Annotated in this window: 60 protein-coding genes (2 of these 60 only partly in view); 33 read left to right on the top strand and 27 right to left on the bottom strand. The window is 64.4% G+C overall.

Features of this window, described 5'->3' with window-relative positions:
* The 6 genes from MTAI_RS00595 to nikB form a co-directional block, all read right to left on the bottom strand.
* On the bottom strand, positions 1-910 hold the 5' portion of the coding sequence (locus MTAI_RS00595; protein WP_027886671.1) for an aspartate aminotransferase family protein. It extends 452 nt beyond the left edge of the window; only the first 910 of its 1,362 coding nucleotides appear in the window; it begins with the start codon at positions 908-910; the stop codon falls past the left edge of the window.
* Between the two features lie 12 nt (positions 911-922).
* Complete coding sequence (gene aac(6'), locus MTAI_RS00600; RefSeq protein WP_027886670.1) at positions 923-1,354, bottom strand: aminoglycoside 6'-N-acetyltransferase; 432 nt, start codon at positions 1,352-1,354, stop codon at positions 923-925.
* Positions 1,351-2,892, bottom strand: a complete 1,542-nt coding sequence (locus tag MTAI_RS00605) for an amidohydrolase (protein ID WP_027886669.1) — start codon at positions 2,890-2,892, stop codon at positions 1,351-1,353. Before MTAI_RS00605 ends, aac(6') begins: the two co-directional genes overlap by 4 nt.
* Before the next feature lie 101 nt (positions 2,893-2,993).
* On the bottom strand, positions 2,994-4,511 hold the full coding sequence (locus tag MTAI_RS00610; RefSeq protein ID WP_027886668.1) for an ABC transporter substrate-binding protein: 1,518 nt from the start codon (positions 4,509-4,511) through the stop codon (positions 2,994-2,996).
* A 41-nt stretch (positions 4,512-4,552) separates the two neighbouring features.
* A complete protein-coding gene (locus MTAI_RS00615; protein ID WP_051349783.1) occupies positions 4,553-5,413 on the bottom strand; it encodes an ABC transporter permease in 861 nt (286 codons plus the stop codon).
* A gap of 55 nt (positions 5,414-5,468) precedes the next feature.
* Positions 5,469-6,419 carry a nickel ABC transporter permease gene (gene nikB / locus MTAI_RS00620; RefSeq protein ID WP_027886666.1) on the bottom strand — a complete coding sequence of 317 codons (951 nt, stop codon included), beginning with the start codon at positions 6,417-6,419 and terminating at the stop codon, positions 5,469-5,471.
* A 211-nt stretch (positions 6,420-6,630) separates the two neighbouring features.
* Between nikB and MTAI_RS00625 the strand changes: the two genes are divergently transcribed.
* Both MTAI_RS00625 and MTAI_RS00630 read left to right on the top strand, forming a co-directional pair.
* The gene (locus MTAI_RS00625; RefSeq protein WP_027886665.1) at positions 6,631-7,047 is read left to right on the top strand and encodes a PaaI family thioesterase; all 417 of its coding nucleotides are present in this window, start codon (positions 6,631-6,633) and stop codon (positions 7,045-7,047) included.
* 11 nt (positions 7,048-7,058) lie between these two features.
* Positions 7,059-7,973, top strand: coding sequence for an ADP-ribosylglycohydrolase family protein (locus tag MTAI_RS00630; RefSeq protein WP_027886664.1), 915 nt, complete (start codon positions 7,059-7,061; stop codon positions 7,971-7,973).
* Positions 7,974-8,522: 549 nt separating this feature from the next.
* Here the strand turns inward: MTAI_RS00630 and MTAI_RS00635 are convergent.
* The 7 genes from MTAI_RS00635 to MTAI_RS00665 form a co-directional block, all read right to left on the bottom strand.
* The gene (locus MTAI_RS00635; RefSeq protein WP_081698342.1) at positions 8,523-9,335 is read right to left on the bottom strand and encodes a carbohydrate ABC transporter permease; all 813 of its coding nucleotides are present in this window, start codon (positions 9,333-9,335) and stop codon (positions 8,523-8,525) included.
* Positions 9,332-10,456, bottom strand: coding sequence for a carbohydrate ABC transporter permease (locus tag MTAI_RS00640; protein WP_027886662.1), 1,125 nt, complete (start codon positions 10,454-10,456; stop codon positions 9,332-9,334). Before MTAI_RS00640 ends, MTAI_RS00635 begins: the two co-directional genes overlap by 4 nt.
* Before the next feature lie 118 nt (positions 10,457-10,574).
* On the bottom strand, positions 10,575-11,813 hold the full coding sequence (locus tag MTAI_RS00645) for an ABC transporter substrate-binding protein (RefSeq protein WP_027886661.1): 1,239 nt from the start codon (positions 11,811-11,813) through the stop codon (positions 10,575-10,577).
* A gap of 19 nt (positions 11,814-11,832) precedes the next feature.
* A complete protein-coding gene (locus MTAI_RS00650; protein WP_027886660.1) occupies positions 11,833-13,026 on the bottom strand; it encodes an ROK family transcriptional regulator in 1,194 nt (397 codons plus the stop codon).
* A gap of 82 nt (positions 13,027-13,108) precedes the next feature.
* Positions 13,109-13,573, bottom strand: a complete 465-nt coding sequence (dtd, locus tag MTAI_RS00655; protein WP_027886659.1) for a D-aminoacyl-tRNA deacylase — start codon at positions 13,571-13,573, stop codon at positions 13,109-13,111.
* A gap of 102 nt (positions 13,574-13,675) precedes the next feature.
* Entirely contained in the window at positions 13,676-14,506 is an 831-nt protein-coding gene (locus tag MTAI_RS00660; RefSeq protein WP_027886658.1) for a DegV family protein, read from the bottom strand.
* Positions 14,507-14,586: 80 nt separating this feature from the next.
* Positions 14,587-15,426 carry a DegV family protein gene (locus MTAI_RS00665; RefSeq protein ID WP_027886657.1) on the bottom strand — a complete coding sequence of 280 codons (840 nt, stop codon included), beginning with the start codon at positions 15,424-15,426 and terminating at the stop codon, positions 14,587-14,589.
* 259 nt (positions 15,427-15,685) lie between these two features.
* Here MTAI_RS00665 and serA point away from each other — a divergent pair, with 259 nt between their 5' ends.
* From serA to MTAI_RS00680, 3 genes are read left to right on the top strand one after another with little or no spacing between them, the layout of a single operon-like run.
* A complete protein-coding gene (gene serA, locus MTAI_RS00670) occupies positions 15,686-17,251 on the top strand; it encodes a phosphoglycerate dehydrogenase (RefSeq protein ID WP_027886656.1) in 1,566 nt (521 codons plus the stop codon).
* Between the two features lie 28 nt (positions 17,252-17,279).
* Positions 17,280-18,338: a pyridoxal-phosphate-dependent aminotransferase family protein gene (locus MTAI_RS00675; RefSeq protein ID WP_027886655.1), complete on the top strand. Its 1,059-nt coding sequence runs from the start codon at positions 17,280-17,282 to the stop codon at positions 18,336-18,338.
* A gap of 47 nt (positions 18,339-18,385) precedes the next feature.
* Positions 18,386-19,183: an SDR family NAD(P)-dependent oxidoreductase gene (locus MTAI_RS00680; protein WP_027886654.1), complete on the top strand. Its 798-nt coding sequence runs from the start codon at positions 18,386-18,388 to the stop codon at positions 19,181-19,183.
* On the opposite strand, the gene mqnP is transcribed toward MTAI_RS00680, so the two are convergent.
* Positions 19,180-20,040, bottom strand: a complete 861-nt coding sequence (gene mqnP, locus MTAI_RS00685; RefSeq protein WP_027886653.1) for a menaquinone biosynthesis prenyltransferase MqnP — start codon at positions 20,038-20,040, stop codon at positions 19,180-19,182. The genes MTAI_RS00680 and mqnP overlap by 4 nt on opposite strands.
* Positions 20,041-20,073: 33 nt before the next feature.
* Positions 20,074-20,910, bottom strand: coding sequence for a sulfurtransferase (locus MTAI_RS00690; RefSeq protein ID WP_027886652.1), 837 nt, complete (start codon positions 20,908-20,910; stop codon positions 20,074-20,076).
* Positions 20,911-20,974: 64 nt separating this feature from the next.
* On the opposite strand from MTAI_RS00690, the gene acuI reads away from it, so the two are divergent.
* From acuI to MTAI_RS00705, 3 genes are all read left to right on the top strand, one after another.
* Complete coding sequence (gene acuI / locus MTAI_RS00695; protein ID WP_027886651.1) at positions 20,975-21,955, top strand: acrylyl-CoA reductase (NADPH); 981 nt, start codon at positions 20,975-20,977, stop codon at positions 21,953-21,955.
* 53 nt (positions 21,956-22,008) lie between these two features.
* Positions 22,009-22,650: a lysophospholipid acyltransferase family protein gene (locus MTAI_RS00700; RefSeq protein WP_027886650.1), complete on the top strand. Its 642-nt coding sequence runs from the start codon at positions 22,009-22,011 to the stop codon at positions 22,648-22,650.
* A 107-nt stretch (positions 22,651-22,757) separates the two neighbouring features.
* Entirely contained in the window at positions 22,758-23,060 is a 303-nt protein-coding gene (locus MTAI_RS00705) for an HU family DNA-binding protein (protein WP_027886649.1), read from the top strand.
* A 59-nt stretch (positions 23,061-23,119) separates the two neighbouring features.
* On the opposite strand, the gene MTAI_RS00710 is transcribed toward MTAI_RS00705, so the two are convergent.
* The 4 genes from MTAI_RS00710 to MTAI_RS00725 form a co-directional block, all read right to left on the bottom strand.
* Positions 23,120-23,563: a hypothetical protein gene (locus tag MTAI_RS00710; protein WP_027886648.1), complete on the bottom strand. Its 444-nt coding sequence runs from the start codon at positions 23,561-23,563 to the stop codon at positions 23,120-23,122.
* 60 nt (positions 23,564-23,623) lie between these two features.
* Complete coding sequence (locus MTAI_RS00715; protein ID WP_027886647.1) at positions 23,624-24,244, bottom strand: nitroreductase family protein; 621 nt, start codon at positions 24,242-24,244, stop codon at positions 23,624-23,626.
* A 155-nt stretch (positions 24,245-24,399) separates the two neighbouring features.
* Positions 24,400-25,134 (bottom strand): pseudouridine synthase, encoded by a 735-nt coding sequence (locus tag MTAI_RS00720; protein WP_027886646.1) that lies wholly within the window; start codon positions 25,132-25,134, stop codon positions 24,400-24,402.
* 185 nt (positions 25,135-25,319) lie between these two features.
* Positions 25,320-25,952, bottom strand: a complete 633-nt coding sequence (locus MTAI_RS00725; RefSeq protein WP_027886645.1) for a winged helix-turn-helix domain-containing protein — start codon at positions 25,950-25,952, stop codon at positions 25,320-25,322.
* Between the two features lie 108 nt (positions 25,953-26,060).
* Here MTAI_RS00725 and MTAI_RS00730 point away from each other — a divergent pair, with 108 nt between their 5' ends.
* The 3 genes from MTAI_RS00730 to MTAI_RS00740 all read left to right on the top strand — a co-directional run bounded on the left by MTAI_RS00730 (position 26,061) and on the right by MTAI_RS00740 (position 29,221).
* Positions 26,061-27,407: an MFS transporter gene (locus tag MTAI_RS00730; RefSeq protein ID WP_027886644.1), complete on the top strand. Its 1,347-nt coding sequence runs from the start codon at positions 26,061-26,063 to the stop codon at positions 27,405-27,407.
* Between the two features lie 85 nt (positions 27,408-27,492).
* On the top strand, positions 27,493-28,131 hold the full coding sequence (gene hisG, locus MTAI_RS00735; protein ID WP_027886643.1) for an ATP phosphoribosyltransferase: 639 nt from the start codon (positions 27,493-27,495) through the stop codon (positions 28,129-28,131).
* 73 nt (positions 28,132-28,204) lie between these two features.
* Positions 28,205-29,221 carry an aldo/keto reductase gene (locus tag MTAI_RS00740; protein ID WP_027886642.1) on the top strand — a complete coding sequence of 339 codons (1,017 nt, stop codon included), beginning with the start codon at positions 28,205-28,207 and terminating at the stop codon, positions 29,219-29,221.
* Here the strand turns inward: MTAI_RS00740 and MTAI_RS00745 are convergent.
* Positions 29,218-30,186 (bottom strand): quinone oxidoreductase family protein, encoded by a 969-nt coding sequence (locus MTAI_RS00745; RefSeq protein WP_027886641.1) that lies wholly within the window; start codon positions 30,184-30,186, stop codon positions 29,218-29,220. The two genes, MTAI_RS00740 and MTAI_RS00745, sit on opposite strands and share 4 nt — an antisense overlap.
* 32 nt (positions 30,187-30,218) lie before the next feature.
* On the opposite strand from MTAI_RS00745, the gene trmH reads away from it, so the two are divergent.
* Together trmH and MTAI_RS00755 are read left to right on the top strand one after the other, a co-directional pair.
* Positions 30,219-30,851, top strand: a complete 633-nt coding sequence (trmH, locus tag MTAI_RS00750) for a tRNA (guanosine(18)-2'-O)-methyltransferase TrmH (protein ID WP_027886640.1) — start codon at positions 30,219-30,221, stop codon at positions 30,849-30,851.
* Positions 30,852-30,891: 40 nt separating this feature from the next.
* Positions 30,892-32,073 carry a VanW family protein gene (locus MTAI_RS00755; protein WP_027886639.1) on the top strand — a complete coding sequence of 394 codons (1,182 nt, stop codon included), beginning with the start codon at positions 30,892-30,894 and terminating at the stop codon, positions 32,071-32,073.
* Between the two features lie 72 nt (positions 32,074-32,145).
* Here MTAI_RS00755 and MTAI_RS00760 read toward each other — a convergent pair whose 3' ends face one another.
* The 3 genes from MTAI_RS00760 to MTAI_RS00770 are packed head-to-tail and all read right to left on the bottom strand — an operon-like array spanning position 32,146 to position 34,896.
* The gene (locus tag MTAI_RS00760; RefSeq protein WP_027886638.1) at positions 32,146-32,961 is read right to left on the bottom strand and encodes a transglutaminase family protein; all 816 of its coding nucleotides are present in this window, start codon (positions 32,959-32,961) and stop codon (positions 32,146-32,148) included.
* Positions 32,962-32,973: 12 nt separating this feature from the next.
* Positions 32,974-33,915, bottom strand: coding sequence for a ribokinase (gene rbsK, locus MTAI_RS00765; protein WP_027886637.1), 942 nt, complete (start codon positions 33,913-33,915; stop codon positions 32,974-32,976).
* Positions 33,916-33,966: 51 nt separating this feature from the next.
* Complete coding sequence (locus MTAI_RS00770; RefSeq protein WP_027886636.1) at positions 33,967-34,896, bottom strand: nucleoside hydrolase; 930 nt, start codon at positions 34,894-34,896, stop codon at positions 33,967-33,969.
* A gap of 53 nt (positions 34,897-34,949) precedes the next feature.
* Here MTAI_RS00770 and MTAI_RS00775 point away from each other — a divergent pair, with 53 nt between their 5' ends.
* Genes MTAI_RS00775 through MTAI_RS00785 form a run of 3 tightly spaced genes read left to right on the top strand, consistent with a single transcriptional unit; the run spans position 34,950 to position 36,700 of the window.
* Positions 34,950-35,213: a hypothetical protein gene (locus tag MTAI_RS00775; RefSeq protein ID WP_013012501.1), complete on the top strand. Its 264-nt coding sequence runs from the start codon at positions 34,950-34,952 to the stop codon at positions 35,211-35,213.
* 10 nt (positions 35,214-35,223) lie between these two features.
* A complete protein-coding gene (gene alr / locus MTAI_RS00780) occupies positions 35,224-36,321 on the top strand; it encodes an alanine racemase (protein WP_027886635.1) in 1,098 nt (365 codons plus the stop codon).
* A gap of 58 nt (positions 36,322-36,379) precedes the next feature.
* Positions 36,380-36,700: a DUF3208 domain-containing protein gene (locus tag MTAI_RS00785; RefSeq protein WP_027886634.1), complete on the top strand. Its 321-nt coding sequence runs from the start codon at positions 36,380-36,382 to the stop codon at positions 36,698-36,700.
* Positions 36,701-36,706: 6 nt separating this feature from the next.
* Here MTAI_RS00785 and MTAI_RS00790 read toward each other — a convergent pair whose 3' ends face one another.
* Positions 36,707-37,285, bottom strand: a complete 579-nt coding sequence (locus MTAI_RS00790; protein WP_027886633.1) for a GNAT family N-acetyltransferase — start codon at positions 37,283-37,285, stop codon at positions 36,707-36,709.
* A gap of 42 nt (positions 37,286-37,327) precedes the next feature.
* Here MTAI_RS00790 and MTAI_RS00795 point away from each other — a divergent pair, with 42 nt between their 5' ends.
* The 7 genes from MTAI_RS00795 to MTAI_RS00825 all read left to right on the top strand — a co-directional run bounded on the left by MTAI_RS00795 (position 37,328) and on the right by MTAI_RS00825 (position 42,653).
* The gene (locus tag MTAI_RS00795; RefSeq protein WP_027886632.1) at positions 37,328-37,834 is read left to right on the top strand and encodes a MogA/MoaB family molybdenum cofactor biosynthesis protein; all 507 of its coding nucleotides are present in this window, start codon (positions 37,328-37,330) and stop codon (positions 37,832-37,834) included.
* A 95-nt stretch (positions 37,835-37,929) separates the two neighbouring features.
* Positions 37,930-39,024 carry a type IV pilus twitching motility protein PilT gene (locus tag MTAI_RS00800; protein ID WP_027886631.1) on the top strand — a complete coding sequence of 365 codons (1,095 nt, stop codon included), beginning with the start codon at positions 37,930-37,932 and terminating at the stop codon, positions 39,022-39,024.
* A gap of 114 nt (positions 39,025-39,138) precedes the next feature.
* A complete protein-coding gene (gene deoD / locus MTAI_RS00805; RefSeq protein WP_027886630.1) occupies positions 39,139-39,837 on the top strand; it encodes a purine-nucleoside phosphorylase in 699 nt (232 codons plus the stop codon).
* A 108-nt stretch (positions 39,838-39,945) separates the two neighbouring features.
* Positions 39,946-40,887, top strand: a complete 942-nt coding sequence (gene argF, locus MTAI_RS00810; protein ID WP_027886629.1) for an ornithine carbamoyltransferase — start codon at positions 39,946-39,948, stop codon at positions 40,885-40,887.
* A 4-nt stretch (positions 40,888-40,891) separates the two neighbouring features.
* A complete protein-coding gene (locus tag MTAI_RS00815; protein WP_027886628.1) occupies positions 40,892-41,071 on the top strand; it encodes a hypothetical protein in 180 nt (59 codons plus the stop codon).
* Positions 41,068-42,033: an N-acetyl-gamma-glutamyl-phosphate reductase gene (gene argC, locus MTAI_RS00820; RefSeq protein WP_027886627.1), complete on the top strand. Its 966-nt coding sequence runs from the start codon at positions 41,068-41,070 to the stop codon at positions 42,031-42,033. Before MTAI_RS00815 ends, argC begins: the two co-directional genes overlap by 4 nt.
* On the top strand, positions 42,033-42,653 hold the full coding sequence (locus MTAI_RS00825; RefSeq protein ID WP_036196774.1) for a DsbA family oxidoreductase: 621 nt from the start codon (positions 42,033-42,035) through the stop codon (positions 42,651-42,653). Before argC ends, MTAI_RS00825 begins: the two co-directional genes overlap by 1 nt.
* A gap of 8 nt (positions 42,654-42,661) precedes the next feature.
* Here the strand turns inward: MTAI_RS00825 and MTAI_RS00830 are convergent, their stop codons facing one another.
* The gene (locus tag MTAI_RS00830) at positions 42,662-43,453 is read right to left on the bottom strand and encodes an HAD family hydrolase (protein ID WP_027886625.1); all 792 of its coding nucleotides are present in this window, start codon (positions 43,451-43,453) and stop codon (positions 42,662-42,664) included.
* 196 nt (positions 43,454-43,649) lie between these two features.
* Between MTAI_RS00830 and trpE the strand changes: the two genes are divergently transcribed.
* The 8 genes from trpE to MTAI_RS00870 are packed head-to-tail and all read left to right on the top strand — an operon-like array spanning position 43,650 to position 50,658.
* Positions 43,650-45,065: an anthranilate synthase component I gene (gene trpE / locus MTAI_RS00835; protein ID WP_027886624.1), complete on the top strand. Its 1,416-nt coding sequence runs from the start codon at positions 43,650-43,652 to the stop codon at positions 45,063-45,065.
* Entirely contained in the window at positions 45,062-45,331 is a 270-nt protein-coding gene (locus tag MTAI_RS00840) for a chorismate mutase (protein ID WP_027886623.1), read from the top strand. The genes trpE and MTAI_RS00840 overlap by 4 nt, the downstream gene beginning before the upstream one ends.
* Positions 45,328-45,906, top strand: a complete 579-nt coding sequence (locus MTAI_RS00845; protein ID WP_027886622.1) for an anthranilate synthase component II — start codon at positions 45,328-45,330, stop codon at positions 45,904-45,906. The genes MTAI_RS00840 and MTAI_RS00845 overlap by 4 nt, the downstream gene beginning before the upstream one ends.
* A gap of 14 nt (positions 45,907-45,920) precedes the next feature.
* Complete coding sequence (locus MTAI_RS00850; RefSeq protein WP_036196772.1) at positions 45,921-46,739, top strand: glycosyltransferase family 2 protein; 819 nt, start codon at positions 45,921-45,923, stop codon at positions 46,737-46,739.
* The gene (locus tag MTAI_RS00855) at positions 46,715-47,602 is read left to right on the top strand and encodes a glycosyltransferase family 2 protein (protein WP_027886621.1); all 888 of its coding nucleotides are present in this window, start codon (positions 46,715-46,717) and stop codon (positions 47,600-47,602) included. Before MTAI_RS00850 ends, MTAI_RS00855 begins: the two co-directional genes overlap by 25 nt.
* Complete coding sequence (locus tag MTAI_RS00860) at positions 47,595-48,452, top strand: glycosyltransferase family 2 protein (RefSeq protein WP_027886620.1); 858 nt, start codon at positions 47,595-47,597, stop codon at positions 48,450-48,452. The genes MTAI_RS00855 and MTAI_RS00860 overlap by 8 nt, the downstream gene beginning before the upstream one ends.
* 17 nt (positions 48,453-48,469) lie before the next feature.
* Positions 48,470-49,495, top strand: coding sequence for an anthranilate phosphoribosyltransferase (gene trpD / locus MTAI_RS00865; protein WP_027886619.1), 1,026 nt, complete (start codon positions 48,470-48,472; stop codon positions 49,493-49,495).
* The gene (locus MTAI_RS00870) at positions 49,492-50,658 is read left to right on the top strand and encodes a lipid-A-disaccharide synthase-related protein (RefSeq protein WP_027886618.1); all 1,167 of its coding nucleotides are present in this window, start codon (positions 49,492-49,494) and stop codon (positions 50,656-50,658) included. The genes trpD and MTAI_RS00870 overlap by 4 nt, the downstream gene beginning before the upstream one ends.
* Here the strand turns inward: MTAI_RS00870 and MTAI_RS00875 are convergent.
* Positions 50,621-51,040: a hypothetical protein gene (locus tag MTAI_RS00875; protein WP_027886617.1), complete on the bottom strand. Its 420-nt coding sequence runs from the start codon at positions 51,038-51,040 to the stop codon at positions 50,621-50,623. The genes MTAI_RS00870 and MTAI_RS00875 overlap by 38 nt on opposite strands.
* 12 nt (positions 51,041-51,052) lie before the next feature.
* The gene (locus MTAI_RS00880; protein ID WP_051349784.1) at positions 51,053-52,612 is read right to left on the bottom strand and encodes an amidase family protein; all 1,560 of its coding nucleotides are present in this window, start codon (positions 52,610-52,612) and stop codon (positions 51,053-51,055) included.
* 227 nt (positions 52,613-52,839) lie between these two features.
* Here MTAI_RS00880 and MTAI_RS00885 point away from each other — a divergent pair, with 227 nt between their 5' ends.
* Complete coding sequence (locus tag MTAI_RS00885) at positions 52,840-53,751, top strand: hypothetical protein (protein WP_027886615.1); 912 nt, start codon at positions 52,840-52,842, stop codon at positions 53,749-53,751.
* Positions 53,752-53,988: 237 nt separating this feature from the next.
* Positions 53,989-54,091 carry the 5' portion of a DNA topoisomerase subunit B gene (locus MTAI_RS00890; RefSeq protein WP_027886614.1) on the top strand. The gene runs 1,829 nt beyond the window's last position, so the window shows 103 of its 1,932 coding nt (coding positions 1-103); the start codon lies at positions 53,989-53,991; its stop codon lies off the right edge, out of view.

Consider the following 54,091-nt stretch of genomic DNA (forward strand, 5'->3'; position numbering starts at 1 on the left):
GGCCCACTTCCTCGCTAAAGCCGTAGGCGGCGCTGGGAATGCCGCTGCCCAGGGGCTTGCCCACCGTCAGCAGGTCGGGCTCGAGGCCATGCGCCCGGGTATAGCCGCCCGGCCCCGCCGAGAGGGTGTGGGTCTCGTCCAGAATCAAAAGCGTGCCGTAGCGGCGGGTGAGCTCGCGCAGGGCCTGATGAAAACCGGGGGCAGGCTGCACGATGCCCACGTTGGTCATCACCGGCTCGGCCAGCACCGCCGCCACGTCGCCGGGGCGCAGGGCTTCTTCCAGGGCCTCCGGGTCGTTCCATTCCACCACCTTGGTGGTGAGGGTGGGGTCTACCTGCGGCCCGATGTTGCCGGGGCGGCTGGCGGGTTTGCCGTCTACCAGCCAGGCGTAGGCCTCGTCCACGGTGCCGTGGTAGCAGCCGTGGAAGACCAGCACCCTGGGCCGGGCGGTAATGGCGCGGGCCAGCCGGAGGGCAAAGCGGTTGGCGTCGGTGGCCGAGAGGGCAAACTGCCAGTACTTCAGGCCAAAGCGGCGCTGCAGCTCCTCGGCCACCCAGAAGGCGTTTTCGCTCGGCAGCATGGTGGTGATGCCCTTGTGGAGCTGATCGACAATGGCCGGTAGCGCGGCGGCGGGGGCGTGGCCGGTCATGGCCCCGGTGTCGCCCAGGCAGAGGTCGATGTATTCGTGCCCGTCCACATCGCGGAAAGTGGCACCCCTGGCCTCGGCCACAAAGATGGGGAAGCCCCCCGGCCAGCGGGTCATCCAGTGCATGGGCACCCCGGCCAGCAGGGAGTGCTGGGCGCGCTGGTAGAGCGACTGCGAACGCGGGTGCTGCTCGGCAAAGCGCTGCTGCTCGGCTTGCATCAAGGCCCTGACTTTGTTGCGGTCTATGGTTGCGGTGTGGGGCATGGTACCTCTCCTTTATAGCGATTTGCGAAAACAGACCATGCGCTCTACTTCCTGGTAGCCCAGACGCGCGTGGGCCTGCTGGCCCTGGGTGTTGGATAGCTCGCTGTCGGAGGCCATCTCGCTGCAGCCTTTAGCCCTGGCCCAGTCTTCGGCGGCCTGCACCAGCCTGCGCCCAATGCCGGTCTTGCGGTGCTCGGGCACCACGTACCAGCCTTCCAGGTAGCCCACCGGGCTGCTCTCACAGCCCTCGGCATAGTCGCGGAGCGAGACCTCCACAAAGCCAACAAGCTGCCCGTTTTGCTCGGCCACAAAGCTGGCGAGGCGATGGTTGTTCAGGATTTTGCTTACCTCGAGCTCAAAATCGTCGGCGCTGTCGGGCCACAGGGCCGTGCGGAGGGCAAAGTAGGCGGGTAGGTCTTGGGGGTGTAATGGGCGGATGGTCATGGGGTTGCCTTTCCGCCCACCATTGTCTGGTAGATGCTCAGGCTATAGGGGTCGCGCAGGTCGCCCTCGAGCACCACCAAGTCGGCCCACTGGCCCACCTCTAAACTGCCCCGGTTGGCCTCGTCGCCTTGCGCGATGGCGCTGCCCACGGTGTAGGCCCAGAGGGCTTGCCCGAGGGTCACCTGGTTGCCCTCCACCAAAGGCTCCCGCAGGGCGGCTTGCAGGCCCTTGAGCGGCTCCACCTGCTGTACCACCGGCCCATCCGAGCTGAAGGCCACCGTGAGCCCTGCCTCGAACATGGCCCGCAGGTTGAAGCAGCGCCCGAACCACTCGTCCGGCACGTAGCGCTGGTAGTTGGCCCGCAGCTCGCGCAGGAAGATGGGCTGGGGCACGGCGATAACCCCCAGTTGGCGGGCTTTTTTCAGGTGCTCGGGGCCGGCCAGCCCAAAGTGCTCGATGCGGTGGCGGGGGCCGGGCGCTTCCCGGTACAGCCGCTGGTAGACCCGCAAAACCTGATCCAGCGCCCGGTCGCCGATGGCATGGGTGCCGATGCGGAAACCCGCGCGGTGGGCCTCCAGGGCCAGCTCGAGCAGCTCTTCTTCCTCGAAGCGCAGGATGCCGTACTGGGGGGGCTCGAGGGTCTTGTACGGCTGCGAGATGGCCGCCGTGGCCCCCGAGAGGCCCCCATCGGCAAAAAACTTGACCGCGTCGCAGCGCAGCCAGTCCGAACGGTGCTTCTCGGGCAGCGGGAAGGTCTCGCTACCCCCGTCCGGGCGGCGGATGTAGAGCAGATTAACCCGGATGGGCAGCTCGCCGCGGGCCTCCAGGGCCCGGTAGGCCGCGTAGAGCGGGGGGTCTACGGCGGGGTCGGTGGCGCTGGTGATGCCCAGGCTGCGCAGGTAGTCGCAGCCCGCCTTGATCCAGTGCTCGTACTGGGCCTGGCTGGGCTGGCCCATGGCCTGGAAGACCAGCCCGTAGGCGGTCTCGTAGAGGATACCCTGCTCAAAATTAATCTCGCCGCCCGGCACCTGGGTCTCGGGGGTGATGCCCGCGAGCTTTAAGGCTTGTGAGTTAACCGCGTGGATGTGGGCGCAGATGCGGGTGAGCAGCACCGGGTTGTGAGGGGCCAGCCGATCCAGTGCGGCCTTGGAGGGCATGGCCTTCTCGGCCAGCAGGGCCTCGTTCCAGCCGCGCCCCCACAGCCACTCGCCGGGCTTTAGGGTCTTGGCCCGCGCCTCCACAAGGCGGTAGAGCTCCTCCAGGCTTTTGACCCCCCGCAGGTCGAGCAGGGTGGTGCGGAGCTGCCCTACCTTCCAGATGTGGACGTGCGCGTCGTTGAAGCCGGGGAGCAGGGTGCGGCCTTCCAGGTGGATGCGCTGGGTATCGGGGGTGACCAGGTGCTCCACCTCCGAGAGCCTGCCCACCGCGGCGATTCTGCCATCGCGGATAAGGAGGGCCTCGAGGGGCTTTAGAACGTAGCTCGATCCTTCAAGGGTGGGGGAGAGGATGGTACCGCCAAACAGGAGGCGCTGGGGCATGGGGTTATTGTATGGCTTTGGGGGCTCGAGCACCTTTGCCACAAGTTGAGGGGCGGCCCGCCGTGTTTGCGAACCGCCCCGGTGCGGGCTTTGCTTTAGGCCTACTGCAGCCAGGTGTAGCGGAAGGCCAGGTAGCTGGTGTTGGGGAAGTGCAAGAAGCCCTGCACACGGCGGTTCATGGCCTCGTACTGCGCCGAGTGGAACAGGAAGACCATGGGGCTATCCTGCAAGACCAGCTCCTGCACCTGGGTGTAGATGCGCTGGCGCTCGCTCTGGCTCGAGACCCGCCGCCCCTGCTCCAGGAGCTGGGTGACCCGGTCGTTCTTGTACTTGGAGAGGTTCAGCGCCGAGGAAGGGTGGAAGGTGTTGAAGAGATAGTCGTCGGGGTCGACCTGACCCGAGGTGCCCAGCAGGGTTACGTCGAACTCGCTCCTGAGGGCCTTGGGCAGGTAGACGTTCCAGTCCTCGGCCTGAATGTTCACCCGGATGCCCACCTCGGCCAGGTTGTCACGGATCACGTCGGCGGGGGTGCGCAGGAAGTCGTAGGTGGAGGTGACGTAAAGGTTCATGGTGAAGCCGTTGGGCAGGCCGGCCTCCGCCAGGAGCTGCTTGGCTTTGGCTACATCGCGGGTGTTGTAGGGGCTGTTGGTGTAGGCATAGGCCCCCGAGGGGATGGTGGTACCACGTGCTACAATGCCCCCGGTACCAAAGAGGGCCAGATCCACGATGGCCTTTTTGTCGATGGCGTAGGCGATGGCCTGGCGCACCTTGGGGTTGTTGTAGGGCTCACGGGTGGTGTTGAAGTAGAGCGCCCGGAAGTTGGCCGAGGGCCCGCCCACCACCACCAGGTTGCGGTCGGCTTTGAGCGGCCTGACATCGGCAGCAGTAACGTACTCGATCCAGTCCACGGCCCCGGCCCGGAGCGCGGTGGAGCGGGCGGCGGGGTCGGGGTAGAAGGTGTAGGTGATGCCGTCCAGGTAGGGCAGGGGGCGGCCCTGGTTGTCTTTTTGCCAGTACTTATCCCACTTGCGCACCACCAGACGGGTCTGGGGAATGTACTCCACAAAGCGGAAAGGCCCGGTACCGATCACGGCCTTGTTGAGGTCGTTGTTGTTTTCCTTGGTCACCTTCTCCGAAACGATTGCGTTGGTGCTGAAGGCCAGCTTGGCCAGTAGGGGAGAGAAGGGCTGGGAGAGGGTGATGACCACGGTGTTGTTGTTGGGGGCCGTAACCGAGCGTACCAGTGCGAAGTCGTTGGCGCGGGGGCTTTTGGTGGCCGGGTCTTTGATGCGGTTGATGGAGAAGGCCACATCGGAGGCCTTGAGGGGGTCGCCGTTGTGGAAGGTTACGCCCGGACGCAGGCGGAAGGTCCAGGTCAGGCCGTCCGCCGAGACACTCCAGGACTGGGCCAGCCCCGGCACAATGCGGCCTTTGCTATCGAGCATGACCAGGGTGTCGTAGATGTTTTCCAGCACGTTGCGGCTGGCGGTGGCGTTGGTGGTGTGGGGGTCGAGGCCCACCGGGTCGGTCTGCATCCCGGCCCGCAGGATGCCCCCTGTTTTTTGCGCCAGCGATACCGCAGCCAGAACCAGCACGAACAGAACCAACAGTCTTTTCATTGCGCCTCCTTGCCGGTGATTATACCGGTATACAACCAAAGCTAAGCCTTTTGCAGCCGGGGGTCGAGGGCGTCGCGCAGGCCATCGCCCAGCAGGTTGAAGCCCAGCACCATCAGCACGATGGCGCACCCCGGCACCAGCGAGCCCCAGGGCGAAAGCGAGAGGAAGGCCCGGCCCTCCGAGACCATGGAGCCCAGGGCTGGGAAGGGGGGCTGGATGCCCAGGCCCAGGAACGACAAAGCTGCCTCGGCCAGCACCGCATAGGCAAAGCGCAGCGTGACCTCCACAATGAGCGGAGCGGCGGCGTTGGGCAGGATGGTGCGGAAAATTATGCGGGCATCCGAAGCGCCCATGGCCCGCCCGGCCTCCACGTAGAGTTCCTCGCGCACGGTTAAAACGGCGGCCCGAGCCACCCGGATGAAGGGCCCCACAAACACCACCGAGATGGCCAGCACCAGGTTGATGAAACCACCCCCTAAAAAGGCCAGAAAGGCGATGGCCAGCAGGATGGCCGGGTAGGCGATCAGGATATCGGCCAGGCGAGAGATGGTCAGATCGAGCCAGCCCCGGAAGTAGCCGGCCAGCAGGCCCAGGGTGCCGCCCACCAGCAACCCCGCCAGCACCGAGACCGCCGCCACCGAGAGGGAGAAGCGCGCGCCATAGAGCACCCTCGAGAGCAGGTCGCGCCCGTACTGGTCGGTGCCCAGCCAGTGCGCGGGGGAGGGGCCGCTGAGGCGGTTGGGGGGGTCGAACTTGAGGGGATCCCAGGGGGCAATGATGGGGGCCAGGAGCGCGCCCAGCAGCACCAACAGGGTGATGATACCGCCAATGACGGCAGAGCGATTACGCAGCAGGGCCCGGACGACCAGGGCCAGTTGGGAGTTGGGGGAAGTAGTGGTCATGGTGGTAGGAAAAAGGGGCGGCTCGAGCGCCCGGCTTCAGCGCTTCTGAGGGGTGTTACTCATACCGAATCCTAGGGTCTATGAGCGAGTAGAGCAAGTCCACCAAAAGGTTGACCAGCACCGCCGCGCTGGCTACAAACAGCACCGTGCCCTGCACCACCGGGTAGTCGCGCAGGTTGATGCCCTCGAGGGCAAAGCGCCCCACACCGGGCAGGCTGAAGACCTGCTCGATGATCACAGCCCCGCCCAGCAGCGAGCCGAACTGGATGCCAATTACCGTGACCACCGGAATCAGGGCGTTGCGCAGGGCATGGCGGAAGATCACCACCCGCTCCGAGAGCCCCTTGGCCCGCGCGGTACGGATGTAGTCGCGCGAGAGTACCTCGAGCATGGAACTGCGCAGGATGCGGGTCACTGCGCCGGCCAGAATTAGACCCAGCGAAAGAGCGGGCAGAATCATATGCCGGAAGTTTTCACCGGGGTTTTCGGCCAGGGGCACAAAACCGGCAGGTGGCAGCCAGCCCAGGGCCAGGGCAAAGAGCAAAATAAGCAAGAGCGCCAGGAAGAAGCCGGGTACGGACAGCCCCAGAATGGCAAAGAGCGAGGCGAAATAATCCACAAACCCACCCCGCCGGATGGCTGCCAGCACCCCCAGCGGCACGGCAATCAGCAGGGCGGTGAAAAGGCCCATCAGGGTGAGCTGGAGGGTGACCGGAAAGCGCAGGGCCAGATCCTGGGCCACCTCCCGCCCGGTGCGCAGGCTGCTGCCCAAATCGCCCTGGAGCACGGCGCCCAGCCACTGCCCAAACTGCACGTGCAGCGGCAGGTCGAGCCCAAACAGGCGGCGCAACTCGGCCATGCGCTCGGGGCTGACGTTGGCCTCGAGGCCCACCAGGCTGGTGACCACATCCCCCGGCACGGCCCGCATGAGCAAAAAGGTGATGACCGCCACGCCCAGCAGGGTGGGGATGGCAGCAAGCAGACGGTTCACGATGTAGCCAACCATAACGAGTAGCCAGAGTATATCGCTCAGCCGCACTTTGGGGCCAAAGCCATAGGAGATAGCCCCAGTTCAAGATTTGCCTCAGACATAGAGCAGTGAACGGGTCTTAAGCTTTGCGTGCTGGCTTGAGCGGCCCAGAGGCTATCCTGATGCCCAACCGAGGGTTTCTTGGCTCGACATATAATGCAAACACCAACAGACCCGATCTTGACCTATGGAACCTACACTCGAAGCTGCCCAGGCCGTACTCCGTTCGCAGCCGTTTAGCCTGCTGCTCAACGCGCAGATCACAGCGTTTGGGCCAGGCTCTGTTGAGCTGCGTATACCAATAACCGACCAGTTAAAGCAGCAACACGGCTTTGTTCACGGTGGGGTGATTTCGTACGCTGCCGACAACGCCCTTACCTTTGCCGGAGGTGCGGTGCTGGGCCCGGCGGTGGTCACCTCCGAGTACAAAATCAACTACATCCGTCCGGCCAAAGGCCAGGCGTTGGTGGCCCGCGCCAACGTGGTGCACGCTGGCAAAAGCCAGGCCGTTTGCCAGTGCCAGGTGTTTGTGCTTGCCGATGATAGAGAAATTCTGTGTGCGCTGGCCCAGGGAACCATCGTTTCTATGAGCCAGCCAAAGTAGAATTTTTAGATATGAACCTAAAAGACCGCTTCCGCGGCTGCCTCCTGGGTCTTGCGGTTGGCGATGCGGTGGGGGCGGCGGTGGAGTTTCGCCCTCGAGGTAGCTTCGAGCCGCTCACCGATATGGTGGGTGGGGGCCCTCATCACCTCCTTCCCGGCCAGTGGACCGACGACACCGCAATGGCGCTGTGCCTGGCTACCAGCCTGCTCGAGTGCAGCGGGTTCGATGCCCTCGACCAGATGAAGCGGTACTGTTTGTGGCAGGATACAGGCTACCTGAGCAGCACGGGAAGCTGTTTTGGCATCGGTACAACGATTCGTACCGCCCTGGATAGGTTTCGACAAACCGCAGACCCCTATGCGGGCTCGAGCCACCCACACACCGCGGGCAACGGTTGCATCATGCGGCTGGCCCCGGTGCCCATGTTCTATTTTCCGAACCTGGATTTAGCAGAACGCTTCGCGGCCGAGAGTGCCCGAACCACCCACGGGGCTGCCGAGTGCCTCGATGCCTGCCGTTTGCTGGCCCGCATCATCTGCCGGGCGCTGGCGGGAAGACCCAAGGATGAGGTCGTGCTGGCCGACCGCCACACCTTTGCCGGGGCGGAGAAGATTGTGGCTATTGCCCAGGGTGCCTACCGCGACAAACCCGGGGAGGCGCTTTGTGGCAGCGGGTATGTGGTCGAGAGCCTCGAGGCGGCCTTGTGGTGCTTTGTGCATACAGAGAGCTTTGCCGAGGCGGTCTTAGCGGCGGCCAACCTGGGCGAGGATGCCGACACCACCGCCGCAGTATGCGGGCAGGTGGCGGGGGCCTACTACGGCGCTCAGGGAATTCCGGCTGCATGGCTGGAACGCCTGGCGCTGGGCTCGGAAATCACGGCGCTGGCCGACCGACTGTACAGCTCGAGCCAGGGAAAAGCGAGATAGTCTGGATTCAGCCCTACTGGCTGAGGCCCTGTACCCTGGTTCTCGACAGTGAACCTGGTGGGCCACCGGGGGATGGCGGAGGTGTGTTGGCGGACGAGCGCGAGGACGGCGCTGGATTTTTTGCGTCGGCGGGCTCATGGCAGGGTTGGAGGAGGGTTGCGAGGTGCTGGATATTCGGCTTTTTGTCCTTCTGCTGAGGAGTCCGAGGTTGAACGGGGTGATGGAGCGGCCAGATTTCTATATCGTGCCCAGCAAGTTTGTGGCCGATTTTGTCAGGAACGACCACCAAGGTTGGTTAGATAGGCCAGGGAAGAAAGGTCAACCTCATAAAGATAATCCGGTACGGAATTTCCGTGACCCAAAGGGAGAATTTCGAGAACGATGGGATTTACTGGGCCTCTAGTTCAAGAAGCGGCTTAACACAGCACGCACCCGACAGCAGGGATTCGGCGCGTTTTTTTGAGCTTTTTCGCGGTTATGGCAATTTCCCGTTACCAGGCCCGTCTCGCACTTGCTGCGGGTAACGCAAGCCGTCGGAGCCCCAAAACCCTACCCCTTCACCGACCCCGCCAAAAGCCCCCGGATGAAGTAACGGCCCAGGAAGATATACACCAGCAAAGTGGGCAGGGCTGCCAGCAATGCGCCGGCCATCGGCAGGTTCCACTTCACCGCCTCGCCCCCCGCAAGCTGGGCCAGCGCTACCGTGATGGGCTGGTTGGCGGGGCTGCTCACCAGGGTTACGGCGAACAGAAACTCGTTCCAGATTTGCGTAAACTGCCAGATGATCACCACCACAAACCCCGGCACCGAAAGCGGGAAAACGATGCGGCTGTAGATGCCGAAGAACCCCGCGCCGTCGATGCGCCCGGCCTCGATCATCTCGTCGGGGATTTCGGCATAGTAGTTGCGGAAGATCAGGGTGGTGATGGGCAGGCCGTAGACCACGTGCACCAGAATCAGGCCCCACAGGCTGCCGCCCAGCCCAATCTCGCGCACAAACTGGAACAGGGGAATCAGCACTGCCTGATAGGGGATAAACATCCCGAAGAGCATCAGCGGGAAGACGATGTTGGCCCCAGGGAACTTCCATTTGGCCAGCACGTAGCCGTTCAAGGAGCCCAGCAGGGCCGAGAGGATGGTGGCTGTGATGGTGAGGAAGAAGCTGTTTTGTAGCTTGGGGGCAAAGGCCGTCCAGGCCTGGGCAAAGCTCTCCCAGTACCAGACCTGGGGCAGTTGCCAGGTGCTGCTGAGGGTGATGGCCGAGGGTTCCTTGAATGCAGTGACGATAACCAGGTACACCGGCAGCAGGAAAAACAGCGTAGCGATAAACAAAACTGTGTATTGTAGGATGCGCCCGATCATCGCCGCACCTCGCTTTTGAGCTGGCTGTACAGGTAAGGCACAATCACGGCGGCTACCAGCAGCAGCAGAATCATGCCGATGGCCGCACCTTTGGCGATCTGGTTGGCCCGGAAGGTGGTTAGGTACATCAGCAGGGCCGGCACATCGGTAGGGGCGTTGTCGGGCCCGGCCATGGCAAAGATCAGGTCGAAGATTTTGAGTGAGATATGGCCCAGGATAATCATGGCCGAGAGGGTGATGGGGGCTAGCAGCGGGAAGATCACCCGCTGGTAGAGCTGCCACTCCGAAGCCCCGTCTACCCGTGCCGCCTCGCGCAGCTCCTCGGGGATACCGCGCAGCCCGGCCAGGTAGAGGGCCATGGTGTACCCCGACATCTGCCAGACCGCCGCCAGAATGATGCCGATAAAGGCCAGGTTGAAGCCGTGGGGTTCGTCGTAGGGGAGGGGTTGCAGGGTGCGTCCCAGGGTGAAGGCCCACAAGAGCAGCAAGGCTGCCGAGCCAGAGGCGATGTAACCCCGCCGCCGCTCGCCCCCCCTAAAGGCTGCAATAGCGATAAATATTAGCACGACGCTCACCACCAGGGCGGTGATGAAGGGCAGGTCGTTCCAGCTTACCTGCCAGATTTGCTCGCGGCTGGTCAGCCAGGCGAACTCGCCCTTGGGTAGCCCCACCAGGGTAGGTAGCTGGTTGACGCCGCCCTCTGGCTGAAGCATCCAGCGCCAGATGGTGCCGGTGACGATGAACGAGAGCGACATGGGGAACAAAAAGATGGTGCGAAAGAACCCCTCGCCCCGGGGGCTTCGGTCGAGCACGATGGCCAGCCCCAGGCCCACGCCCAGGCAGCCCAGGATAAAAAACACCGTGAAGAAAAAGGTATTCACTAAGTCCTGACGGAAGCGGGAATCCACCAGGCCCGTAAAGAGTTCGCGGTAGTTTTCAAAGCCGATAAAGCGAATCTGGGGGTTGGCCGCGAGGGCCTGGGCCGGGTCTTTGCCCCAGTCGGTGAGGGAGGTATAAAAGGTCTGAAAGATAAAGCCGTACACAAAAATGCCCAGCAGCACCAGGGAGGGCAGGATAACCAGGAAGCCGTACAGGGTATCTTTGTTGTTGAACCAGCGCATTTTCACCTCTGGGGCGGGTACCACGTTTGAAGAAAAAATCTCGGTTCTTGGTTTGTTTGCCTAAAAATCTAACTCTGGGAAAAGAAGGGGCAGGCCCCAAGGCCTGCCCCGGTGAAGCCTACTGACCCAGACGTACCTGGGTGGCGATGGCCTGGGCAGCGTTGGCCGCGGCCTGAGCGTTGCGGCTCGAGAGGTAGATTTCCATCACGGTGCCAAACTGGCTCATGAAGGACTCGGGGGCCACTGCACCGTGCACCAGCGAGCCTACGATGCGGTTGGACTTCCAGTCGCGCATGGCCGACTGCAGGTAGGCGTTGTACTTGCTGGGGTCGGAGTCGGTGCGAGCGGCAATGGAGCCCTTGAGCGGGTTGAAGGTATCCTGGCCTTCCTTGGAGCCCAAAAGCCGCAGCCAGTTGAGCACGTTGGTGCGGTTCTTCACACCCTTGGGCAGGCCGAAGGAGTCGGAGAGCATCATGAACACGCCGGCGGTGCTGGGGGCAGGGGCCCAGCCGAAGCCTTCACCAGGCTTGAGGCCCTTGGTGGTGGTCATGTAGCCTGCGGCCCAGTCGCCCATAATGTTGAAGGCGGCGCGGCCCTCGAGCACCCGGTCGACGGCCTGCTGCCAGCTCAGGCCCGAGGCATCCTTGTTGGCGCAGTCCAGCACCCGGCCAAAGGTGTTCCATACCGCCACGGCTTTGGGGTCGTTGAAGCGCAGCTTGCCGCTCCAGAGGTTGGCGTAGTCGGCAGCGCCCAGCACGCCCAGGGCCACCGACTCCCACAGGTGCTGCTGCGTCCAGTTCTCGCCCAGGGCCAGAGGGGCCTCGAGGCCCTTGCTTTTGAGGGTTTGGCAGACGGTCAGGAACTCAGCCCAGGTTTTGGGCGGCTGCACCCCCCATTCGCGCAGCTTGGCCGGAACGTACCACATCACGTTGGAGCGGTGGATGTTGACCGGCACGCTGTAGATCTTGCCCTTGTAGGAGATCAGGTCGATCAGCCCCTTGGGAAACTTGGTCATCCAGCCTTCCTGGTTGAATAGGGCGTTCAGGTCTTCCATGCGGTCGGCCACCACCCAGGTGCCGATCAGCTCCTGCCCGGCGTGCACCTGGAAGCTATCGGGGGGATCGCCGCCCAGCATGCGGGTCTTGAGCACGGCCCGGGCGTTCACACCGGAGCCGCCGGTGACGGTGGCGTTGACGACCTCTACGTTGGGGTAGCGCTTCTTGTACAGGTCAATCAGGGCTTGCAGGGCGGGGCCTTCGTCGCCGGCCCACCAGGAAAAGATCTCCAGCTTTCCCGACTGGGCCAGCCCCATGGTGCTAAGGGCCAGGGCCGCTAGGCTTAGGAATAGCTTCTTCATGCGCATCCTCCTCTAAGTCTTACACGCCAATGGTTGACCGGGTTGCCAGGGGGGAGATTGGCGGGCTCCACGCCCTGGTACCACCATTTGCTAAAAAGCGCTGCAACACCAACGCCGCAGCGCCCATAGCCGGGGCCAGATGTCCGAACGCGCTGGGTTTGACGGGTATTTCGGCGTGTTCGGGGATAAAAGCCAGGTTGCGGATGGTCTGGCGCAGGGGGGCCTCGAGCCACTTCCAGGCCTCGGCTCCGGCCCCGCCCAGCACCACCACCGCCGGGTCGAAGGCAACACACAGATTGACCACAAAACGCCCCAGCTCGTAGGCCAGGTTCTGCAGAGCTTGCAGGGCGTAGGGGTCTTGCTGTTCGGCCCGCTGCAGGATGCCCCAGAAGCCTTCTTGGCGGTTGCTGGCGGCCTGGTAGCGTTCCACCATAGCCCGCAGCGAGAGGCTGTCCTCCACATCCCCGGCACGGCTGCGGCTGTGGGGCTGGCCGGTAAGCCAGTGGCCCAGCTCACCCGCGGCCCCCAGCCGTCCCCGGTAGACCTGGCCGTCCACCACCAGGCCGGTGCCCAGGCCCGTGGTCATGACCACGTAGACCAGGGGGCTTTGCTGCTCGCCCCAGAAGGTCTCACCCAGGGCGGCGGCGTTGGCATCGTTGTCTACCAGGGTGGGCACTTGGAGCAGGGCCTCGAGCATCTCCGCGGGCTGCTCGTTGTGCCAGCCGGGGCCCGGTGCATAGAGCAGCCTGCGACCGTGGACTACCCCAGGGACGGCCAGCCCAATCCCCAGCAGCTGGGTGGGTTCGGAAAGCCGACCCTGCACCTGCTCGGCCAGCTTGGTTAGCCGCTCGTTCAGCGGGGTGTGGGGGCTTTCGACCCAGTCCCATTCTCCGTGGATGGTGTTGTTCAGGTCGAGCAGCACAAGCTGCGTGTTCTCCACGCCCAGCTCGACCCCCAGGGCCAGGGTGTGCTGGGGGCAGAACTCGAGCGCGGTGCCCGGACGGCCCAGGCCGGGTTTGTGTCGCTTCCCCTCGTCCAGCAGGCCCTCCTCCAGCATCTCCTGTACCAGCGCGGAGACCGTGCTTTTGGTCAGACCCACCGCCCGGGCCAGCGCAGCCCGGCTCTGCGGGCCATTGCGGCGCAGGGCCTCCAGGATCAGGCGGCGGTTGAGCCGCTTAATGGCTTGCTGGTCAAGGGGAGTGGTACGGGCCATAACACGCCTTTGCAGGCAGGGTTACTTAGTAAGTTTAGCGAACGAACTATATCCCAGCCGGGCGCGCGCTGTCAATCCTCGGTCAGGCCCGCCGGGGTGAAAGCCGCTTGGCGGAGTCGAGCCACAGGGTGACCGGGCCATCGTTGACCAGGTGCACCTGCATATGGGCCTGGAAGACGCCGGTTTCAACTGGCAAGCCCTGCCCGGTCAGCAGATCGCAAAACTGCTCGTACAGGCGCCGGCCCACTGCTGGCGGCGCTGCTTCCACAAAGCTGGGCCGGTTGCCCCTGCGGGTATCGCCATAGAGGGTGAACTGCGAGACCACCAGCACCCCGCCCCCCACATCGGCCAGCGCCAGGTTCATCTTGCCTTCGGCATCGGCGAAGATCCGCAAACCGGCAATTTTGCGGGCCAGATAGGCGGCGTCCTCGAGGGTGTCGTGCTGGCCGACCCCCAGCAGCACCAACAAACCCCGCCCAATCTGCCCCACGGTCTGGCCGTCTACCTCCACCCTGGCCTGGGAAACCCGCTGCACCACCGCACGCACAGCCCAACAATAACAGGGGAGCAGGGAAAAGGGGAGGGGCCTACCTTCTTGCCTCCGGGGTGTGGGAGCCCTCGGGATGAGGGAAAATCTGGGGCAGGGCCTTTAGCGGGGCGCTGCAAACAACGCCACCGTGCCGGGGCCGGTGTGAGCGGCCACCGCCGGGCCGCATGTGCGCACATCCTCGATGACCACACCCTCCTGGCTGATCAGTTTGCGCAACTCCTCGACCCCCTGGGGGTTGTAGGCGTGGGCCAGCACCACCCGGGCCCCTTCAGGAAAGGCCTTGTGGAAGGCCTCGGCCAACTGTTGCAAACCCTTGTGCCAGCCCCGGGCCCGCTCGAGGGGCCGCACCAGCCCATCCCGGACTTCCAGCACCGGCAGCAGCTTTAAAAGCGAGCCGATGAAGTGTTGCAGGCCGCCGATGCGCCCGCCCCGGTGCAGGTACTCCAGGGTGGCCGGCAGCACGAAGCCGCGTATGCGCTGCACCAGCGGCGCGATGGCCTCTTCCAGCCGATCCCAGGGCACCCCCGCGGCCAGCTTGCGCCGGGCCTCCTCGATCACGAACGAAAGACCGCCGTTCAGGGTCAGGCCGTCAATTACCTTGACGCGGTTGCCGAATTGCTCGGCCACCTTGCGGGCGGTTGCATAGGTGCCCGAGAGCTTGCTGGAGACGTGCACCGAAACGATGCGGTCGAATTTCTGCAGCAGCTCCCTGTACAAAGCCTCCAGATCGGCCGCCGAAATCTGGCTGGTGCTAACCTTCTTGCCCGCAAGCTGGGCCTGGATCACCTGGTCGGGGGTCATCTCTACATAGTCGCGGTAGCTCTGGCCCTCGAGGATGACCTGCTGGGGGACGAGGTAGATGTCCCGCTCGAGGGCTTCTTGCGGCGAAAGGCCCAGGGTCGAGTCGGCCACAAAGGCGGTGCGTTCCATGGTTACCTCCTGGCTGGCGGATTTAGTCCAGCATACCAGCAGCCCTCCCCCAGCTAGACCGGCGGCAAAGCGGGGCGGGTCTAGAGGCTGTAGGCATAAAACCCGTAGACCCCCGGCCCGGTGTGGGTCGAGATCACCCCGCCGATGCTGCTAGTAGCCCGCTCCTCCAGGGGCAGCCCGGCGGCCTGCACGGCGGCCTTGAAGGCGGCCAGGTCGCTTTCCTCGGCGTTGTAGAGGTAGTAGATGCGGATTTTCTGGCGGCCTGCGGCCCAGTTTTTGAGGGATTCGACCATCTCGGCCAGGGCCTTCTTTTCACCCCGGGCCCGGCCTGCGGCCTCTACCCGGCCGTCCTTGAGGGTCAGGATGGGCTTGATGCCCAGCAGGCTGCCCAGCAGGGCCTGGGCCCCGCCGATGCGCCCATTCTTTTTAAGGTAGTCCAGGGTGGCCAGGGTAAAGCGCACGGTGTGGTCGGCGCGGATGCGCTCGAGCTCCACCAAGACCTGCCCCAGGTCGGCCCCCTGGTCGAGCAGCTCCTTGGCCCGCTCCACCATCATCCCGATGCCCATGCTGGCGGCCTGGGTATCGAAGATGGTCACCTTGCCTGGAAACTCCTGGCTGGCGAGCTGGGCCGACTGTACGGTGCCGGAAAGCTTGGAAGATATGTGAATCGAGAGCACGTGGTCGGCTTTTTGCAAGGCCCGTTCGTAGGCCAGCTTGAAGTCGGTGGGGGAGGGCTGGCTGGTGCTGGGCATCCCGGCCCCGGCCCGAACCCCTTCGAAGATATCGCTGGGGGTGATTTCGACCCAGTCTTTGTGGATTTTGCCCTTGAAGTTGACGTATAGAGGCACTATTTCGACGCCCATCTCGGCGGCGCGGTTCTGTAGGTCGGAGGTTGAGTCGGTTACGATGGCTATTTTCATCTTGGCTCCTATCTCTGATTGTGCGCCCATCCGGGCCACCAGCGCCCTTGTGGGACTGGTTGGGGAATGGGCGAAGCGAAAAGCGGCACTTCTTCGTGGTGTAAGTCTAGCACAGGCTTTTGGCATTACAAAAGCAAGCTTTGGCCCGGTATTGCGCTTTTGTATTGTGCCAAACCACACAAAATGATAAGGTTGAAGGCGTGCTGCTTGGGGGCCAGCGCCCCTAACCCATCCCACAATACAACCGAGGGCCAGAGCTATGTGGAAAGTGTTAGTGACCGACGAGATGCGGCTGGGGGAGGTAAAGCACCCCCAGGTACGCCTGGACTATAAGCCCGGTATGGTGCGGGAGGAGCTGCTTCGGGTGATTGGCGCCTACGACGCCCTGATTACCCGCAGCCGCACCCAGGTGGATGCCAGGGTGCTGGAGGCCGGGGTGAACCTGAAGGTGGTGGGCCGGGGTGGGGTGGGGGTGGACAACGTCGATCTGGAAGCCGCCTCCCGCCGGGGTATCCTGGTGGTCAACGTACCCGAGGCCAACACCCGCTCCGCCGCCGAGCTGGCCTGGGCTCTGCTGCTGGCGGTGGCGCGGGGCCTGGTGGAGTCGGATCAGAAAATCCGGCAGGGCTTGTGGGATCGCAAGTACCTGGGCCTCGAGCTCAACCACAAAACCCTGGGCATCGTGGGCCTGGGGCGCATTGGGGGGCAGGTGGCCAAGTTTGCCAAGGGCTTCGATATGCGGGTGCTGGCCTACGACCCCTACATCCCGCGCAGCCGCGCCCAGACCCTGGGGGTTGAGCTTTTCGACGACCTGGCCGATATGCTGCGCCAGTGCCACTTCCTGACCGTACACACCCCCCTCACCGAGGAGACCCGCGGCCTGATTGGTCGCCGCGAGCTCTACCTGCTGCCCAAAGGGGCGGTGGTGGTGAATGCCGCGCGGGGCGGCATTGTGGACGAAAAAGCCCTGGTGGAGGTGCTGAACGAGGGGCACCTGTGGGGGGCCGGGCTGGACGTGTTTGTGGAGGAGCCCCCCAACGCCGAGCACCCCCTGGTGCACCACCCCAAGGTGGTGCACACCGCCCACCTGGGAGCCAACACCATAGAGGCCCAGGAGCGGGTGGGCGAGGCGGTGCTGGAGCGGGTCATCGAGACCCTGCAGGGCAACTTAGCCCATGCCCTCAATACCGGCTTCGATGCCGAGGGCCTGCAGCTCTTTTCGGCCTGGCTGCCGCTGGGCGAGGCTCTGGGTAAGCTGCTGGCCCAGATCACCCAGGGCCGCCCGCAGGCGGTGGAGGTCTCGTTCTACGGCGAGTTTGAGAAAAACCCCGACCCCATCGCCTCGGCGGTGGCCAAGGGGCTTTTGGAGCAGGCGCTGGAGGCCGGAGCCATCAACCTGGTCTCGGCCCGGCCGCTGCTGCGCGACCGGGGCATCGCGCTGGTGACCCGGCAGGTGCAGGAGCCGCTCGATTACCGCCAGGTGCTGGAGGTGCGCCTCGAGACCGACAAAGAGACCCGCAAGGTGCGGGGGGCGCTGCTGGGCGGCAAGCCCCGCATCGTGGGGATTGACGACCATATGGTGGAGGCGGTGCCCAGGGGCTATATGCTGGTCTGCATCAACCGCGACCGGCCTGGGGTGGTGGGCAAGGTGGGCACCCTGCTGGGGGAGAACAACATCAACATCGCAGGTATGCAGCTTGGCCGCGACAACCCCGGCGGCAAGGCCCTGTTTGTACTGGCCATCGACGAGCGGCCCGGCGAGGCGGTGCTCTCGGCCCTGCGCGGGCTGGAGGTGCTCGAACGGGTAGATCTGGCCGAGCTGTAGTGTATGGCCTAACGATAAAATACCTGCCATGTACCGCCCCCGCCTTCTCACCCCTGGCCCCGTTGAACTTCACCCCAAAGCCCTCGAGGCCCTGGCCCGCCCCCAGCTGCACCACCGCAGCGAGGCCGCCAGGAAAATCTTCCTGCAAGCCAAGGCCGGCCTCGAGGCGGCCTTCAAGACCCAGGGCCAGGTTTTGATCCTCACCGGCTCCGGCACCGCCGCCATGGACGCCCTGGTGCAGAACCTCTTTGCGCCGGGGGCACGGGTGCTGGTGCCGGTGCACGGCAACTTCTCCGAGCGCTGGGCCAAAATTGCCACCGAAGCAGGGCTGGAAGTGGTGCGGCTGAACCTGGAGTGGGGCCGGGTGGTGCGCCCGGAGCACCTGGAAAGCGCCCAGGGCCCCTTCGACGGCCTGCTGCTCACCCACTCCGAGTCCTCCACCGGGGCCCTCAACGACGTGCGCACCCTGGCCCAGGCTTTCAAGGCCCGCTTCCCCGAGAGCCTGGTGGTGGTGGATGCCATCACCAGCCTGTTTGTTAGCGAGTTCGAGCTGGAGGGCTGGGGCCTGGATGCCGCCGCCTGTGGCTCGCAAAAAGGCATCATGTGCCCGCCAGGGCTGGGCTATGCGGCCCTATCGCCCCGTGCGATAGAGCGCCTCAAGCCTCGAGGCTTCTACCTGAACCTGGCCTCCGAGCTCAAGGCCCAGAGTTCGGGTGAGTCGGCCTGGACGCCGGCCATCAACCTGGTGGCCGCCACCGCCGCGGTGCTGGAGGAGCTGCTGCCCCGGCTGCCCGAGCACATCGCCCTCAAACGGCAGCAGAACGAGATTCTCTACGCCACCGGCCAGGAGCTAAGCCTAAAGCCCGTGCCCGAGGTAAAAAGCCCCGCCACCACCTGCTTTTACCTGCCCGAAGGGGTAAGCTACGCCCAGGTCAAGGAGGCCTTCGCCGTGCGGGGCGCCACCATTATCGGCGGGCAGGGCCAGCTCAAGGGTAGGGTCTTTCGTCTCTCGCTGATGGGCTACTCCGACCTGTACGATGCGTATGCGGTGGCCCAGATGATGCGCGAGGCCCTGCGCTTCGGTTAGTGCGCTGGCGCGGTGAAGGAGCTCGAGGTTCGAAGGGGGTGCATAGCATGAAGGTTCAGGGCAAGGTGGTGGTGGTCACGGGGGGCGGCAGCGGCATGGGGCGGGCGCTGGTCTTGCAGCTGCTTGGCAAGGGGGCCCGGGTGGCGGCGGTGGATCTCAACGCGGCCAGCCTCCAGGAGACGGCCCGGCTGGCCCAGGCGGGTGAGCGGCTCTCCACCCACGTGCTCAACATCACCCAGCGCGAGGCGGTGGAGGCCCTGCCGGCCGAGGTAATAGCCCGGCATGGGGCGGTGGACGGCCTGATCAACAACGCCGGCATCATCCAGCCCTTTGTGCGGGTCAACGATCTGGACTACAGCGCCATTGAGCGGGTCATGAACGTCAACTTCTACGGCACCCTGTACATGATCAAGGCCTTTCTGCCGCACTTTTTGCAGCGCCCCGAGGCGCACATTGTAAACATCTCGAGCATGGGGGGCTTCTTGCCGGTGCCGGGTCAGAGCGTGTATGGGGCCTCCAAGGCGGCGGTCAAGCTCCTGAGCGAGGGCCTGTTTGCCGAGCTGCTGGAGACCCCGGTGCGGGTGACGGTGGTCTTTCCGGGGGCGGTGGCCACCAACATCACCGCCAACTCGGGGGTGGAGATCCGGGCCGCCGAGGGCCGCCGGCCGGCGGCCAAGCCCCTCGAGCCCGAGCGGGCCGCTCAGATTATCGTGGAAGGCATGGAGCAGAACCGCTTCCGGGTGCTGGTGGGCTCGGATGCCCGGCTGATGGATCTGCTCTACCGCCTGGCCCCGGAGCGGGCCGCCCGTTTTATCTACCGGCAGATGCGTTCGCTGCTGGGTTAGACCCAGGTGTCCAGCAGAATCACCGCCAGCATCCCCAGGCTCACCGCCACATTGGCCTGGAAGAAGGCCTGGTCTACCCGGCTCAGGTCATTGGGCTTTACCAGTTGATGCTCGTACCACAGCACCGCACCCACCCCCAGCACCCCCACAAAGTACGGCCAGCCTGCCCCGCAGAGCAGGCCGGTGAGCAGAAAAAACCCGAAGGTGAGGGCGTGGCAGGCCTGGGCGATGCGCAAAGCAGTGGGGAGACCAAAGCGGGCCGGCACGCTGTGGATGCCGTTCTCGCGGTCGAAATGGTAGTCCTGGGTGGCGTAGAGGATGTCGAAGCCGGCCAGCCAGAAGGCCGTACCGGCCCACAGCGCGAACAAAGCGGGTTCAAAAGCCCCGGTAACGGCAATCCAGCCCCCCGCGGCGGCGGCCCCGATGGTCAGGCCCAGCCAGAAGTGGCACAGCCAGGTGAAGCGCTTGGTGTAGCTGTAGCCCACCAGAAAAAACACCGCCACCGGCAGCAGTTGGGCGGTGAGGGGGTTGAGCTTGAAGGCGGCCAGGGTCAGGAGCAGCAGGCCCACCAGGGCCAGGGCCAGCACCTCGGCGGGCTTGACCAGCCCCCTGGGGAGGTGGCGTCCGGCGGTGCGGGGGTTGGCGGCGTCGATGGCGCGGTCAATCAGGCGGTTGAGGGCCATGGCCCCGGTGCGGGCCCCCACCATGGCCACCGTAACCCAGGCAAACACCTCCCAGCCCGGCCAGCCCCGGGCGGCCAGCAGCATGCCGCCGTAGGCGAAGGGGAGGGCAAACAGGGTGTGCTCGAAGCGGACGAGCTCGAGGTAGGTTTTGAACCGATGCGAGATAACCTGCATATCCTGAAGGCCAGTTTACCCTGGGCCGGGGGTTTATTCTGGACCCCTGGCTACCGGGCGGCTGGGGTCGGAGATCCAGTCGCTCCAGGAACCGGCGTAGAGCCTGGCCTGTTTGCCGGCCAGCTCCAGCGCCAGCACATTGGCCGCGGCTGAGACGCCCGAGCCGCAGTATGCGATAATCTCGCCCTCGAGGCCCTCGAAACGCTTTCGCTGTTCTTCGGCGGGCCTGAACCGGCCCGAGGCCTCCAGGCCGTCCAGCCAGTTGCGGTTGATGGCCCCCGGAATATGGCCGGCCACCGGGTCTATGGGCTCCACCTCGCCCCGGTAGCGCTCGGGGGCCCGGGAATCGATCAGGATGGTACCCGCTGGCCGGCGGGCCACATACTCGGCGTCCACCACCATCTCAGGTCGAGGGTTGGGTTTGAAGGCAGTCGGCGCATGCCTCACCTCCGAGGTAGAGACCTCATACCCGGCCTCCCGCCAGGCCCCGATGCCGCCGTCCAGCACGGCCACCTCATCGTGGCCCAGCCAGCGCAGCAGCCACCACAGGCGCGGGGCATACATGCCGCCCGCAGGGGGGTCGTCGTAGGCCACCACAAAATGCTCATTGCCGATGCCGGCCTGGCCCAGGGTTTGGGCCAGGGTCTCCGGGCTGGGCAGGGGGTGGCGGCCCCCCCGACGGTCGGGCCGCACCGGCCCCGAGAGGTCCTGCTCCAGGTCGAGGTACAGGGCCCCGGGGATGTGCCCGGCCACGTAGGCCTGCCGTCCGGCCAGGGGGTCTTGCAGGGAAAAGCGACAGTCCACAATCCGCAGCCGCTCGTCGCCTAGGTGCGCGTGCAGCCATTGGGCGCTGACCAGCAAAGAAGGCATACCACCAGCCTAACACCGCCGGCCGGATTGTGCTGGCCCAAGGCCCATCGGGTAATCTAGGGCCATGCAAACCTTCAAGGCACTGGTGGTGGAGTCGGGCGACCCCTACACTGCCCATATCCGGCAGGCCCGCTTAGACGAGCTGCCGCCGGGTGAGGTGCTGGTGCGGGTGGCCTACAGCAGCCTCAACTACAAGGACGGCCTGGCGATCACCGGCGCGGGCAAGGTGATCCGCAGCTTCCCCATGGTTCCGGGCATCGACCTGGCCGGCACCGTCCTGGAGTCGGCCTCGCCGGAGTACAGGCCGGGCGACCCGGTGATCCTGACCGGCTGGGGCCTGGGGGAGCGGCACTGGGGGGGGCTGGCCGAGCTGGCCCGGGTGCGCGCGGAGTGGCTGGTGCCCCTGCCCGAGGGGCTCACCCTAAAGCAGGCCATGGGCATCGGTACGGCGGGTTTTACCGCCATGCTGGCGGTGATGGCCCTCGAGGCCCATTCCATAGACCCTGCCAAAGAGGTGCTGGTCACCGGCGCCGCCGGGGGGGTGGGCAGCCTGGCCGTTGCACTTTTAGCCCAGCGGGGCTACCGGGTGGTGGCCTCCACGGGCCGCTTGCAGGAAGAAGCCTATCTGAAATCGTTGGGGGCTCACGAAATACTGGATCGCGCGGCGCTCAGTGCACCCAGCAAACCCCTCGAGTCCGAACGCTTTGGTGGGGCGGTGGACACCGTGGGTGGGGCGGTGCTGGCCGGGGTGCTGCCGCGCATGGCCTACGGCGGCAGCGTGGCGGCCTGTGGCAACGCCGGGGGGGCGAGGCTCGAGACCACCGTCTTCCCCTTTATTCTGCGCGGGGTCAACCTGCTGGGCATCGACTCGGTGATGTGCCCTAAAGAAAAGCGCCTCCTGGCCTGGCAACGCCTGGCCCGCGAACTGCCCAAGCCCTTGCTGGAAGCCACCCTGCAAACCGTGAGCCTGGAGGAGGTGCCGGCGCTGGCCCAGGCCATCCTGCAGGGGCAGGTGCGGGGGCGGGTGGTGGTGAAACTGGACTGAACCCTTTTTTGCGCGGTGCTCAAACCGGGCTTTGTGCTTATGATGGTTGGGCCATGTACGAGTACGGCTTGGGCGTGTACAAGGTCTGTAAGGTGATTGCGCGGTTCTTGCTGCAGGTCTTGTTTGGCCTGAAGGTTGAAGGGGCCGAGAAAATTCCCAAGGAAGGCCCGGTGATCCTGGCCTCCAACCACATGTCCTTCCTCGATCCGGTGGTGATGGGGGTGGCCTGCCCCCGGGTGGTGAGCTACATGTCGCGCGACGATGTGTTCAACTATCCCATCCTGCGCTGGCTTTTACCGCGCCTGTACGTGATTCCGGTCTCGAGGGGCTCGGGGGACTTGGGGGCGATTAAGGCCGCCATCCGCGTGCTCAAAAACGGCATGGCCTTTGGCATCTTTCCCGAGGGACGGCGCAGCCGCACCGGCTTTATCGAGCCCTTCAAAACCGGTGCGGCGGCCATTGCCCTGCGCACGGGCGCGGTGATTGTTCCGGCCGCCATCATCGGCAGCGATAAAGCCTGGCCGGTGGGCCGGTGGCCGCGCCTTCGTCGCAGGATCCGGGTGGTGTTTGGAGATCCCATCGTGCTCCCTCCAGGCAAGCCCGACCACCAGACTTTGGAAGAGGTCACACACCGCCTCGAGGCTGCTGTGACCGCACTTTTGCCCCCCCAGTACCACCGAAAGCCCACGGTTTAGGCATTCTGTTTGAAACGAAATTGCCTTGAACACTGCTCTGGTGCTTGCAATTTGTAGATTGGCTGTGATACACTCCGTGCCGAAGGGAAAATAAAGGAGGTAACAGTATGGCACGAGCTGCAGCAAAGAAAACCAAAACCAAAGCCGACCTGATTGACCAAGTGGCCGCTACTGCTGGCTTGAAGAAAAAAGACGCCAAGGCCGCCGTGGACGCTTTCCTGAGCAAAGTCGAAGAAGCCCTCAAGGCCGGTAATAAAGTGCAGTTGACCGGCTTCGGCACCTTCGAAGTGCGCAGCCGTAAAGCCCGCACCGGCGTGAAGCCTGGCACCACCCAAAAGATCAAAATCCCCGCTTCCAAGTACCCCGCCTTCAAGCCTGGCAAAGCTCTGAAGGAAGCCGTTAAGAAGTAAACCGGCAATCCCTTCCAACAGAGGAGGCCTCGGCCTCCTCTGTTGATTTGTTGAGACCGCTACCCAAGGCGCAGCAGGGGGCGCCACCAGGGAATGGCCAGCAGCACCAGCGCGAGGCTCGAGCCATACCAGATTAGCGCCTGACGATGTTTTAGCAAGGCGTCGGTGGCTTTTTTGCTGCGAACACCCCCTATATGGGCCAATACCAGCGCAGCCAGCATCAGTACCCAGTGCTCTGCTATAAAAAAGCGGGTTTGGCTGTTTTGCATGGCCGCGCCTGGGTTGTTCAGTGCGCTTTGAACAAAGGGACTCAGCAGCATCAATAAAACACCCAGAAGCAGCTGGAGATCTATCAGACCGGTATACACCTGGCCGGCGCGGCGATCCGTGGCTGTATAGACACGGTTTTTGAGCCCTATAACGCTTCGGTAGATCAGGTATGCTGCGGCGAGCAGCACCAGCCAGCGGGCGATGTTGTGGAAAGAGAGCAGAAACTCGTACATACCTTTATCCTACAGCCCAATGGGCATGGCCTGCTCTTGTGCCAGCGTCATCTACCCTGGCTACTGCCAGCGCACCACCCGCTGTAGCTCGTGGCGGTGGTGCTCGAAGCCGGCTTCATCGGCGACACCAATGGGTAACAGTGCTGTGATGGCAACGTGCGGGGGTAAATTCAGAATTTCTTTTACCTTGCCGGCATTGAACCCGCCCATCGGGACGGTGTCGTAGCCGAACCCGCGGGCAATTAGCATCAAGAAGGCCAGCAAGATAAAGCCCTGGGCCTTACCCCAGTTTTCGCGCTCCTCATCGCTTTTGCTTTCCCAGGCTTTGCGCAGATTGGCGGCCCGGATCTGTTTTTGCTCCTCGGAAAAGCCGGGATGGAGGGTTTCCTCCACGTGCTCGAGGGTATCCTTCATATCGCTATACACCACCAACACCGCAGGAGCGAGACTTACCTGGGCCTGGTTGTTGGCAGCTTCGCGCAGGCGCTCCTTTAGCTCGGGGTTTTGTACCACCACCACCCGCCAGGGCTGGAGGTTGTTGGAGCTGGGCGCTTTGAGGGCCAGTGACAAGATTTCCTCCAGCACCTCTTTGGGAATGGGTTGGGGCTTGAACTTGCGGATGCTACGACGGGTGAGCACCGCGTCTTTGACTGAGAGGATGCGCTCGCTTACTGCTTCCATACCGCGGCTCACTCTAGCGGATATACCCCGGACAACCATGCCTCACTTTACAATTTATAGTTTGGGGCTGGGGCGTGGGTGCCTGTTGTGCAGGGGATTTTTGCCTCCCACCTTGCATTTTTGCAGAGCCTGCTATTCTTGGCGCGGGAAGGCTTTTAGTTTCCGGTTCGCATTCCCACCGCCTCGTAGAGGGCATTTATTTCATCTGATGTAAGTGCGCGGCTGGCCCCCGAGGGCAGATCGGGGGGAAGCCAGAGCGGCCCGAAGGCCAGGCGCTTGAGGTAGGTTACCTGGTTGCCTCGAGCGGCAAACATCCGCTTGACCTGATGGAAACGACCTTCGCGGAGGACCAGCTCTACCTTATAGGGGTCGGGGCCCAGGTACAGCTCCGCGGGCTGGATCGGCTCGCCTTCTAGCTCGAGCGTACCCGCCGCAAAGACGGCGACATCCTCGGGGGTTGCCGGGCTGGCCAGCTCCACGTAGTAGCGCTTGGTTACCTTCCAGCGCGGATGGGTCAGCCGGTGCAGCAACTCGCCGTCGGTGGTGAGCAGCAAAAGGCCCTCGGTATCTTTGTCCAGGCGTCCTACCGGCATCCAGTCGTCGCGCTGGAAGGCTTCGGGTAGCAGGGCTGTAATGGGGATGCCGTCGTGGTCTTTGGTCGAGGTGATGTAGCCAGCAGGTTTGTTAAGCAGCAGGTAAAAGTATTTTTGATACGATAGCGGTTCTCCAGCCACTTCGATGCGGGCCTGGGTGGGATCAAACTTATAGCCCGCGTCGGTGATGGTCTCGCCGTCAACGGTAATCAGGCCTGCGCGGGCCAGCCGGTGTATTTCTTTGCGGGTTCCTACACCCAGGTGCCCCAATACTTTGTCTAAACGTTCTTTGGCCATGTTAAATAAAAAACCCCCGTTTTCCGGGGCTGATAAATAAAGTATATACCCATATACGCTATGCGTCAAGGCTATGCAAGGCTGTGGGGTATGCAAGGCCAATTTTCGGCTAGTTCGCTGCGCTCCCGGCCTCTTTGTGGCTCGAGTGCCCTACCCCGATTTGCCCACACGCTGGGCACCTGGGCTCATACCTCATGGGTTGGAGCCAGGCCCAGGTGTAGCACGTATTTTTCCGCGCCGTTCCGGTGGGCATAGCGTTCATAGAGTTCCCAAAGATCGCGCTGCAGCGCTTTGGCATCGTGTCTATCCAGCATCAGACCCCCGTTCCAGAAATTGAGAATGGCCGGGTGCTGGGGATCTAGGTGCTCGGGTGGACTGGATTCATCCTCGAGGTTGGAGCCCCAGACCAATAGCCCGTCTGCGTTGCGGTAGACCACGATTTCCGATCCGTACTCATGCGCTCTAAGGGCTTTTTGCAGGCTGCGCTCGAGCAGGGCTTTCCAGAAAGCATGGCCGCTCAGGTTCTCTAAGAGCCGCTGGGGTATCAGTTCCAGGGGAACACGAAAAGAGGTAGCGGTGGCCTGGTAGTGCTTGATGGGCCGCCCGGGTCTTTGCGATATAGCCACCACTTCCAACAAGCCGGCCTTGCACATCCGCTCGACCCGATAGTGCATGGCCTGGATGGGCAGATTCAACACCTCGGCAGCGGCCTTGAGGGTGGTGGGGCCAGACATAAAGGGCTTGAGGAATACCGCAGCCTTGGGATCGGCCAGAATGCGGGCGGCCAGTGCATTATCGACCAGGCGTGTCTGGAGCATGCTTGTATCCTACTCTAAGTTTTGTATTTTTCGTGGAGTAGGCTTTACCTACACTAACAGGGAAGGGGGTCTGGGCCAGGCCTTGTGCCCAGGCCGTTTGACTGCAATATGCGAGCGCAATTAACCGGACTGAAGGGGTTTACGCTGGTGGCTTTCGGGCAACTGGTCTCGCTGGTGGGCAGCGGCATGAGCCAGTTTGCCCTTACCATCTGGGCCTTTGAAAAAACCGGGCTGGCGACCTCGCTGGCCCTGATGGGATTTTTCTATATGGTGCCGCTCATCCTGATTTCGCCTTTGGCCGGGGCCTGGGTCGATCGGGGCAGCCGCAAGCTCATGATGATGGTCTCCGATCTGGGCGCGGCGGTGGGTACGCTGGCGGTATTTTTGCTGTATTTGAGCGGAAACCTCGAGATATGGCATCTGTACGTGGTGGGTGTGCTCAACGGCCTGACCAGCGCCTTCCAGTGGCCGGCCTACTCGGCGGCCATCTCCACCATGGTGGACAAGAAAGACTATGCCCGGGCCAATGGCCTGCTCTCGCTGGCAGAATCGGCTTCGGGCATTGGAGCCCCCATTCTGGCGGGCATCCTGCTGGGGCTGGTGGGGCTGAGGGGCATTCTTCTACTAGATCTGCTTACCTTTGCGGCGGCTTTCACCACCCTTATGCTGGTACATGTACCGCAGCCCAAGCAAAGCGCCGCTGGACGGGAAAGCCGGGGAGGCCTGCTGGCTGAGGCCCTGTATGGTTTCCGCTTCATTTTTGCCAGGCCCAGCCTGCTGGGCTTGCAGACGGTGTTCTTGCTGGGCAATCTGGTGGCCAACCTGGGTTCGGCCATCATGGCCGCGATGATTCTGGCCCGCACGGCCTCGAGCGAGACCGCCCTCGCGACCGTGCAAAGCGCCGCGGGGGTAGGGGGCGTGCTGGGTGGGGTACTGCTCTCCACCTGGGGTGGCCCCCGCCGCAAGGTGCACGGGGTGTTGCTGGGCTGGGTGCTCTCGAGCTTTTTTGGCAGTGTGTTGCTGGGTCTGGGGCAAAGCGTGTGGGTCTGGGCGGCCTGCGCTTTTATTTTTGCCCTGATCGTGCCCATTTTGAACGGCTCCAATCAGGCCATCTGGCAGGCCAAAGTGCCCCCCGATGTGCAGGGCAAGGTGTTTGCGGCCCGGCGCATGATTGCCTGGGTGGCCGGGCCCCTGGCCATGCTGGTGGCCGGCCCCCTGGCCGACCGGGTGCTGACCCCGGCCATGATGCCCGGTGGGGCCCTGGCCGGTGTTTTTGGCGGTCTGGTGGGGGTGGGGCCCGGGGCCGGAATGGCGCTTTTGTTGGTGATCAGCGGCCTGCTGGGGATGATGGTAGGGTTTGGGGGTTACTTCTTCCGGGTGGTGCGGGAGGCCGAAGACCTGGTTCCCGACCACGACCACACCCCCGAGGTGCGGGCGGAGCCGGTGGCATCGTAGCGGATGGGCGGGTTGTAGCCGTCCTGGGTGGCAAAGAATGGCTGGGGGAATAAGGCCAGCCGGGATGTGATATAAGGAAGCTCGGATGATTCGAGGACGCTTTACGCTGGTGGTGGCTTTACCCAAGGGGCGCAACTTCGCGGATGGCTACAGGGCCCTGGTACAGGCTGGACTGGAACTTCCCCCCCTCGAGGGCGAACGGGCCTTGCTGCATGGGCGGGAGGGGGGGGTGGCGGTGCTCGAGCTGCGCAACCACGACGTGCCCACCTACGTCGACCTGGGCATTGCCGATGTGGGGGTGGTGGGCAACGATGTGTTGCTGGAGTCGGGGCGCGATGTGTACGAGCCGGTGGATCTGGGCACGGGGGCCTGCCGCCTTTCCCTCATCCGCCACCCCGCTGCGACCGGGCCCATCCGCCGGATTGCCACCAAGTACCCCCGCTTTACCGCACAGGTGCTGCGCGAGCGGGGAATGGTGGCCGATATCATCGAGCTGGCCGGCAATGTTGAGCTGGCCGCCCTTACCGGGCTGGCCGATGCGGTGGTGGACGTGGTGCAGACCGGGGCCACCCTCAAGGCGGCGGGTCTGCTCGAGGTCGAGGTGCTGGCCCACTCCACCGCTCGTTTTATCGTGAACCGCCAGTCGCTCAAGCTCAAGCGTGAGCTGCTGCGTCCCCTCATCGAGCGCCTGCGGGCCAACGCCCACAACCTGCCCGCCTCCTAAACCCTGAGCCGCCAGGGGCAAAGATGAAAAATCTTGCAATGCTCGAGGGCCGATGGCCGTAGAATCAGGCCCTATGCGCTACCGCAAACTAGGAAAATCCGGTCTGTTTGTTCACCCCATCGCCCTCGGCACCATGCAGTTTGGCTGGACGGCCGACGAACCCACGGCGTTTGCCATCATGGACGCTTTCGTGGAGGCGGGCGGTAACCTGATCGATACCGCCGACATCTACAGCACCTGGGCGCCTGGCAACCCCGGCGGGGTCTCGGAGGAGATTATTGGGCGCTGGCTTAAAAGCCGGGGGCTGCGCGACCGCGTAATTGTGGCTACCAAGGTGCGCGGCCCCATGGGGCCGGGGGGTTCGGAGGGGCGCAACCACCCTTTGCAGCGTGAGGGGCTCTCGCGGGCCTGGATTATGCGGGCGGTGGAGGACAGCCTGCGCCGCCTGCAGATCGACCACATCGACCTGTACCAGGTGCACTGGGTAGACAACCAGGTGCCCATCGAAGAGACCCTCTCGGCCCTGACCGACCTGGTGCGCAAAGGCTACGTGCGCTATATTGGCTGCTCCAACTTCTCGGCCTGGCGCCTAATGCAGGCTTTGTGGGCCTCGGATAAGCATGGTTTTGAGAGTTTTGTCTCGATCCAGCCGGAGTACAGCCTGACCCTGCCCACCCGCATGAACTTCGAGCGCGAGCTGGCTCGTGTCTGCGAGACCTATGGTCTGGGTGTCATTCCCTACAGCCCCCTGGCCGGTGGCTTTCTGACCGGCAAGTACCGGCGCGACCAGCCCCTGCCCGAGAGCGTGCGGGCCCAGGGCATCGCCAGCGGGCGCTTTAGCGAGCAGAACTGGAAGATACTGGATAAGGTGCTGGAAATTGCCCAGCAGCACGGAGCGCATCCGGCCCAGGTGGCCCTGGCCTGGCAGCTATCGCGCCCCTTCATCACCGCCCCGATTGTGGGGGCCAATACCGTACAGCAGCTGCAAGACCTGCTACCGGCCGTGCAGCTACAACTAAGCGCGGAGGAGGTGGCGGCGCTCAACGAAGTATCGAGCTGGCCGCTCTCGCGCACCGAGCGAGAAGTTTAGGGGTAAAGCAAGATTTTGCCGGTGCTCTGACGGCTTTCCATTAGGGTGTGGGCTTGGGCGGCCTGCTCGAGCGGGAAGCGTGCGCCCACCTGGAGCCGGATCTTGCCTGAGCGGAGCAGCGCAAAGACGGCCTCCACGGTGGGCCGCAACAACCCGGGCCGATTGCGCCGGTAGTGCCCGCTGCTGTAGCCGATGACGGCCTTGCTCTGGCGGTGCAGCGGGCGGGTCTCGAAGCTACCGGCCTGCCCGCTGGCGTGCCCATACACCACCAGGCGGCCAAAAGGGGCCAGGCAGCGCATACCCTGGCTAAAAACCTCCCCCGCCACCGAGTCGAGGATCAGGTCGACGCCTTTTTGCTGGGTTTGCTCGAGCACCCGCTCGGCAAAGCCCTCATACCCCATCACGGCATCGGCCCCCAGACCACGGACGAACTCGGCCTTGGCCGGATGCCCCACGGTTCCGATGACCAGCCCTGCACCCAGGGCCTTTGCCATCTGCACCGCCAGGCTGCCCACGCCACCCGCAGCGGCGTGCACCAGCACGCTCTCGTTTTGCTGCAACCGCCCGGCCCAGGTCAGGGTGTTGTAGGCCGTCACCAGGGCGGTCAGGCCCGAGACCGCCTCGTCGGAAAGCTCATCGGGCACCGGGTAAGTCAGCACCGCTTTAGCCAGTACCTTTTCGGCATACGAGCCCCCACTCGTAAACACCGCTACCCGCTGCCCTACCCTCAGGCCCTCTACCCCTGCCCCCAGCGCCTCTATAACCCCTACTGCATCCAGCCCCGGTATGAAGGGGGGAGGCGAACCCGCCTCGTAGCCGCCCCGCCGGGCCTGCACGTCGGCGTAGTTGAGGCTGGTCAGGGTGGTGCGCACCAGCACCTCGTCGGGCCCGGGGCAAGGTTCGGGCACCTCCTGGTAGCGCAGGTGCTCGGGCGGGCCGTTTTGTTCAACCACGATGGCTTTCATGCCGTCATTTTGGCACAGTACAATAAACCTCCGTGACGCCAGAACGCCTTGCCAGGATTCGCGCCGTATTGGACAAACGCCAGCCCGATCTGACGGTGCTGATGGAGCGGGTGCACAAGCCCCACAACTTCTCGGCCATTCTGCGCTCTTGCGACGCGGTGGGGGTGCTCGAGGCCCACGCCATTCCGGCCAAGCACGGTATTCCAAACCTGGAAGAAACCGAGGATCTGAGCCTCAAGGGCAGAACCTTCAACGAGACCTCCGGCTCGGCGGCCAAGTGGATCGAGCTTCGTGTCCACCCAGACACCGCCTCGGCCTTTGCCCACCTGAGGTCGCAGGGGTTTCAGGTGCTGGCCGCGCATTTTTCCGAGCGGGCCGTGGACTATCGCCAGGCCGATTACACCCGCCCGACCTGTATCCTGCTGGGCACCGAGAAGTGGGGGGTCTCGCCGGAGGCCGCCGAGCTGGCCGATGGTCACATTCTGATTCCCATGATGGGCATGGTGCAAAGCCTGAACGTCTCGGTGGCAGCGGCGGTGATCCTGTTCGAGGCTCAGCGGCAGCGTTTGCAGGCGGGTTTTTACCAGCGGGTGCGCCTGACGCCCGAGCAATACGAGGCTGTGCTGCAAAGCTGGATGGCCCGGCATGCGCAGGGCCAGGGTTAGTTTGCACATTTTTTGAGTACTCTGGGCCTTAGAGTGGGGTATGCGTGCTGCCACACTGGCTATTTTTTGCTGGATTTCGTTGGCTTTGGCGGGGCCGGACGGCCTTTACTACGCCTTAGAAAACCGCATTGAAAAAGGCCAGATTGTAACTGTAGGGGTGCCCCAGCGCCTCAAGATTGGGGGGGTGGGGCAGCTTCCGGCCCTGCTCGGTAAGGCCGCCCGGCCTGCCCTCGAGGCCCGCTGGCGCTACGACACGGCTTTGAAGGACTGGGTGTTGCAAGACCAGATGGGCCACAGCTTCGACCTGGCCGAGGCAAAAAAGCGCTACCTCGAGGCCCTGCGGACGGGCCAGCCAGAGTTTTTGCTGCCGGTGCGCCACACCCTGCACCCTCGAGGCACGCCATATTTCTACAACCTGGGCATTCGTCAGCTTTTGGCCGAGGCCACCACCTCCTTTGCCGGTTCCTCCTACGAACGCCGCTACAACATCCAGCTCGCGGCCAGCCGCCTCAACGGTGTGCAGATAGCGCCCGGCGAGACCTTCTCCTTCGCCCAGGCCATGGGCGAGGTCTCCGAACGCACCGGCTTCAAAAAAGCCTTCGTCATCTCCGGCGAACAGACGGTGGAGGGGGTGGGTGGGGGGATGTGCCAGGTCTCCACTACCCTCTTCCGCGCGGCTTACTTCTCCGGGCTGCCCATCGTGCAGCGCCGGCCCCACAGCTACCAGGTGCGCTACTACCAGCCCACCGGCCTCGATGCCGCGGTGTTTCTGCCCTCCCTCGACCTTAAGTTCAAAAACGATACCCCCGGCCACCTGCTAATCCAGAGCAGCGTGAGCGGCAGCCAGCTCACCTTCCGAATTTTCGGTACTAAGGAGCGCCAGGTTACCTGGAGCAACCCCGTCACGCTCAGCCGCACGCCAGCACTACCAACCCGCTATATCGTTAGCCCCGAACTGCCGGCGCAGCGCTTTGTGCAGGTAGACTGGGCCGCCGAAGGGGCTACGGTGCAGGTGCACCGTACCATTCGATTCTCCAATGGCAGGGTGCAAAAAGACACCCTCACCAGCACCTACCGCCCCTGGGGCGCAGTGTACCTCGTTGGGGAGGGCACCCAGCTTAAATCGGGGCGGGTGATTACCGCTGCCACCGACGACGCCCCCGACAACCACGGTTACCGCCTGCCCACCCAGAGCCTTCTGCGCCCTACCCGCAGTCCCTAGATGGGGCCGTTTTCGGGAAGAACACTGCTTGCGAATGGGGTTTGCGCGCAAGCAGCCATAGGGCCGGCCACCCTACAGCACCTTGACCTGAACCAGCACGTTCAGACGCTCCTGGCCCCCTCCACGGCGAAGCCCCTTGAGCGGCGGGCAGTCGTCGTAGTCGCGCCCGTGGGCTTTTTTGATGTACTGCTCGGTAATGGTGGAGTTGTTGGTGGGATCGTAACCATACCAGCCCGAGCCGGGCACGAAGGCTTCAACCCAGGCGTGGCTGCCCTGTGAGCCAACCCCTGTGGCCAGATACCCTGAGACATACCGGGCCGGAATTCCCACGCTGCGCAGAACCGCCAGCATGGCCTGGGCGTAGTCCTGGCAGACCCCAGCCCGGCCCTCCACAAATTGGAGCAGCGGGGTGTTTAGCTCGGTGGCAGCGGTGTCGTAGCGAAAACTCCGGTGGAGGTGCTCCGTCACTTCCAGCAGGTAGCTGTGCAGGTTTTCGTGGGGAAGAGGGCGGCGCACACCCAGGAGCTCGAGCCAGTCGTGGTGCAGGGGTACCCTGGGCGTGGGTGACAGATACTCAAAGAACCTAGGCCTCAGGCTTTTCAAGGCCTGAAGGGGTACCGGCCGTGGCTCTGGCATGGCAAAGGTCAGGACTTTGGCCTGGGTTTCGATCCGCAGGGTGGTGTGGGGGTGATGCAGGTGAAAGCTGTACACCCGGTTATGAAAGTAGTCCTGCCGGCTACGGGCCGGGGCCTGGGGTGTAATCTGAAGGCGAAACTCCAAAAGCCCCTGGCGGTGGTCGTCGACTGGATAAAGCCACAGCTCGTTGAAGGAGTCCCGCGCCGCGTCGGGGTAGGAATACTCGGTTAGGTGGTAGACCGCAAGCAGCACCGCGGGTAACCTTCAAAGCTCGAGCCGCGCGCACACCTCCTCGCGCCAGGGCAGCGAGGATTGAGCGCCGGTTTTGGTGGTGGCCAGGGCCCCGGCCACACAGCCGTGGGCCACTGCCTGGGCCAGGGGTCTTCCCTCGCAGAGGGCTGCGGCCAGGGCTCCGATGAAAGCGTCGCCCGCCCCGGTGGTGTCGATGGCCTGCACTGCGGGAGCCGGCTGATGCCCTCGGCCCTGGGGGGATACCCATACCGCGCCCTGTTCGCCCAGGGTGATGATGACGGTGGGCACTTTCTCGGTCAGCAGCTGGGCTACCTCGAGGGCCATCTCGGGCGAGTCGGGCTTTACCCCGCTCAGGCCCAGGGCCTCGATCTCGTTGACCACCAGGATGTCGATGTGGCTTAGGAGCTTATCGGGCAGCTTTTGCGCGGGCGCTGCGTTCAGGATGACCTGGGCGCCTGCCTGGCGGCCCAGCTCAGCCGCCCGTCGCACAGTCTCGAGGGGAATCTCCAGCTGCAAGACCACCACCCGGGCCCCCTCGAACTCGGCGGGGGAGAGGTGTTCGGGCCGCAGGCGGTGGTTGGCCCCCGGCGAAACGATGATGGTGTTCTGCCCTTCTTCATCAATGGCAATGAAGGCTACGCCGGTAGGGGCTACGATGGGAAGGGTGGCGCTCACATTGATACCCTCACGCTTGAGGGCGTTGCGCAGCTGCTGGCCGAACTCGTCCTGCCCCACCCTGCCGATCATCCGCACCCCGGGGGCCGGGCTGGGGCCGGCGCTCTTGGGGGGTGTGGGGCGGGCCAACAGGCGCGCGGCGGCCACGGCCTGGTTGGCCCCTTTTCCCCCGTAATGGGTTTCGTAATCCGAGCCCAGAAGGGTTTCGCCGGGAACCGGATGCCGTTTGACCCGCACCACCAGATCCATGTTGATGCTCCCCACCACCACAATGCTCATGGCCTATAGCTTATACCCTTCAGCGGTGGAAGAGCCCTGCGCACTGGGGCGCTACGCATAGCGCGCAATGCGCTCCAGCAGCAGGTTGTAGAATCCGTCCACATCAACCTCGAGGCCCACCTCGCAGTTGGGTTGCCGGCCGGTCACCCGCCAGTAGTCGCAGACCGTGCGCCCAAAGGCCAGCCCCTCGTTGGCCTCGATCTCCACGTTGAACATAGCGGTTTTGAACAGCCCGGGGCGCAGCAAATAGGCCACGGCGCAGGCATCGTGGATGGGGGCCCCGTCCCATTTGTAGCGCTGAACATGGTGTTCGCGGAAGAACTCGAGCAGCTCAGCCACGAAGTTGCCGACCCGTGTTCCCAGGGCCCGGAAGCGCGCCACCCGTTCGGGATGGGCGATGGTTTGATGGGTCAGGTTGAGGCCCATCATCACCAGCGGAACCCCGGCCCCAAAGACAATTTTGGCGGCATGGGGATCGCACAGGATGTTAAACTCGGCGCTCGGTGTCCAGTTGCCAATATCAATCGAGCCGCCCATCAGCACGATTTCCCTAATCTGGGGGATGATGCGCGGCTCGAGGCGCATAGCCAGCGCGATGTTGGTGAGAGGGCCCACCGGCACCAGCGTGACCTCGCCGGGGTACCGGAGCACCTGTTCGATGATGAAGTGTACCGCGTGCTGCGGCTCCACCTGGCCGGTTGGGGTGGGCAGGTGGGGGCCTTCCAGCCCGGAGACCCCGTGCACAGCCTCGGCGCTGATGCGGTCGCGCACCAGGGGGCGGTCGGCTCCGGCGTAGATGGGCACGCTTTTGCCCAGCACCTCCCGCACCACCAGGGCGTTGCGGGTGGTGCGCTCGAGGCCCACGTTGCCATGCACGGTGGTGATGCCCAGCACCTCGAGCTCCTCGCTGGCTAAGGCCAGCATGATGGCGATGGCATCGTCATGTCCGGGGTCGCAGTCGAGGATGATTTTGCGCGGCACGCCCAATAGCTTACACCAGAAGCGGCCTTTGTTGCGGTACAATCGGCTTGTCTATGCTCGAGGTCAAGGAAGCGGTCAGGATCGCCACCGAGTACATCCAGACCCTCTTCAACGAAAAGCAGATTCCCGAGCTGCGGCTCGAGGAGGTCGAGCTCACCCCCGATAATCGGTTCTGGGAGGTGACCCTCTCCTTTGTGGTACGCGAGCCCACCGCCTACCTGAGCCTGGGCGATGCGGCCCGCACCCGCGAGTACAAGATCTTCCGCATCAACGCCGAGACCGGTCAGGTGCAGAGCATGAAGATTCGCAAAGTATAAACTAGCAGCCATGCGGCCCGCCTGGCTGGAAATCAACCTCGATGCTTTAGCCCACAACTACAACCTGCTGCGCTCCAGAGCTGGGAATACCCAGGTGATTGGCGTGGTTAAGGCCAACGCCTATGGGCATGGGGCGGTGGAGGTGGGCAAGGAACTGCTGCGCTTAGGGGCCTGGGGGCTGGCGGTAGCCACCACCGACGAAGCCCGCGAGCTGCGCAAGGCCGGCATTGTGGCCCGCATCTTGCTGATGGGGAGTCTGCACCCCCAGCAGGCCAGGGAGGTGGTGGAGCTAGACCTGATTCCCTCTATCTCGACCCTCGAGAGCGCCCAAGCCCTCAACGCCCTGGGCAGACCGGTGACGGTGCACCTCGAGTTCGACACCGGCATGGGCCGGGTGGGCTTCCAACCCGAAGAGGCCCCAGCAGTCAAAGAACACTTTCTTCGCTACGAAAACCTGCTCATCCAGGGCATCTACTCCCACTTCGCCGATGCGGAGGAGGACGTGCTCTGGACAAAAGAGCAAATAGCCAGTTTCCAGCGGGTGCAGCAGGTGTTTGGGCCGGGCTACTTTTACCACCTGTGCAACACCGCTGGAACCTTTAACTTTGGCGAGTATGGCCTGAGCGCAGTACGTCCGGGCATTGGCCTGTATGGCCTGCTGCCCCACCTGGGCCTGAAGCCCATCGCCCGCCTGCTGGCCAAACCCACCCAGGTCAAAGAGCTGCCACCCGGGCGCAGAATCGGCTACAGCGGTCTCTACACCACCCAGGGCCGGGAGTGGATCGCCACCCTGCCGGTGGGCTACGCCGATGGCATCCCCCGCCTGGTCTTCAACCGGGCAACGGTTCGGTATTACCCGGATGCCCAGCCCTGCACCTGCCCGGTGGTGGGCCGGGTCTCGATGGATCAGATCACCGTGAAGCTGCCGGGGCCGGTGGGCCTGGAGCAGGTCTTCGAGGTGGTCACCCCCGACTTCGACCCCACCAGCAGCCTGTGGGGCTGGGCCGAGCTGACCGGAACCGTCAGCTACGAGCCGGCGGTGCGGCTGGCTGCGCGCCTGCCCAGGGTATACCTGCGGGATGGGGTCGAGGTGGCGCGGGTGGGATAAAGGGTCAAAGCCACTTTTGGTTTCGGTTCCAGCGGCGAGAATCAGACCTGTGACTGCGATGAAGGCCATCAAGCTGTTTCAGGGGTATCTGTGGCATCCCAAGGAACTCTCCTTCGACCCCCGCGAGGCGATTCCCCGCCAGCTGGGCGAGGTGCACGTGCTGATTGACAAAGTGCGGGCCCCCATGACCTTTTTCGAGGACGGCACCCCCACCGAGACCCAGCAGTTTTACCAGGTGACCCTGCTGGTGCGCACCGAGCAGGAGCCGCACGACCTCAAGCCGCTGGCGCTATGGGTAAGCCAGGCGCTGAAGCCCTACCTCGAGGCCACCCCCAAGGAGGTGGGCTGGCAGCTGCTGGAAGACCTGCGGCAGGTTTGAGTCGGGCTAGCGGCCATACAGCCGGGCCTCGAGGCCTTTTTTCACCTGGGGCCACTCCTCGTCGATAATCGAGTACACCGCGGTATCACGGATGGTGCCGTTGGGATAAATCTGATCCTTCCGCAAAACACCCTCGAAGGTGGCCCCTAGCTTCTCGATGGCCCTGCAGCTACGGGTGTTGCGGGCATCGGCCCGAAACTGCACCCGGATGGCCTTTAGATCCTCGAAAGCCCTGCACAAAAGCAGGTACTTGCTTTCGGGGTTGGTGTTGCCGCCCTGGTAAGGGGTAAAGATCCAGGTGGTGGTCTCCAAGGAGCGGTGCTCGGGATTGACCCGCACATAACCGGTGCGCCCGGCCACCCGGCGGCTGGCCTTGTCAACAATGACCCAGTTCACCCGATCTTTGGCGGAGAGCAACGAGCGGATGTAGTTTTGCATGGCTTCTAGGGAGGGTTCCCTGGGGGCGTTGCTCAGGTACTGTACCATCTCGGCATCGTAGTGCTCGAGCAAAGCCGGGGCATGCTCCAGGCCCAAAGGCTCCAGCCGGATATAACGACCCTCCAGGGTTGGGCTATCGTGCCACATATAACCCAAAACTACCATCTTTATGCTCTAAATTTGTACTGAATGATTCGAGTCGGCATCCTTACCATTTCCGACCGCGAAGCCCGCGGGGAGATCGAAGACCATGCCTATGCGGCGTTGCGCGAGAGCCTGGCTTTAGGCCCCTACGAGATTACCAATTACGAGATCATCCCTGATGAGCCGGCCCAGATTAAGCGGGTGTTGCGCCTATGGGCGGATCGCGATGGACTGGACGTGATCTTGACGCTGGGCAGCATCCGCCTTAGCAACCGCGACCACGCCCCTGAGGCCACGCGTGAGATGCTGGAGAAAGAGGCCCCCGGAATTGCGGAGCTTATCCGCATGGAAACCTACAAGAAAAACCCTTTAGCAGCGCTATCCCGTGGGGTGGCGGGTGTGCGGGGCAAAACCCTAATTATCAACCTGCCGGGTGGGCCGCAGGGCAGCAAGGACTCCCTCGAGGTCATCCTGCCCCTCATTCCCGAGGCGGTGCAGCGCATTACCGGCCGCCCGGTAGCCCACCTGGCCAACGGCTTTTCCTTCGACTGATCTTGGGAGGCCAAAAGCACCCCCTGGGTTCACAGGTTGGTTTTTATATGCGCAAGGGGCGGCGCAAAAGATGATAACCTTTGCCTGGGTCGCCTATGCATTTTGAAGAAATGCTCGTTTTGCTGGTTCATAAAGGGGCCTCCGATATTCACCTGCACGCCGGTATGCCGGTGCTGGCTCGCATTGGCGATGAACTCAGAGCCGTTAGTCAGAGCGCGGTCACCCCCGAGTTTACGGCCAGCCTGGTCGAGAAGCTCTGTACCCCTCAACAAAAAGCCCGCCTGCGCGCCTACCGCCAGGTGGATGTGGCCTATAGCCTGCCCGGCCTCACCCGTCTGCGGGTGAACTTTTTCTACCAGCGGGGCTCTATCAGTGCGGTGCTGCATGCCCTTGGCAGCGCGGATACTGACCTGGATAAGGTCAGTCTAAAAGCGGAGTACCTCGAGTTTTTCCGCAACCAGCGGCGGGGTCTGGTGCTGGTTACAGGGCCCCTTGGCGCCGGTAAGTCCACCACCCTGGCCCGCCTGGTGGACGAGATCAACACCCACCACACCCGCATCATTGTTACGGTGGAAGACCCCATCGAGTACCTGCACCGCCCCAAGCGCTCGGCGGTTGTTCAGCGCGAGATTGGCTCCGATGCGATTTCCTACGAGAAAGCCCTGCTGGCGGCCATGCGCCAGAACGCCGATGTGATCGTGATTGGTGAAATCCGCGACTCGGCCACCGCCTCGGCGGTGCTCAATGCGGTGTACACCGGCCACCTGGTGCTCTCGACTTTTGTCTCCAGCGATAGCGTCGGGGTGCTGCACCGCATGCTCGAGCTCTTTAGTCCAGCCGAACGCAACATCAACCGGGTGTTGCTGGCCGAAAGCCTGCTGGGCATCATTCATCAACGCCTGGTTCCTACCGTCAAGGGCCAGCGCACCCTTATTGCCGAGGTCATCACCATGACCCCCCGCATTCGCGAGGCCCTTAAGCAGCCCAGCCAGACCGATCGCCTGCGTGAGGTGCTGCGTGAACAGGGCCTCGAGGGCTACCAAAGCTTTGACCAGAGCCTGCTGTCTTTGTACCACCAGGGCCTGGTGGACTACCAGACGGCCCGCCTGCACGCCCAGAACCCCACCCAGTTTGAACTGGCCGTCCTGCGCAAATCCAGCGCGCAAAGCCCGGATGAGCCGGGCAAGTAGCAAGAAGGCTGGGGGCACCCCGGCGCGGTCTTTCGCGGGGATGGGTATTTGCAGGCGGGCAATGGATGCGCTTCCCGTCTTTGTTTTCCCGGCCCAACCGGATAAAGTACAGACATGACGCCTCATATCTCTGCTGCACCTGGTGCTATTGCTGAAGCCATCCTGCTCCCCGGCGACCCCCTGCGGGCCAAGTACATCGCCGAGAACTTTCTGGAAAACCCGGTTTTATACAACCAGGTTCGCAACATGTTTGGCTACACCGGCACCTACAAAGGCAAACGGGTGAGCGTGCAGGGCACTGGCATGGGGATCCCCTCGGCCAGCATCTACATCCACGAGCTGGTTCAGTTTTACGGCTGCAAGACCCTGATTCGGGTGGGCACCGCCGGGGCCATCACCGAGCGCCTCAAGCTGCGCGATCTGGTCATCGCCCAGGCCGCCTGCACCGACTCCTCGATCAACAACCTGCGCTTTGCCGGCCAGAACTATGCCCCCATCGCCACCTTCGACCTGCTGTGCCGGGCCTACGAGCAGGCCCAGTCCAGGGGCATGCCGGTGCACGTGGGCAATGTGCTTTCCACCGACACCTTTTACCACGACCAGCCCGACCCCTATCAGCTATGGGCCCAGTTTGGGGTGCTGGCGGTTGAGATGGAGGCCGCGGGGCTCTACACCCTGGCGGCCAAGTTTGGGGTGCAGGCTTTGTGCATCCTTACCATCAGCGACCACCTGATTACCCGCGAGAAAACCACCCCCCAGGAGCGGCAGGAGACCTTTAACCAGATGGTCGAGGTCGCCCTCGAGACCATCTGATTCAAGAGGCTGTCTTTTTGCATCCTGGCATGAGTGGCACCTGGCCCGTAGCTTTGTATAATCAAACCCTATGACTGGGTTTTTATACACACAGAAGGGGAGGTGCTCGTGCCTGAGGTAATCCCGCCGCTGGCCGGCCTCAAAGGCCGCGACTTCCTTTCCAACCTCGACCTGTCGCCTGCCGAGTACCGTACGGTGCTGGATACCGCCCACGCCATGAAACGGGGGGCCTACAAGGGGCTGCGGCCCCTCGAGGGCCAGACCCTGGCCATGATCTTCGAGAAGCCCTCCTTGCGCACCCGCACCACCTTCGAGGTGGCCATGAACCAGCTCGGCGGGCACGCGGTTAACCTCACCAACGCCGAGATCGGCCTGGGCACCCGCGAGCCGGTGCGCGACATTGCCCTGAACCTCGAGCGCTGGGTGGAGGCCATCATGGCCCGGGTCTACCTGCACTCGACTTTGGAAGAGCTGGCCCGCTACTCCTCCAAGCCGGTCATCAACGGGCTTTCCGACCTGCTGCACCCGGTGCAGCTGCTGGCCGACTACCAGACCATCGAGGAGAGCTTCCCCGATACCCGGGGCCTCAAGGTGGCTTATATCGGCGACGGCAACAACATGGCCAATGCCCACATCCAGTGCGCGGTGCTCTCTGGTGCCAAGCTCACCATCGCCACCCCGCGCGGCTACGAGCCCAACGCCCTTATCCTCATGGAAGCCCTCAAGCTGGGGGCCGATATCACCCTGACCCACGACCCCATCGAAGCGGCCCGGGGCGCCCAGGTGCTCTACACCGATGTCTGGGTCTCGATGGGCCAGGAGGCCGAGGCCAGCCAGCGGCGCAAGATCAAAGACTTTACCGGTTTTCAGGTAACCCCGGCCATGCTGGACTTGATCGACCCCGAGGGCATCTTTTTGCACTGCCTGCCGGCCCACTACGGGGAGGAGGTGGTCGAGGAGGCCACCTTGCACCCGAAGTCGCGGGTCTTCGACCAGGCCGAGAACCGGCTGCACGCGCAGAAGGCCCTCCTGTACCATCTGCTAGGCTAGAGGCATGGGGCCGGGTGAGCGCATCCGCAAACAGGTGGGACGGCTCCGCAAGGAGTCTCCGCTGGCCCTGGTTTTCCGCCTGCGCCAGATGCTGCTAAAGCTGGGTATACAGCCAGACGATGAACACAACGTTCGAAAGTCTATTGGCCGCGCTGGGCCGGGGCGGGGTTGGGTGACGCCATGAGTAAACCCAAGGTCTTCATCGACGGCGAGGCGGGCACCACCGGCCTGCAGATCCGGGCCCGCCTGCAGCATAGAGACGATCTAGAGCTCCTCTCGATTGACCCGGCCAAGCGCAAGGACGAGGCCGAGCGCAAGCGCCTGCTAAACGAGGCGGATGTGGCCATCCTCTGCCTGCCCGACGAGGCGGCCAAAGCGGCCGTGGCGATGCTGGAGAACCCCCAGACCCGCATCCTGGACGCCAGCTCGGCCCACCGGGTGGCCGAGGGCTGGGTGTATGGTTTTCCCGAGCTCACCCCCGAGCAGCCTGAGCGGATCCGCCGGGCGCGGTTTGTCGCCAACCCCGGCTGCTACCCCACCGGGGTGGTGGCCCTGCTGCGGCCTTTGGTGGAGGCCGGGCTTCTGCCTGCGGAATTTCCCGCCTCGGTGAACGCCGTCTCGGGCTACTCCGGCGGGGGGCGGCCGCTCATCGAGGCCATGGAAGGCCGGGGGGAGCACCGCCTGGCCGGGGATTACCGGGCCTATGGCCTCGAGCTCACCCACAAGCACATCCCCGAGATGACCCTCTACTCGGGCCTGCGGCACCCCCCCATCTTCACCCCGGCGGTGGGGCGCTTCCGCCAGGGGATGCTGGACTTCATCCCGGTGCACCTGTGGGCCCTGCCGCGCAAGGTCACCGCTGCCGAGCTGCACGAAGCCCTGGCGGAACGCTACCAGGGGCAGCGCTTCGTGCGGGTGATGCCCCTGGAGACCTACGGCCAGCACCACCCGGTGCTCGACCCCCAGGCCCTCAACGGCACCAACCTGCTCGAGCTCTTCGTCTACGAGAACCCCGCGCACGAGCAGGCCCTGCTGGTGGCGCGTTTCGACAACCTGGGCAAGGGGGCTTCGGGCGCGGCGGTGCAGAACCTCGACCTCATGCTGGGCCTGGAAGGGCCCCATACCTACGAGTACTTTGGTGATTGATGTTCCAGAGGGTCACCGTCTACCTCGACTACCTGTGCCCCTTTGCCTGGCGGGGCCTCGAGCTGGCCTACGTGGTGGCCCCCCAGCTGGCGCTGGATCTGGAAATCAGGCACTACAGCCTGGAGCAGGGCAACCACCCCCAAAACGCAGGCCTGCCGCGCCATGCCCCGGCCTGGAAGCTGTCCGAGCAGCCGCTGGAAAGCTCCAGATCGCTTCGGGCTTTTCTGGCCTCCCACGCTGCAAGGCAGCAGGGGAAGGCCGCCCACCTGCGCTTCGCCCTCGAGCTCTTTCGCCTGCACCACCAGGACAAGCGCGAACTGGGCGACGATGAGACTTTTGTAGATGCGGTGAGCCGGGCTGGGCTGGATCTAGAGCGCTTCATGGCCGACCTGGAGGATGAAGAGGATCGCCGGATCGAATTGGGCCGGGATCTGGAAGAAGCAGGCGAACTGGGGGTCTTCGGTACGCCCACCTTCGTGCTGCCCTCGGGCGATGCGGCCTATTTTCGCTTTACCCAGCTCACCACCGAGCCCGAGCTGGCTGTGAACCTGTGGGAGCTATTTACCGCCGTACTGGAAAACGGGGCCCATATCGAGACCATCCGCAGGCCCCGCCGATAAGCAAAATCCTAAGGAAGAGAGGGGGTGGCCGGCCCTTCGGATGTGCTGCTGAGCACGGCTTGCAGCTCTTCCAGGTCGGCCACGATGTGGTCGGGCCGGGGTGGGGTTGGGGGGTGGGCCGAACCTACCCGGCCGTGTTCCTCCAGCTCTCCTTGCAGCCTGGCGGTGATGACTTTGCTGAGGTCGGGCCGCCGGGTACGCTCGAGCACCGGGGTTTCGCGCCAGTCCTGGGGCATGGTGCGCCAGATCCAGACTGCTCTCAGGCCGGCGGCGTTGGCCCCCCAGATGTCCTGGCTGAGCAGATCACCGACGTGCACAATCTGCTCTACCGGCCCTCCAAAGAGCGGCCTCCAGAAAGCAGGATCGGGCTTGAGGGCCTGTGAGATATCCGGGGCCAGCAGCCGGTCGTAGGCGATGTTAAGCCTGTCTATCAGCACCTGCTGGTACTTGGCCAGGCCGTTGGTGGCGACGGCGATCTGGTAGCCCTGCCGGCGAAAAGCAGCCAGGCTGGCTGGTACATCGGGATAAAGCACCCCTGGCTCGAGCTCCGCCTCGGCGAGCACCTGGGCAATGTTGGGGAAGACCGGTGGGAGCCCCAGTTGCTCCCGCACAGCCCGGTGAATATCCCCCCAGTCGTACACCTTGGTGGGGTCGCCCTGGGCCAGGCGGCGCAGGTACTCCGCGCGCAGGGCCTGGCGGATGGTGGGCTCTGCCAGCAAAGCCTCCATGTGGGGCCGCAGCAGGCGGCGGAAAGGCCAGTCGGCCAGGGTGCCGTCCAAGTCGAAGGTAAGCCAGCGCATCGGCCTTAGCCTATCGTTTTGTGGGGCTGCCGTACAGAACCACTTGCATTCTGGCCGCCCATAGCGCAGACTGAAGGCCAGATGGTACCGATCGTGCCCGTCAAGGGTTGGTGGTGGCCCGGATAGCCCTGGGACGGTAGCGGTCGTTACCCCTGGGGCTTTCCTCAGGGGATTTTTTATTGCTAAAGGAGAACAGATGCCCATCGCACACCTAACCAGACCCACCATCCCGGTCAAAAAAACCCTGCTGGCCGACCTCGAGACCCCCGTCACGGCCTACCTGAAGCTCTCGGAGAAGGCCAGCCCCAGCTTTTTGCTGGAGTCGGTGGAGGGGGGCAAGGCCTGGGCCCGCTGGAGCTTTGTGGGGGTGGGGGCCCGGCAGACCTGGCGGCTCAAGGATGGGGTGCTGACCCTGAACGGTGCGCCGGTGCCCACCCAGGATCCCTTGCGCACCCTCTACCAGGCCATCCACCGGCCCATCCAGCCCGACCCCGACCTGCCCCTGTTCTGGGGTGGGGCGGTGGGCTACGCCGCTTACGACCTGATCCGCTACTACGAGCGGCTTCCCAGCCAGAAGCCCGACCTGCTGGGCATTCCCGACCTGCTTTTCATCGAGCCGGAAGTCCTGATTGTATTTGACCAGTTCAAGCAGCAGCTGCACATCGTGGCCCCGGCCCTGGAGGACGAGCGGGCCCAGGCCCTGGAGCGCATCGCCTGGGCTGAGAAGAAGCTCAGCGGGCCGCTGCCGGGGGTGCCGGGCGAGCGGGCCGGGCGGCGGGTGGAGTTCAGCCAGAACGTGAGCCAGGCCGAGTACGAGCAGATGGTGGAGCGGGCGCTCGAGTACATCCGGGCCGGCGACATCTTCCAGGTGGTGCCCTCGCTGCGCATCTCGGCCCCCCTCCAGGTGCACCCTTTTGCTGTTTACCGCGCGCTGCGCTCGGTGAACCCCAGCCCCTACATGGGCTATCTGGAGCTGGGCGAGGTGACGCTGGTCTCGAGCAGCCCCGAGAGCCTGCTGCGCTCCGATGGGCAGCGGGTGGTGACCCGTCCCATCGCCGGAACCCGCCGGCGGGGCCGGGACGCTGCCGAGGATCAGGCCCTGGCCGAGGAACTCTTGTCCGACGAAAAGGAGCGGGCCGAGCACGTGATGCTGGTGGATCTCTCGCGCAACGACCTGGGCCGGGTCTGCCGCTACGGCAGCGTGCGGCCCCGCGAGCTCATGAAGGTGGAGAACTACTCGCACGTGATGCACATCGTCTCGACCGTGGAGGGCGAGCTCTGTGAGGACAAAACCCCGCTCGACGCCCTGGCCGCGGTCTTGCCGATGGGCACCGTCTCGGGGGCTCCCAAGATCCGGGCCATGGAGATTATCGAGGAGCTCGAGCCCGCCCGCCGCGGTGCCTACGGAGGGGCTTTTGGCTATGTGGCCTACGACGGGCACATGGACATGGCCCTGACCCTGCGCACCATCGTGGTGGCTGGCGGGCAGCTGCACATCCAGGCGGGGGCGGGTGTGGTCTACGACTCCAAGCCCAGCGCCGAGTACCAGGAGTGCCTGAACAAGGCCCAGGCCATGGTGAAGGCGGTGCGCCTGGCCGAGGAGGGTTTGTGAGCCTCGAGGGTCTTCGTTTGCAGATCAACGCCATTGACGCCCGCATTGTGGGCTTGCTGGCCCAGCGGGCACGGCTGGCTAAAGAAGCGGCCCGGCTCGCGCAAGGCCAGGTGCCCATTGAGTCAAAAGACCGGCAGGAGCAGATTATCCAGCACGTGCGCTACATGGCTGAGCACCAGGGCTTGTCGCCCAACGTGGCCGAGCGGATCTACCGCACCATCCTCAGCGAGTTCGCGGCCATGGAGAAGCGGGAGGCGGGGTTATGAAGCGAATCCTGATGATTGACAACTACGACTCCTTTACCTACAACCTGGTGCAGTACCTGGGCGAGCTGGGGGCCCTGGTGATCGTCTGGCGCAACGACTGCTTTGCCTTGCAGGACGTGGCCGACCTCGACCCCGACGGCATCGTGGTAAGCCCCGGCCCCTGCACGCCCAAGGAGGCCGGGCTTTCGGTGCCGCTCATCCAGCGCTACGCACCCCGGTACCCCATCCTAGGGGTCTGCCTGGGCCACCAGAGCATCGGCGAGGCCTTTGGGGCGGCGGTGCGGCGGCACCGGGTGATTGTGCACGGCAAGACCAGCCCCATCCTGCACGACGGCAGCGGGGTGTTTGCCGGCCTGCCCACCCCCCTGACGGCCACCCGCTACCACTCGTTGGTGGTGGAAGACCTGCCCGACGAGCTGGAGGTCAATGCCTGGTGCGACGAGGCCGGGGGCCGTACGGTGATGGGCCTGCGCCACCGCCGCTACCCCACCCACGGGGTGCAGTTTCATCCCGAGTCGGTCTTGACCGAGGGGGGCCGGCAGATGCTGGCGAATTTCTTGCAGATGTGTGAATAATGCGGTAGTTGACGATGATCTCGGTAATCGTACCCACCCACAACCGCCGCGAACTATTGGAGAAGAAGTTGCACGCCCTGGAGGCCCAGCCGGGCGCGTTCGAGGTGATCGTGGTGGCCGATGGCTGCACCGACGATACCCTGGAATTCCTGCAGCGCTACAAACCCCCTTACGCCCTTCGTTTTATCGAGATAACGCCGGGCCTTGGCGCGGCTAGCGCCCGCAACCGGGGGGCCGGGGTGGCCAGGGGCGATATCCTGCTTTTTTCCGATGACGATGTGATACCCCAGCCGGGCTGGCTCGAGGCCCATCAAAAAGCCCACACCCAGCCCCGCACGGTGGCGGTGGGGCGGCTCGAGCTGCCCCCCGAGCTGCGGGGCACAGGGGCGGCGGAGCTGAAGGGCCCCCGGGCCTTCTGGTGGAACATCACCGGCAACAATACCTCGCTGCCCAGGGCCCTGTTCGAGGAGGTGGGCGGCTACGACCCCGCCTTCAGCGGCTACGGCGGCGAAGACCCCGACCTGGGCTACCGCCTGATGCGGGCCGGGGCGCGGCTGGTGTTCGTGCGGGACGCGCTGGCCGTGCACGAGGCCTTCGACTACCGGGGCCGGGCCATCGAGAAAGCCCGGCAGGCGGGGTCGGCCCACGTGCGGGTCTGGCAGAAGCACCGCGATCCCCGCATCGCCTGGGCCCTGGGGGTGCACCCGGTGCTGGTGAGCATAAAGCTGGCCCTGCTCCCCTCCTTCAAGGGCCTGCTGGGGGCGCGGGGCGACTACGAGCTGGCGTATGCCTGGGGGGCCTCGGAGGCATGGAACCCACCTTCAGCGTCGTGATTCCCACCTACAACCGGGCCCAACTGCTGGCCCGCACGGTGCGGGCGTTTTTGGCGCAGGACGGGGTGCCCTTCGAGGTCATCGTGGTGGACGACGGCTCTACCGACGCGACGCCGGAGGTGTTGGCCGGGTTCCGCGACCCCCGCCTGCGGGTGCTGCGCCAACCCAACGCAGGGCTGGCCTCTGCCCGCAATGCAGGGCTGCTTCAGGCCCGGGGCCAGTATGTGCTGTTCAACGATGACGACATCGTTCCGGAAGCAGGGTTCTTGCAGGCCCACCTCGCCTTGCATCGGCGTTATCCCTCGGCGGCTGCGGTGAGCCGAACCTACATTCCCGACGGGGTGGGCCAGGAGCCCTTCGTTCGCTTCTGGCGCGCAAGGGCCGAGTCGGGGGTGCGGGGCCGGGCCGAGGGGGCCTCGCTGGGCTGGGGCGGCTTCTGGTTTGCCAGTCTTTCTTTGCCGCTCGGGGTAGCCGAGGCCTTTGTACCTTTTCGGGGTTACGGCTGGGAGGAACACGAGCTGGGCTGGCGGCTCTGGCGCAAGGGGGTGCGGCCCCGCCTGGCCCTAAAAGCCCGCGCGGCGCACGAAGACCGTGTGAGCCTCGAGGTCATGGTAGCCAAGTCGCGGAGCCTGGGACGGATGGCCTGGCAGTTTTACCGGCTGCACCCGCACCCCCTGGTGGCCCTCTGGACGGGTGTACACCCCCTGGCGCGGGCCTACAAGCGCTGGGCCTACCCCTGGGCCCGGGCCGAGCGGCTGTTGCAGGTGCGCGACTGGGAGGCGGGGGCGGGGGCTTTTGCAGCCTACCGGTTTGTGCTCGAGGCCGCCTACACCCAGGGGCTGCTGGAGGGCAAAGATGGCTGAGCCTCTGGTCTACACCCTGATCCTCAACTACCGAACCTGGCGCGATACGCTGGTTTGCCTGGGGGCACTGAAGAGGCTCGAGTACCCCAACCACCGGGTACTGGTGCTGGACAATGCCTCCGACGACGACTCGATAGACCAGATCCGCGCGGCTTTTCCAGCGGTGGAGCTGGTGCGGCTCGAGCGCAACCTGGGCTTTGCCGGGGGCAACAACGTGGGCATCCGCCGGGCCCTGGCCGCGGGGGCCGACTACGTCTGGCTGCTCAACCCCGACACCCTACCCGATGCCAAAGCCCTCAGCGCCATGGTGCAGCGGGCCGAACAGGATGCCCGGATTGGGGCGGTGGGCGCGGTGCTCTACGAAATGGACAACCCCCAGCAGGTGCAGGCCTGGGGCGGGGGTGAGGTGGTGCTCCCCTGGGGCCTGATCCGCCTGCTGACCCATCCGCGCCAGCTTGGGCGCTTGAACTACATCAGCGGGGCCAGCCTGCTCATCCGCCGGACAGCGCTGGAACGGGTGGGCCTCTTGGACGAGGGGTTTTTCATGTACGGTGAGGACTGCGACTATGGTCTGCGCCTGCTCGAGGCGGGGTTTAGACTGGCGGTGGCCGAGGAGGCGCGGGTGCTGCACAAAGGAGGCAGCTCCTGGTCGGGTAACCTGCGTTCCGACGAAACCTTTGCCGCCTACAACGTTCGGCTCTTTCGCAAGCACGCCCCCTGGCCCCTGCTGGCGGTGGCCGGGTATGGCCTGTTCTGGCTGCTGGAATACAGCCGGCAGGGCCGCTTCGACAAAGTGGGGGCCCTCGGGCGGGGCCTACGGCGGGGTTGGCGTCTGCCGCTTGATGTGTAAACTTTTGGGGAGGAAGTGTGGACGAACTCAAGAAAGCCCTTCTGGCCGAGCCTTTATCCCAGACCGAGGCCCATGCCCTGATGCGCCGGATTATGGCCGGCGACCTGACCCCGGTGCAGACCGCCGGGGTGCTGATGGCCCTGCGCACCCGGGGCGAGACCCCCGAGGAGATCGCCGGTTTTGCAGCCGGTATGCGCGAGGCCGCGGTGCGGGTGGAGACCCGCCGCCAGCCCCTGCTGGACATCGTGGGCACCGGAGGGGTGGCCCCGGAGGCCTTCAACATCTCCACCACCACCTGCTTTGTGGTAGCCGCAGGGGGGGTGGCGGTGGCCAAGCACGGCAACCGGGCGGCCTCCTCCAAGTCGGGCTCTTTCGACCTGCTCGAGGCCCTGGGGGTTCGCATTGACCTGCCCCCGGAGCGGGTGGCCGAGGCCATCGAGACGGTGGGCCTGGGCTTCCTGTTCGCCCGCAACCACCACCCGGCCATGCGCCATGTGGCCCCGGTGCGGGCCGAGTTGGGGGTGCGCACCGTCTTCAATCTGCTGGGCCCCCTCACCAACCCCGCCTTTGCCACCCTGAACCTGGTGGGGGTGAGCAGCCCGGCCCTGCTGGAGCCCTTTGCCCGGGTGCTGCGCGATCTGGGCAGCAGCCGGGCGCTGGTGGTGCACGGCCAGATGGCGCGCGGGGAGGGCCTCGAGGCCATCGACGAACTGGCCCTGGGAGAGAACCTAGTGGCCGAGCTCAGGGACGGCCAGATCCACACCTACCACCTGCGGCCCGAGGAGGTGGGCCTGCAACCTGCCCCCTACACAGCAATTGGTGGGGGAACTGCCGCCGAGAACGCGGCGGAGGCGCGGGCCATTCTGAGCGGCCAGCAGCGGGGCCCCAAGCGCGATGCGGTGGCGCTGAACGCCGGGGCGGCCTTCTACCTGGCGGGCCGGGTGGGGAGCGTGGCCGAGGGGGTGCGGCTGGCCCAGCAGCTCCTGGACGAAGGGGCCGGGCTGGCGGTGCTCGAGCGCCTGGTTCGCTTTACCCAGGCATGAAGCAGATACTGCTCATCTCCAACGGGCACGGCGAGGACATCATCGGGGCGGCCCTGGGCGGGGCCTTGCAGGCGCTGGGCTATGGGGTGCAGGCGGTGCCGCTGGTGGGCCGGGGCCAGGCCTACCGGCGGGCTGGTATTCCTGCGCTGGGGCCCTGCCGGGAGCTGCCCTCGGGGGGGTTTGCCCTGCAGAGTGCGGCGGCGCTCTGGGCCGATCTGCGGGCCGGCTGGTTTTCCATGAGCCGGGCCCAGTACCGCTCGGTGCGGGCGGCGGCCCGGGCGGCGCAGGCCACGCTGGCGGTGGGGGATGTCTACGCCCTGGGGGTGGGGGTGGTGTTTGGGGGTCGCCCGCTTTTTTTGATGCAGTGCCGCTCCTCGCTTAGGGTGGGGGGGCGGCCTTACAGCGTGACCGAGCGCCTGCTGATGCGCCGGGCGGCCCGGGTGTACCCCCGCGAGCCGGAAGGGGCGGTCTGGCTGCGGGCTCGAGGCGTTCCCCAGGCCTGCTACCTGGGCAACCCCATGCTGGATGCCCTGGACGAGGGGTCGCTCGAGCTTCCTCCCCCCTACCTGCTGCTGCTGCCCGGCTCGCGCCAGGACGCTTACCAGAGCCTGCCGTTGATGCTCGAGGCCTGCCGCCTGCTGCGCGATACCGCGCTAACACCGGTGGTGGCCTGGGCGGGCCTGCCCTTGGAGGGGCTGGAGTGGGCAGGTTTTAGCCTCGAGGCCACCGGTAGGAGCGAGGGCGTCACCCACCGGCTTTGCCACCCCGATGGAACCGTGGTCTACCTGGCGCAGCGGGCCTTCGGCGCGGCCCTGCGGGGCTCGAGGGTGGCCCTCTCCACCAGCGGAACCGCGGCCGAGCAGGCCGCGGGCTACGGGGTGCCGCTGGTGGGCTTTCCCACCCAGGGGCCGCAGTACACCCCAGGGTTTGCCCAGACGCAAAAACGCCTGCTGGGGGAGGCCTTGATGCTCACCGAGCCCAACCCCGAGGCCATTGTGCGGGGTGTGCGGGCCTTCCTCTCCTCCGAAACCCTGCTGGAGCGGGCTAGAGCAGCCGGGAAAGCCGCCATGGGCGAGCCCGGCGCCGCCCTGCGGATTGCCCTGGATATACACCAGCACCTGCTGGCTACTGCGCGGGAACCCGAGCTATCCCGGTCTCGATAAAGCGCCACCACAAGAGCAAGCAGACCAGGCTGGCCCAGAAGAAGTAGGGCCCCACCTGCTCCGGGGGCCGCTCCAGGCTTTTGCGGAACCAGCCCCCAGGCTCCAGGCCGCTCACAAACCACAGGATGCTGGCGGCCAGCAGGCCGTAGACGGCGTGCAGCCAGCTCACGCCGCCCATAAACAGCGTGCGTACCAGGAGCTCGACCACCACCGCCACCACCGCAAAACCCGCCACAAACTTGAAAAAGCGCAGCTGCCGGGCCTGGGGCTCGCGCACCAGCAGCGGTAGGTTCCACAGGAGCGAAACCCCGATTAAGAGCAGCGCGATCAGGTTGAGCAGGCCGCGCAAACCGATGATATAGACCGGAAGAGGGGCGTCCATGCCAGGCAAAGTTTACCGAAGGATGGGGGGCCGGTGGATGCCCAGCCGCGCTGCAACCGCCTGGGCCAGGCCAATCAGCAGGGGGTCTTGCAGGGCCGGGCCCACCAGCGAGGCCCCTATCGGCTCGCCGCTCTCGCGGTAGCCTGCTGGAAAATTCACCACCGGAAAGCCCGAGGTGGAGGTGAGCAGGCTCAGGCTGTTGCTGATGGCCAGCAGCACATCCACCCGCTGGGCCTGCATCAGCTCGAGCAGCTTTTCACCCCCCTGCTGGCGGTTTTTCTGCACCAGGGCCTGGTACTCGGCCTCGGATAGGGGGTGCGAAAGCGAGACCTCGAGCAAGTCCTGCCCGTAGCGCATGGCCTCGGGGTGCTGGCGGTTGTATTCGATCACGTCCTGCAAGCCCCTAATTGCAGCCCCGGTGGTCTGTAGGTAGTGGGCCAGGTCGCGCCGCATACCGGCGTGCAGCACCGGCATCATCTCGATGGAAGCCTCGGGAAAAGGCACCGACACCACCTCGGCCCCCAGGCTTTGCAGGGTCTGCGCGACCCGCTCCAGCGCTTCCAGGTCGCCCTTGCGCTGGGTGTGCTGCACCCAGCCCACCCGCAGCGTGGCCGGCGGGGGTGGGGGTACGGCGGGGAAGGTGAAATCCTGGGCAAGCTGGGTCGGGGGGTCGCCTGGGTCGTACCCGGTGAGCACCGACATCAAGACCGCCAGGTCGGGGGCCTTTTTGGTCATGGGGCCGGCGGTGTCCTGGGCGGCGGTGATGGGGATGATGCGGTCGCGGCTGACCAGGCCCAGGGTGGGCTTGAGGGTGAAAATGCTGTTCTGGGCGGCGGGGTAGACGAGCGAGCCGGAGGTCTCGGTGCCGATGCCGGCCACGGCCAGGTTGGCCGCTACGGCCACCGCTGTGCCGCTGCTGCTGCCCCCCACATCAAACGGCCCATAGGGGTTGCGGGTATGGCCGCCCAGCGTGCTGTAGCCGTTGACCGACTGGCTGGTCATGAAGTTGGCCCACTCCGAGAGGTTGTTCTTGCCCAGGATGACCGCCCCAGCGGCCCGCAGCTTTTGCACAATAAAAGCGTCCTGGTCGGCGATGTGCTGGGCCAGTACGGCGGCCCCGGCGGTGGTGTGCATAGGGCCCCTGGTAGAGATATTGTCCTTCAGGGCGATGGGAATGCCGTGCAGCAAGCCGCGCACCCTGCCTTGCTGGCGTTCCTGGTCGCGGGCCCTGGCTTCCTCGAGCGCCCCGGGGTTCAGCTCCAGGTAAGCGCCGAGCTGGTCGTTGTAGCGGCGGATGCGCCACAGATAAAAAAGCGTGAGCTGCTCGGAAGTGAGCTGCCCGGCCTGCATCAGGGCCTGCAGCTCGGCGATGGTGGCCTGCTGGGTAAGGGTTTGCAGGCGCTCGAGGGTCTTTGCCTCGAGCCGGTCTAAGGCCCTTTCAAAGGGGCTAAAATCCAGCTTGCGCCGCAACGGGTAGCTGGAGGGGGCGGTCTGCTCGGCCACCTGGCGGGCCACAAAGCTTTCCCAGTCGCGCTTATTCGGGTTCAGACGTTTTTCGGCAGCCTGGCTCATCACCCACCACACTACCAACCCTGCAGCGAGCAACACCAGAGCCGTCCACACTCCAACCCCTCTGGGCATGGCTTTTATTGTGCAAACAGCCCACGGGCATCAACTGCGACGCCCCTTACCCACGGGTTTTTCGGCAACGGCGCGGCTCACCAAATGTCACAAGGCTTTAGCTGGCGGGGAGCTAAACTTTAGCTTAGGTTAAGTAACGCTGTTTCTTGGTTGCGATCATGCACGAACTTTATACCAACGCACCAGCCCACTGGCCCAGGGTTCGCCTCGAGGGCCTGATCAACAGCAGCGCCCCCGAGGTCAGGGCGGCCAACCGCCTGATCTTTGCCACTACCATCGAGACCCTGTTCCGCAAATCGGGCATCCAGGTGCTGGAAGCTGATGTGCTGCGCCTGACCCGCGAAGGGGTGCTGGAAATTCCTTTGCGGGTACGGGCCGAAGACGGCGAGTACGACCTCTTCTTTTATCCTGTAGCCGACGAAAAAGCCGCAGCCCATTATGTGGCGGTGCAGGAGCTGGCCCAGCGCTGGGGCCGTCTCCGCCCCATTTACTACAGCACCGGCGACCTGCTGTCCATTTACCCCGAAACCCTGGAGCCGGTGACCTACCGCGACCGGCTTTTTATTCAGGCTTCTCTGAGCGCCCCCAAGGGCCAGTACGCCATGTGGTGGGCTGAGCAGGAGGGCGAGCAGTTCCACTACAGCTCGACCTACGACCTTATCGATCGCATCTACCGCGAGATCAACGGTCTCGAGATGCGGGCGTTTGCCCTGATTTTGCTCGAGCTTGGCATGATCCAGGAAGAGTACGAGTTCACCGCCTCCACCCTGCCCGACACCACCGTGGAAATTCCGGTAGAAGGCCCCGAAGGCGTACCCATCATCATCTCTTTCTCGCAGCACCGTGGGGTGCGCTTTCACTTTCATATGGAGCGGGCCAGCGCCGAGTACCGCGATCTGTTCCTGAACCTGTTTTTGCTGCGCTTGAAGACCTGGCGCAAGGAAGCCGCCCTCGAGCACATCAAACGCCTGGACAGCCCCGCCTACATCTGGTGGCGCGAATTGGGCAAACGCCTGCGCCTGAACACAAGCGAGCACGCCATCAGTGCGGTGGGTTCGGTTAAGCGCTAAAGCAAGCCCGACACCTTTTGTCTGTACCGGAATTGGTATGGGCTGCCTGCCCGGCAAGCAAAATGTATAAACCTGTTATACACGCTTAAAAAGCCCTTTATGTGTGGGATGGTGGCGTGAAGGCGGCTCGAGGTTCCCCGGCAAGGCCGATTTTGAAGCGTCTGGGACGCATTATTCAACGATTCACGCGCTTGCTCTTTTTGTTACGCAAATAACAAAATATGGTATACTATACAGGTGAGCACTGACCTGACTACCAGCTACGATGCATCCGCAATCAAGGTTTTGAAGGGCCTGGAAGGGGTTCGCCACCGTCCGGCCATGTACATTGGCGGCACCC

This window comes from Meiothermus taiwanensis WR-220 (genome assembly GCF_003568585.1).
Classification (GTDB): Bacteria; Deinococcota; Deinococci; order Deinococcales; family Thermaceae; genus Meiothermus; species Meiothermus taiwanensis.

Excerpts from the sequence above, each read along its gene's own strand:
- MTAI_RS00605 (WP_027886669.1), bottom strand. The coding sequence starts at position 2,892 with ATGCCCCAGCGCCTCCTGTTTGGCGGTACCATCCTCTCCCCCACCCTT.
- MTAI_RS00610 (WP_027886668.1), bottom strand. The coding sequence starts at position 4,511 with ATGAAAAGACTGTTGGTTCTGTTCGTGCTGGTTCTGGCTGCGGTATCG.
- MTAI_RS00615 (WP_051349783.1), bottom strand. The coding sequence starts at position 5,413 with ATGACCACTACTTCCCCCAACTCCCAACTGGCCCTGGTCGTCCGGGCC.
- nikB (WP_027886666.1), bottom strand. The coding sequence starts at position 6,419 with ATGGTTGGCTACATCGTGAACCGTCTGCTTGCTGCCATCCCCACCCTG.
- MTAI_RS00625 (WP_027886665.1), top strand. The coding sequence starts at position 6,631 with ATGGAACCTACACTCGAAGCTGCCCAGGCCGTACTCCGTTCGCAGCCG.
- MTAI_RS00630 (WP_027886664.1), top strand. The coding sequence starts at position 7,059 with ATGAACCTAAAAGACCGCTTCCGCGGCTGCCTCCTGGGTCTTGCGGTT.
- MTAI_RS00635 (WP_081698342.1), bottom strand. The coding sequence starts at position 9,335 with ATGATCGGGCGCATCCTACAATACACAGTTTTGTTTATCGCTACGCTG.
- MTAI_RS00640 (WP_027886662.1), bottom strand. The coding sequence starts at position 10,456 with ATGCGCTGGTTCAACAACAAAGATACCCTGTACGGCTTCCTGGTTATC.
- MTAI_RS00645 (WP_027886661.1), bottom strand. The coding sequence starts at position 11,813 with ATGAAGAAGCTATTCCTAAGCCTAGCGGCCCTGGCCCTTAGCACCATG.
- MTAI_RS00650 (WP_027886660.1), bottom strand. The coding sequence starts at position 13,026 with ATGGCCCGTACCACTCCCCTTGACCAGCAAGCCATTAAGCGGCTCAAC.
- MTAI_RS00660 (WP_027886658.1), bottom strand. The coding sequence starts at position 14,506 with ATGGAACGCACCGCCTTTGTGGCCGACTCGACCCTGGGCCTTTCGCCG.
- MTAI_RS00665 (WP_027886657.1), bottom strand. The coding sequence starts at position 15,426 with ATGAAAATAGCCATCGTAACCGACTCAACCTCCGACCTACAGAACCGC.
- serA (WP_027886656.1), top strand. The coding sequence starts at position 15,686 with ATGTGGAAAGTGTTAGTGACCGACGAGATGCGGCTGGGGGAGGTAAAG.
- MTAI_RS00675 (WP_027886655.1), top strand. The coding sequence starts at position 17,280 with ATGTACCGCCCCCGCCTTCTCACCCCTGGCCCCGTTGAACTTCACCCC.
- MTAI_RS00680 (WP_027886654.1), top strand. The coding sequence starts at position 18,386 with ATGAAGGTTCAGGGCAAGGTGGTGGTGGTCACGGGGGGCGGCAGCGGC.
- mqnP (WP_027886653.1), bottom strand. The coding sequence starts at position 20,040 with ATGCAGGTTATCTCGCATCGGTTCAAAACCTACCTCGAGCTCGTCCGC.
- MTAI_RS00690 (WP_027886652.1), bottom strand. The coding sequence starts at position 20,910 with ATGCCTTCTTTGCTGGTCAGCGCCCAATGGCTGCACGCGCACCTAGGC.
- acuI (WP_027886651.1), top strand. The coding sequence starts at position 20,975 with ATGCAAACCTTCAAGGCACTGGTGGTGGAGTCGGGCGACCCCTACACT.
- MTAI_RS00700 (WP_027886650.1), top strand. The coding sequence starts at position 22,009 with ATGTACGAGTACGGCTTGGGCGTGTACAAGGTCTGTAAGGTGATTGCG.
- MTAI_RS00705 (WP_027886649.1), top strand. The coding sequence starts at position 22,758 with ATGGCACGAGCTGCAGCAAAGAAAACCAAAACCAAAGCCGACCTGATT.
- MTAI_RS00710 (WP_027886648.1), bottom strand. The coding sequence starts at position 23,563 with ATGTACGAGTTTCTGCTCTCTTTCCACAACATCGCCCGCTGGCTGGTG.
- MTAI_RS00715 (WP_027886647.1), bottom strand. The coding sequence starts at position 24,244 with ATGGAAGCAGTAAGCGAGCGCATCCTCTCAGTCAAAGACGCGGTGCTC.
- MTAI_RS00720 (WP_027886646.1), bottom strand. The coding sequence starts at position 25,134 with ATGGCCAAAGAACGTTTAGACAAAGTATTGGGGCACCTGGGTGTAGGA.
- MTAI_RS00725 (WP_027886645.1), bottom strand. The coding sequence starts at position 25,952 with ATGCTCCAGACACGCCTGGTCGATAATGCACTGGCCGCCCGCATTCTG.
- MTAI_RS00730 (WP_027886644.1), top strand. The coding sequence starts at position 26,061 with ATGCGAGCGCAATTAACCGGACTGAAGGGGTTTACGCTGGTGGCTTTC.
- hisG (WP_027886643.1), top strand. The coding sequence starts at position 27,493 with ATGATTCGAGGACGCTTTACGCTGGTGGTGGCTTTACCCAAGGGGCGC.
- MTAI_RS00740 (WP_027886642.1), top strand. The coding sequence starts at position 28,205 with ATGCGCTACCGCAAACTAGGAAAATCCGGTCTGTTTGTTCACCCCATC.
- MTAI_RS00745 (WP_027886641.1), bottom strand. The coding sequence starts at position 30,186 with ATGAAAGCCATCGTGGTTGAACAAAACGGCCCGCCCGAGCACCTGCGC.
- MTAI_RS00755 (WP_027886639.1), top strand. The coding sequence starts at position 30,892 with ATGCGTGCTGCCACACTGGCTATTTTTTGCTGGATTTCGTTGGCTTTG.
- rbsK (WP_027886637.1), bottom strand. The coding sequence starts at position 33,915 with ATGAGCATTGTGGTGGTGGGGAGCATCAACATGGATCTGGTGGTGCGG.
- MTAI_RS00775 (WP_013012501.1), top strand. The coding sequence starts at position 34,950 with ATGCTCGAGGTCAAGGAAGCGGTCAGGATCGCCACCGAGTACATCCAG.
- alr (WP_027886635.1), top strand. The coding sequence starts at position 35,224 with ATGCGGCCCGCCTGGCTGGAAATCAACCTCGATGCTTTAGCCCACAAC.
- MTAI_RS00785 (WP_027886634.1), top strand. The coding sequence starts at position 36,380 with ATGAAGGCCATCAAGCTGTTTCAGGGGTATCTGTGGCATCCCAAGGAA.
- MTAI_RS00790 (WP_027886633.1), bottom strand. The coding sequence starts at position 37,285 with ATGTGGCACGATAGCCCAACCCTGGAGGGTCGTTATATCCGGCTGGAG.
- MTAI_RS00795 (WP_027886632.1), top strand. The coding sequence starts at position 37,328 with ATGATTCGAGTCGGCATCCTTACCATTTCCGACCGCGAAGCCCGCGGG.
- MTAI_RS00800 (WP_027886631.1), top strand. The coding sequence starts at position 37,930 with ATGCATTTTGAAGAAATGCTCGTTTTGCTGGTTCATAAAGGGGCCTCC.
- deoD (WP_027886630.1), top strand. The coding sequence starts at position 39,139 with ATGACGCCTCATATCTCTGCTGCACCTGGTGCTATTGCTGAAGCCATC.
- MTAI_RS00815 (WP_027886628.1), top strand. The coding sequence starts at position 40,892 with ATGGGGCCGGGTGAGCGCATCCGCAAACAGGTGGGACGGCTCCGCAAG.
- argC (WP_027886627.1), top strand. The coding sequence starts at position 41,068 with ATGAGTAAACCCAAGGTCTTCATCGACGGCGAGGCGGGCACCACCGGC.
- MTAI_RS00825 (WP_036196774.1), top strand. The coding sequence starts at position 42,033 with ATGTTCCAGAGGGTCACCGTCTACCTCGACTACCTGTGCCCCTTTGCC.
- MTAI_RS00830 (WP_027886625.1), bottom strand. The coding sequence starts at position 43,453 with ATGCGCTGGCTTACCTTCGACTTGGACGGCACCCTGGCCGACTGGCCT.
- trpE (WP_027886624.1), top strand. The coding sequence starts at position 43,650 with ATGCCCATCGCACACCTAACCAGACCCACCATCCCGGTCAAAAAAACC.
- MTAI_RS00845 (WP_027886622.1), top strand. The coding sequence starts at position 45,328 with ATGAAGCGAATCCTGATGATTGACAACTACGACTCCTTTACCTACAAC.
- MTAI_RS00850 (WP_036196772.1), top strand. The coding sequence starts at position 45,921 with ATGATCTCGGTAATCGTACCCACCCACAACCGCCGCGAACTATTGGAG.
- MTAI_RS00855 (WP_027886621.1), top strand. The coding sequence starts at position 46,715 with ATGGAACCCACCTTCAGCGTCGTGATTCCCACCTACAACCGGGCCCAA.
- MTAI_RS00860 (WP_027886620.1), top strand. The coding sequence starts at position 47,595 with ATGGCTGAGCCTCTGGTCTACACCCTGATCCTCAACTACCGAACCTGG.
- MTAI_RS00870 (WP_027886618.1), top strand. The coding sequence starts at position 49,492 with ATGAAGCAGATACTGCTCATCTCCAACGGGCACGGCGAGGACATCATC.
- MTAI_RS00875 (WP_027886617.1), bottom strand. The coding sequence starts at position 51,040 with ATGGACGCCCCTCTTCCGGTCTATATCATCGGTTTGCGCGGCCTGCTC.
- MTAI_RS00880 (WP_051349784.1), bottom strand. The coding sequence starts at position 52,612 with ATGAGCCAGGCTGCCGAAAAACGTCTGAACCCGAATAAGCGCGACTGG.
- MTAI_RS00885 (WP_027886615.1), top strand. The coding sequence starts at position 52,840 with ATGCACGAACTTTATACCAACGCACCAGCCCACTGGCCCAGGGTTCGC.